This window comes from Citrobacter sp. Res13-Sevr-PEB04-36 (genome assembly GCF_015672735.1).
Lineage (GTDB): Bacteria > Pseudomonadota > Gammaproteobacteria > Enterobacterales > Enterobacteriaceae > Citrobacter.
Genome location: NZ_JADABY010000042.1, coordinates 1 through 56935 on the forward strand (window position 1 = coordinate 1; position 56935 = coordinate 56935).

Below are 56935 nucleotides of genomic sequence, written 5' to 3' on the forward strand. Positions count from 1 at the left end.
CTGAGGACTATGAAGTATCAATTACTGGGAAGGGGAAAGTGCTTGAACTGAGTTTTTGGGGGAATACGAGAAGCAAAAAAGATGCACTGGTTCTTCTTAAGGATATGACTAAGTGGATGGACTCAAAAATAAGAACATAAAGTAATATGACTGAGTGATGACGATCTTTTTTAAATTGTGGATTATTAGGCTGGTAATTGAAGCGCCGAATAGACAGATATTAGAATAAAAGGAGAATATTCAAATGATTTATCAGTGTGATACTTGCAGTAGAACGACTTTTGAGGTTAATTGTCCCTGGTGTAGTGGAGTTTCGCCTGTAAAAACGTCTGCATGGGGTTCAGCATCATCGACCTCACAAGCAATAGATATACAACGTATGACACCATTGAATCCATCGTTTTATCCAGAGTTTCAGTATCGTTCAAAGGGTGTTCTAAAAGATCTATTTGGGAAAAAGAAAGAGCAAACTCAGCTTAATCAATTGCTTGAAAATGTTCTCGAAAAATACTCCAGTTTAAAAGATCCATATTTTACTAACTTCATTTACACTTCCAGATTCTCACATAATAATAAATCGGAAGCAGATTACTCAACAGATAATGGTACATACTCCGAATTACAACTTTTCCGTGAGGTGTTGGTCAGAAAAGGGTTCAATGAGCTTGAAGAGTTACCTGAGCTATTAGATAAATTACTCCTTACCACGTCATTTAACGCTCTTTATTATGGTTTCGCTAAGGAAGTTAAACGGCATATTAAATCTACACTTACTGAATCCTTGAAGTCATGGATTGAGGAAGCGGGTACCACTTTTAGGGCAGATCTTTCATTGTTTCTATTCTATATATGGAGCAATAAAATAGAGTTCTCATCAGTAGAGTTCAATGAAAAAGCGGAGGCTACGCCTGGTGTTCCTTTAGTTTCATTTGATGAAGTTAAAAAATACTTAGCTGTGTGCGAACATATTTATTTTGATATTCTGGTTGATAGATTAGCTACACGGCTCGAACATTTTAACCCTAACAAATTCGTTACCATGTATTTAGTTGATGCAATGGACGGTTTCCAGTTTGAAGATTTCCTTGTGGAAGTATTCCAGACTATGGGCTATGACGTCAAAGAAACCAAGAGAACGCAAGATCAGGGGGCAGATCTCTTCGTCACTCGATTTGGTAAGGATATGGTTATTCAGGCGAAAAATTATTCTGGTTCTGTAGGTAACTCGGCGGTGCAGCAGGTGATCTCTGCTAAAACATTCTATGGTTGTGATGAGGCGATGGTTGTGACTAATTCCTACTTCACTCGCTCTGCGAAAGAGTTAGCTGAATCAGCCTTGGTACGTCTGATCGACAGGGATGAACTGCAAAAGTATCTGGATGATTACAATCAGAAGATAATTGAAGATTTCCAGTCAAACTCGTAACTTTGCAGTCATATAGATATAGCAAAGGACAGGTAGGCCTCCGTGAGAGGGGGACTTACCTGTGCAGATTCTGTGCTCAAAGTTATCCAAGTCTATCTATTTACTGCCAATTACAGTAAAATGAGTAAACAATTACAGCAAAGTTTCGCAATGCACTGCTATGTAACTCATTGATCCTGCGTAGAATTTAAAATCCCTCGGCTGTAAGGCTGTGCGGGTTCAAGTCCCGCTCCGGGTACCATGGGAAAGAGCAGAATAATCAAAGCAATAAGCAGTGTCGTGAAACCACCTCCGGGTGGTTTTTTTGTGCCTGTAATTTGTTAACTCCCATCTGGATTACGTCCATGAGCAGCGTTTTCAATGAGAATCTATCTGCGAATCGGCGCACCAAGCATAAAGCCTCCCCGGGCTGGATTGCTCCTGAATCCGTCGCGAGCGGGGTTGTCGTTGTGGTTCTGAAAACGGTTAAACATAACGGGATCGCCAATGCCATCCTGAATAGCAAATGGTTGATTGATCTTATCGCGGGCTCTGAGCGTGAAACCGAAGTCATCCGTTCCACCAATGATGATGACGCTGTTGCCGGTAGCCAGTGCAGCACTTAATTCACGCTCCCTTGCGGCCTGGTCCTGCAAGGTGTTGGCGTTAGCGCATAATGACATCATCAGCAATGCGGTAAAGATGAAGTATGAACCTACTCGTGGCCGTTTCATGATGAATGCCTGATAAAAAATGTGGCTAGTAAAGTATAGCGTTTGGTGACGCTGATATTCGTCGTAGGCATGATGAATGTTACCGTTTTGCCTGCGCAAATAATGATTATCCTGTAAGTCAGTACCGCCAAATTCCCCCCTATAATGAAAGCAGGTAACAGGTGATGATTCCTGTTTGCAGACTATGTGGATGCGGGAGGCGATCATGAAAGGCATACTCTGTGCGACGGTAATGTCTGCAACGTTTCTCGTTTTTAGCGGGCTAGCGTACCCGGCGGCAGTGCGCATCGCCGTGGCGTCAGCACTGTCGCTGGATCCCATCAGCCTCGCCCAACAACGTTTTGATGAAATGCAATCGTATCAGCTTGTTATGCGTTCCTCGTCGGCTACGCAAGAGAGCAAAATTATCCGCTATAGCTATAAAAAACCCGGCTACGTACGGATGGACTTTACCCAGCCGCACGCTGGTGCGGTGCTGATCTATAATCCCGTAAACACTAAAGTGACGTTGTGGCCATTCGGGCTGGGAACATTGCCAGTTTTGACTCTGTCGCCTACAAATTCATTGATCCAGGATGAGCGCGGTCACCGGGTCGATCGGTCTGACATCGGCGTTTTGTTGGGGAATATTCGCCGTTTGCAGCATGGGGGGACAACCACCACTCTTGGCGTGGAGAATCTTTCCGGGCGTTCGGTAATGCACATCTCGGTGGTAGGGCCGGGGACAATGGCTGTTGAGGGAGTTCATCGCTATGAAGTTTGGTTAGATAACTTTCATAAACTGCCTGTCAAAGTGATGAGCTACACGCCGGAGGGTAAACCGCTGGAAACGGTGCTTATGGATGCCATGATCGTCAACCTCCGTTTTCCCGTCGATTTCTTCACGCCATAAGGGAGCCTGGTCCATGGCCGAATATCAGTTCTTCACCGTCTGGCGGGTCGAGGCACCGCTACAGGAAGTCTGGGACGTGTTCTCTCATCCGGACCAGTGGCCTGAGTGGTGGGTAAGCCTGGAGCGAGTCATCGAGCTCAAAAAAGGCGATGGACAAGGGATCGGCGCGTTACACCGCTATACCTGGAAAGGGGCGCTGCCGTATCGTTTAACCTTTGATATCAGCGTACTGAATATTCTGCCGTGCTCTCTTCTTGAAGGGGAAGCTCGCGGTGAGGTTGAAGGTCGCGGCGTATGGTCTTTTGTGGAACTGGGTAAAGAGACTATCGTCAGGTATGACTGGAATGTTCGCACTACGCTTCGCTGGATGAACTATCTTGCTCCGTTGGCCGCTCCCGTTTTTCGCTGGAATCACGATACGGTCATGCGCGAGGGGGCAAAGGGCTTAGCCCGAAAATTAGGCGCCTCTGTGTACATGTTTTAATTTAAGGGGAGGGGAAAGGTTGGGCATCCCGCGTATTTTATGCATTCTTTGCCTTTTTTCTCGTTGCGCCTGTACTCTTGTGGTTGAAAGTGGCTTAATCGGTTCTCTTTTCATTCACAGTTAACAGGTCTGTTATTGATGAATAATCCCCATCGACTCGCCTTTTTACGCCAACGTCTGTCTGCTGTGATGATCGCCAACGCTCGCCGTGGCTTAACTCTCATAATATGGACAGACAGCAATGCAACGTCGCCAGTTTCTTAAAAATAGCGTACTCCTTTCTGCCGCCGGTTTTGTCGGCCCTTCGATCGTTAGCCAGACGGTACAGGCCGCAGAGCCATTGGCTGCGCCGGTGGCGCGTCGGCGTTTTGTGTTATCACAAACCTATAAGCTGAATCCACCGCAGGGTTCGAGTGGCGTGGTGAAGTTGTGGATCCCGCTGCCAGTAGACACCGTGTTTCAACAGATGACAAACCTTGTTTTTAGCGGCAACTATAAGCAGGCATATGTCACCACCAATAACAGCTACGGTGCCAAAACGTTATTTGTCAGTTGGCCAGATTCACAGGGTGAGTTGCTGATGAAGGTCGATATTGAGATTGAAACGGCCGACTGGGAACCGCTGAAGCATGACGCGCTAAAAACCTGGCAAGTCCCGGAGCAGATTGTTTACCCGCTGGATGTTAAACCGTATCTGTTACCGACAGCGCATACCCCCGTTGATGGGCAGGTCCTGGAGACCGCGCGTAAAATCACCGGTGCTGAGCAGGATCCATTGAAAAAAGCACGCCTGATCTATGAGTGGGTTAGCCGCTATATGGAGCGTGATAATGACGTAATTGGTTGCGGGACGGGTGACGTCGCGGAAATCCTGAAAAGCGGCAAACTCAAAGGGAAATGTACCGACATGAGTTCCGTTTTTGTGGCACTGGCTCGGGCCAGCGGTATTCCGGCGCGTGAACTGTTTGGTATCCGCCTGGGGAAAGCCAATAAGCTGGAACGCTATTCGAAAAGCGCGTTTGGTAAAGCCGACAGCGCAGGGGTTGCTGATGTCAGTGGCGGACAGCACTGTCGCGCTGAGTTCTACCTGGCCGGTTACGGCTGGTTGCCGTGCGACCCAGCAGACGTGACCAAAATGCGTCTGGCAGAGAAAAAAAACCATCAGGATGCCGATGTCCAGGCCGTCAATGCTTACCTGTTTGGCAACTGGGAAATGAACTGGGTGGGCTTTAACTACGGACGCGATTTTGAACTGTATCCGGCAACAGAGCAGGGTGCGATGAACAACTTTGGTTATCCTTATGCTGAAGTGGATGGCGATCCGATCAACTTCTATGACCCCAAAGCGTTCTCTTACAGCTATGTTGCAACAGAACAACGCTAAGGGGGCGGGATTAACCCTGCTGACGGCCGCTGCGGCGGCTGTCACCGCCGGTCTATGCTGCGTCGGGCCACTGTTATATCTGCTGTTTGGTATTTCGGCGGCGGGCTTTGCCGTATTCACTCAGGTTGAATTTTTACGTATTCCCCTGATGGTGCTGACCTTAGGGTTATTACTACGGGTGTTCTGGCGACTCTATTTTTCAAAACGGCTGTGGTGCACCGGGCGGTTAACCCTGACGCAGATGCGTGTTCTGTACTGGTTTGCGGTAATACTAATTTTGCCAGTGTTATTCTACCCCACGCTGGTGGCCTGGTTTTATGAGGTGTTTGAATGAAAAGAGTGACACTGCTCGTGTGTTTATTACTGCCGTTATGGGTACAGGCCGCGAATCAAAAAGTCGTGCTGGATATACAAAATATGACCTGTTCTCTGTGCGTTATTTCGGTTAACCAGGCGCTGCGCGAAACGGACGGCGTGATCAAAGCCAAGTCTTCGCTAAAGACTCGGCAGGCAGAAGCCATCGTTCCGCAAGGTTTCTCTACCGATACGCTACTCAACGCGGTAGCGAAAACCGGATACACGGCCACGCTGAACCGTATTGAGCAACAGTAAGCCACCTGCGGGTGGTTTTATTATGCGTGGCAGATATAATGCCCGCGATTTTGTGATCCCTTTTGTGCGTTGACTACCGGAATTACCCCCGTTTCCTGTTAACCTGAACAAGCGGTCTCTGTAGACCGCTTGTTCCTATTGGTATCCGTTATCCCACACGCCATGTAAGATAATCACAGGCCAGAATTATTGACTAAGGAAAAGCGTTATGAAAACGGGACCATTAAACGAGAGCGAGCTGGAATGGCTGGATGATGTACTGACCAAGTACAATACCGACAAGGCGATTCTGGATGTCTCCGAGCTGGATGGCTTGCTGACGGCGGTGCTCAGTTCACCTTTTGAAATTGAACCAGAGCAGTGGCTGGTTGCGATATGGGGCGGCGCGCAGTATGTCCCGCGCTGGTCATCCGAAAAAGAAATGGCGCGTTTTATGAACCTGGCGTTTCAGCATATGGCTGATACGGCCGATCGTCTGGATGAGTTCCCGGAGCAGTTTGAGCCGTTGTTTGGCCTGCGCGAAATTGAAGGCCATGAGCTGACGATTGTAGAGGAATGGTGCTTTGGCTATATGCGCGGCGTGGCGTTGTCGGATTGGTCCACATTACCGGATTCGTTAAAACCTGCGCTTGAGGCGATTGCTCTGCACGGGACGGAAGATAACTTCGAGGTAGTGGAAAAATTGACCCCGGAAGCGTTTGAAGAGAGCGTTGAGGCTATCCGTCTGGCGGCGCTGGATCTGCACGCGTACTGGATGGCGCACCCGCAGGAAGCCCCGACGAAGGTACCGGTTAAAGTTGATGCTAAAGTAGGGCGTAACGATCCCTGTCCGTGTGGCAGTGGTAAAAAATATAAGCAGTGCTGTCTGCACTAAGAAAAAGGGGGCGCTAAGCCCCCTTTTTCTTTACCCAACTTCTGGCAGCAGCCCTGCCGCAATTGAAAACTGCACCGCTATTACAACAACACCGCAAATAAACACCAGTGCCAGCGCCGGAGCGCCGCCCGCTACGCGATAAGCTGCCTGAGGATTGTGTTTTCTGCTCTGCCAGACCAGCATTGACGGGATCAGCAGTGCCAGCACTGCGAGAGCTACACCTGCGTATCCCAGTGCCATGACAAACCCACGCGGGTAGAAGAGGGCGAAGGCCAACGGTGGCAGGAATGTTACTACGCCAGTCTGCAGTCTTCCGGCTGCGGAATTGCGACGCTGGAAGAGGTCAGCCAGATAATCAAATAAGCCCAGCGCTACGCCGAGGAAAGAGGTCGCCAGGGCAAGGTCGGCAAACAGATGTACCGCCAGCTCAACGTGCGGTGAGGCCACCACTTCACGTAACGCCTGCAATAAACCGTTTAGACCCGCATGGTCTGCTAGCAGTCCCATAAAGGTTGATGAGTTGATACTGCCGAGCGTGGCCAACTGCCAGAAAATATAGGCGACTAGCGGGATGGCACTGCCGGTAATAAACACCCAGCGTAATTTACGGATATTGCCGTTCATATAGCTGACGATGCTGGGGACGCTGCCGTGAAAACCGAATGACGTAAAGATCACCGGAATGGCAGAAAGCGCCAGACCTTGTTGCAGCGGTAACGTGAGGAGATTGACTTTATGAATGTGTGGCATCAACAGCGCCAGCATAACAACCAGAAAGATAATCTTGGCGCTGAACAGCAGGCGGTTGAACAGATCAACCAATGATGTGCCTACACATACCACGCCCCCGGCAACAAAGGTGAACAGTAATACGCCCATTGTTGGGGACATGCTGGTACCGGTCCAGTCACTGATGCTTGAGGCCAACAGTTCACCAGCGCCGCTGATATATGCGGCCGTAAGCGCGTACATCAAAAACATCATGCTAAAGCCGGTAACCCACTGTCCGTAGCGACCAAGATAGCGTTTCGCCAGCGTGCCGAGCCCGGTATCTGCCGGTACATGCTGATACACTTCCAGCAGCAACAGTGCGGTGTAGCACATTAGCGCCCATAGCCCAACCAACAACACCAGCGTCACGCTAAAACCCACACCCGCCGCAGCCAACGGCATCGCCAGCATACCGGCGCCAATCGTGGTTCCCGCCACGATAAAAACACTACCCAGAGTTCTATTCTTCACGCTTTCCTCTGTCCCAGAGATAGTCAATAGTTGTATCTGCGGCGCAGAGTAAGGCATAACGCTATTTTCGTCAAATGACCGTTACAATGCATGTACATTTATATTTACACTTAATTAAATGGTTAAGATGTATTCCAGATGACATTTTTCTGCGTTAGCGCAAAGCAGCATGGAGTCGTTTACATTAGGCTGCGGGCTTTACTGAGGAGGATGTATGGAATCTATTCACGGCCACGAAGTACTCAACATGATGATTGAGTCTGGCGAACAGTATTCAAATGCCAGCCTTGAAGCGGCGATTACGGCACGTTTTGGTGAGCAGGCGCGTTTTCATACCTGTTCTGCTGAAGGCATGACGGCGGCTGAGTTGGTGGCGTTCTTAGCGGCGAAGGGAAAATTTATTGCCAAAGACGACGGCTTCTCTACGCACGAAAGCAAGATCTGCCGTCATTAAGATTTTTGGTTCACGGTGGTGTAGTGTATCGCCACCGTGGACCAACAGAATTAATTCTGTGTATCCAGCGTAGCCAGTTCTTTGTCGATGAAATAAAGACCTTCACCGCTTTTGCCTGCCAGTGTTAATTTATCAATAACCGATTTAAATAATTTCTCTTCTTCATGCTGCTCGGCAACATACCACTGCAGGAAATTAAAGGTTGGATAATCCTGATGGGTCATTGCCGCGTGCGCCAGCTCATTAATTTTCTGCGTGATCAGCTGTTCGTGTTCATAGGTAACGCGGAACAGCTCATCCAGCGACGCATATTCAGCAAACGGCGACGGTATGGTATTAATGCACGGTAGGCTACCGGTGTCGGTCAGGTAGTCAAACAGGCGCTGCATATGCGTCATCTCTTCTTGCGCATGGCGACGCAGGAACGCGGCTGCGCCTTCGAAGCTGTGATAGCTGCACCACGCACTCATCTGTTGGTAGAGCAGAGATGAATATAATTCAAGATTCATTTGCTCATTCAGTTGATCGATCATTTCTGTTTTCAGCATGGTTCTGCTCCACTAGCGTTAATTATATATTGATGTGGCGTCACTATAATTTGTTATTTAATTATTTGCAAAAGGTAAAATAATAAATTTAATTATTAAAAATGCGAATGGGAATAAAACGCATTAACGATATTAAATCGATGATATAAGCCAGGACGACATAAAAGACCAGCAACAATATGCTGGTCGACACATTAATAATTAAACACGGGGGATTGTGCGACAGCCACGCCGTGGCACTGCCAGGCGAGCGTAATGGTCGTATTCATGCACACAGAACCAGCATAAACACTGCAGGTGGCTACGGGCTGACCAAATTCCATTGCGCTGGCGTACCCCATGCGTTGACATTCCTTCGTTGCTGTACCCTGGGCTACATAATTATCAGTGCGTACTGTCTGCAGCATGGCCTGGTTGTAAGTCAGACGCACCACGCCGGTGATAGGGCTGGCTTCGCTAACTTGTGCCTGTTTAGTGATAGTGCATCCCGTCAGCACGAGCGGCAACAGGGTAAGGATAAGAGTCTTCATGATATCGCTCTGAAAGTTCGGTGATACGTTATCCTGGCATATACTGCAGTCAGACAATGGCCTGAATAACTTGACGATCACCTGCGATTAATGACAACGGGGCCTTTACTATGAGGCAAATCTGTAGCTTTGAGGGAAAAATGTGAGCACATTATTACTTTTTAAAACTAAATTTCATTAAATTTGAAAGTGAGTTTGCACAATAGTAATGTGGCTTGAATACTATGACTCATGGCGGAAATCCCGCGACGTATTCAGGAGAAGGTACAATGAAAATTGCATTGATGATGGAAAATAGCCAGGCAAGCAAAAACGCGATCATTTATAACGAGCTTAAGGCCGTTGCGGATGAGAAAGGTTTCCCGGTGTTTAACGTCGGGATGAGCGACGAAAATGACCATCATCTGACCTACATTCATCTCGGCATTATGGCTAGCATCCTGCTCAATTCCAAAGCGGTTGATTTTGTCGTCACCGGCTGCGGTACAGGGCAGGGTGCCATGATGTCGCTGAATATCCATCCGGGCGTGGTGTGCGGTTACTGCCTCGATCCGGCAGATGCGTTCCTGTTTGCACAAATCAACAACGGCAATGCGCTCTCGCTGGCGTTTGCGAAAGGTTTCGGCTGGGGCGCAGAGTTGAACGTCCGCTACATGTTCGAGAAAGCTTTCACGGGTCGTAATGGCGAAGGTTATCCGCCGGAGCGTAAAGAGCCACAGGTGCGTAACGCCGGTATTCTGAATCAGGTTAAAGCCGCTGTTGTGAAAGAAAACTATCTTGATACCCTGCGTGCTATCGATCCTGAACTGGTGAAAACGGCTGTATCCGGCCCGCGTTTCCAGCAGTGCTTCTTTGAAAACTGCCAGGACAAATCCATCGAAGCATTTGTTCGCGAAATCATTGGCTAAGCGTTGTCGCCCGGGTGCACATGCTGCCCGGGCTTATCTGCTTTTGTTTGATACCGCGCCTCCCGCGTCGCGAGTGAGTCGCAACGTATCGACCATACCAATCAGGCAAATAATGGCAATCGCTACAAAGGCCAGACGGAAGCTAATGCCGGGGACATTGCCCAGCGTCAGCCACTCGCTGACCTTATCGCCAATTCTGATGCCGATTGCTGCCAGCGAAATCCCTAACCCTACCGCTAATTGTGTGGCCGTACTGAACAGCGTATTGGCGTAGCTCATCTGTGGCGCGGGGACATCGGCGAAGGCCAGCGTGCTGACACCGGTAAACTGGATCGAGCGGAACACGCCGCCCAGATACAGCACCAGTAAAATCATCCACACCGGCGTCTGCGGGGTAATTAACGCGCACGCCAGCAGTGCCAGCACGTTTAGCGCACCGTTAATCAACAGCAGCTTCTTAAAACCCAGCCAGCGTATCAACGGAGTTGTTGCGGGTTTAATCGTCAGATTACCGACAAACACCGCCAGCACCAGTGAACCGGCATGAAAGGCGTTCATGCCGAAACCGACCTGAAACATTAACGGCAGCAGAAAAGGTACGGCGCTGATAGACGCACGAAATAGCGACCCGCCGTACATCGTGACGCGAAACGTCGGCACCTGCAGGGCATCCAGACGGATCATTGGCCAGGCGGTATGCTGAAAATGGTGCAGGGCAAACAGGAACATGATGACCCCAAGCGTAAGTAGCCCAGCCGTCAGCCAGCCCGGCGGATGTTGCGCACCCAGTAACTCCATGGCATACACCAGGCTCACCATGGCGATCGAAGTGGCTATAAAGCCGGGGATATCGAAGGGGCGGCGTTCGTCGTCATGAATATCGGGGATGACGCGTAACGCCAGGGCGATCGCCAGTAACCCTAACGGGAGGTTAATAAAGAAGATCCAGCGCCAGTTGGCGTAGCTGGTGATAAACCCGCCAAGAGGGGGACCGATGATGGGGGCGACTAATGCCGGCCAGGTCAGGGTGGCAATAGCGGTGATCAGCTGGTGTTTTGGCGTAGTGCGCAGCACCGCGAGGCGACCGACCGGGACCATCAAAGCACCGCCCATCCCCTGCAGAATACGCATTGCCACAAAGCCTTCGAGGCTGGTAGATAACCCGCACAGCACCGAAGCGAGGGTAAAAATGGCCAACGCCAGACTAAACACCTTACGCGCGCCGAAGCGATCGGCAATCCAGCCGCTGGCGGGAATCAAAACCGCCAGGGTGATCAGATAGGCGCTGATGCCAATGTTGAGATCGACCGCTTCGACGCCAAAGCTCTTCGCCATATCGGGCAGAGCGGTTGCGATTACCGTGCCATCAATAAACTCCATAAAAAAAGCCCCGGCAACGAGTAAGGCTGCCGGGGACAGGCCTCGTTTGTTCTCAACCGCTAAATCGTTATTCATGTTGTGCTTGCCATCTCAAATGAAATTCACAGGATCTTTTTTATTTTCAGTGCAGCCGTACAGCCTGCACCGCTATCGTTTCGCGCGCTGAATAGGTACTATGACGACCTTTCTATAAGGAGCTCACTATGTCCCAAACACTAAATGCCGATCAGGAACTGCTCTCGGACGTTGTTGCCTGCCAGCTTGTTATCAAGCAAATTCTGGATGTCATTGATGTTATTGCCCCGGTAGAAGTGCGGGAAAAAATGTCCAGTCAGCTGAAAAGTATTGATTTTTCTAGTCATCCCGCAGGTGGCGATCCGGTTACGATGCGTGCCATTCAAAAAGCCGTTGCGTTGATCGAACTGAAATTTACGCCGCAGAGTGAGTCTCACTAAAATAAACCGTTGTTTCAGGTTTTAGAAAGGTTTTTTTGCGCCTCTCGGAAAGGGAGGCGCAGATGGGGAAATACCGGGTATCAGTGATGTTGGTAGTTAACCACGTTTAGCAGGTGCTTATCTGTTTGCGCCATGCACAGCCCAGCACGTTTGGCGCTACGAACCTCATCAAGAATTGTTTGTAACAGTACGCCATCTTGCTGCTGCTCTTTTTCCAGATCGTGAAGAAAATCAACGGTTGGCGCATCGTTTAATGCTTCCGCTTCGTTCGTTAAGCGTGACAGTGTGTTGGCTCGTTGTTGATATTCATCCAGCGTTTTTTGAAATAACTCTTCAAGGGAAGTCAGCTCATCGCCAGGCACGTCGATGGCTTTGACAATGGGGTTGGCACCCGCGCTTTTCATAAAATTAAACACGCGCATCATTTGCGTGACGTTGCTTTGCGCCTGCGTACGCAGAAACATTGCGGTTCCGGTCAGACTATGCTCGTAGCACCATTCGCTGAGGTGAAGGTAGAGATTTGATGCGTAAAACTCAAGGTTCATTTGAGTGTTGAGTTTGTGAACAATTCCAACTGCGGCCATATCAATATCCTTATTTCCAGAAAGGAAAATGTACGTTACTCACGTCAGTACAACGGGCTGTCATTGCACTTTACATCTACGTACACGTAATACTGTTAGCAGAATAAGTCCGTTCTGCCGGTCCTTTATGTGATCAATGAGGCAATTCTATGCCGATCGCAAATAAGCATAGCGCTACCTTGTTCATAAGAAAATCCTTAAATACGCGTATTTATGTTTTTTTACATATTGTCATAGGTATATTTTCGAAATTAACGTTTTTAGGTATAACGGTAGTGAATGTAACATCATGATTTTGAAAAAGTTAAAGTAAAATAATGATAATGAAATGATGTTTCATATCACAAAATTAAATTTTCCGATAAGGTATCCTCTGTGCAGATCTGTAATATCTGACGCTATTTTTTGCGCCTGATCAATTTTAATGAACTGCATTAACCAAACGACATTAATAATTCGGCATTGATTGTTTGATTTATGTGGATAAATCGAGGAATGAGTTATGAAGAAGGTCGCGGTGCTGCTGGCACCTGGTTTTGAAGAGGCTGAAGCCATTGTCATCATCGATATTCTGCGCCGTCTGCATATTGAGGTTGAGACGCTGGCCTGCGCTGAGTCTCGTGCGGTAGTGAGCTATCATGATATTCCAATGGTGACTGACAGTACCCTGGCAGCCAGCCAGGAGAGGATGTATGACGCCGTCGTGTTGCCAGGCGGGCCGCAGGGCAGCGTGAATCTTGCCGCCAGCGATGCGGTTGTCCAGTTTATTACTCGTCATGATGCCGCCGGAAAACTGATTTGTCCGGTATGCTCGGCGGCCGCGCGGGTACTGGGAGGCAACGGCCTGCTGAAGGGGCGTCGATACGTGTGCTCGGGGGATTTATGGCAAAACGTCACCGGCGGCGAATATATTGATGCACCGGTAGTCGTGGATGGCAATCTGATCAGCGGCAAGGGCTTAGGCCATATTTTTGATTTCGCTTTTACCGTTTCTGCCCATCTGCTGGAAGATGATGCCCCTGTTCGCGATCATGCCGAGCATATTTATTATCCCTGGTAATCATTGCGTTCCCGAATGCTATGCATTCGGGAACAAGGATTCACTGGCTGATGTTATGGATTAATCTGCTACATACCATTTTCTCCATCGAAAAAAACACGTTTTTTTATGTCATTTCCCACTGAATTTATGCACGCAATTACTGTAATTCTGTGGTGTGATGCCGCTCTCTTATGGAGAATCAATTTCCCGCTACAACTACTCTCAGCACTGGCATTGATCTTATCAATAAAAGGTAATGCCTTGTTTTACGTCCGAATTACAAAAAATCGTCTGATTTTACCCTATATAAAAGAACGTTAAAGCTGGAGTTAACCATGCACAAATTCACTAAAGCGCTGGCGGCCATCGGTCTGGCCGCCGTTATGTCACAATCCGCTATCGCTGAATCCATGAAGCTCGGTTTCCTGGTCAAGCAACCGGAAGAGCCCTGGTTCCAGACGGAATGGAAATTTGCTGATAAAGCCGGTAAAGATCTGGGTTTTGAAGTGATTAAAATTGCCGTCCCGGACGGTGAGAAAACCTTGAATGCCATCGATAGCCTGGCGGCAAGTGGGGCAAAAGGGTTTGTTATTTGTACGCCGGATCCCAAACTGGGGCCTGCGATTATGGCGAAGGCGCGTGGCTACGACATGAAAGTGATCGCTGTCGATGACCAGTTTGCCAACGCCAAAGGTAAACCGATGGACACCGTGCCGCTGGTGATGATGGCGGCAACCAAAATTGGTGAGCGCCAGGGCCAGGAATTGTACAAAGAAATGCAAAAACGCGGCTGGGATGTGAAATCCTCCGCTGTGATGGCCATTACCGCGAACGAACTGGATACCGCGCGTCGTCGTACGTCTGGTTCAATGGACGCGCTCAAAGCTGCGGGCTTCCCGGAAAAACAGATCTATCAGGTCCCGACCAAATCTAATGATATCCCCGGCGCATTCGACGCCGCGAACTCCATGCTGGTTCAGCATCCTGAAGTTAAACACTGGCTGATCGTCGGCATGAACGACAACACTGTGCTGGGTGGCGTGCGTGCGACCGAAGGGCAGGGCTTTAAAGCGCCAAACGTGATTGGTATCGGTATTAACGGTGTTGATGCGATTAGCGAACTGTCAAAAGGTGAGGCGACCGGCTTCTACGGCTCACTGCTGCCAAGCCCGGATGTACACGGCTATAAATCCAGTGAAATGCTCTACAACTGGGTGACCAAAGGCGCTGAGCCACCGGCATTTACTGAAGTGACAGACGTGGTGTTGATTACTCGCGACAACTTCAAAGAAGAGCTGGCGAAAAAAGGTTTAGGCGGCAAGTAATGTCAATGCCGGATAAGACTTAAACCTATCTTATCCGGCCAACATATTACGCCCTCAGTAGGCCGGATACGGCAACGCCGCTATCCGGCAACAGATTAGATTCACGGAGACGTTATGCAACAGTCTACCCCGTATCTCTCATTTCGCGGCATTGGCAAAACCTTCCCAGGCGTTAAGGCGCTTACGGATATTAGCTTCGACTGCTATGCCGGTCAGGTGCATGCACTGATGGGTGAAAATGGCGCCGGGAAATCAACATTATTAAAAATTCTCAGCGGTAACTATGCGCCAACGACGGGTTCTTTGGTGATCCGCGGCGAGGAGGTTTCGTTTGCTGATACCACCACTGCGCTGAACGCCGGTGTCGCCATTATTTACCAGGAACTGCATTTGGTGCCGGAAATGACCGTCGCCGAGAATATTTATTTAGGCCAACTTCCCCACAAGGGCGGGATTGTGAACCGCTCACTGTTGAACTACGAAGCTGGTTTGCAGTTAAAACATCTGGGGATGGATATCGATCCAGCCACCCCGTTGAAATATCTCTCCATTGGTCAGTGGCAAATGGTGGAGATTGCCAAAGCGCTGGCGCGTAACGCCAAGATCATCGCGTTTGACGAACCTACCAGCTCACTTTCTGCAAGAGAGATTGACAATCTGTTCCGCGTGATTCGCGAACTGCGCAATGAGGGACGCATCATTCTGTATGTTTCGCACCGTATGGAAGAGATCTTCGCCCTCAGCGATGCCATTACCGTGTTTAAAGATGGGCAGTACGTTAAAACGTTTACGGACATGCAGCAGGTCGATCACGAGGCGCTGGTTCAGGCCATGGTGGGGCGTGACCTTGGCGATATTTACGGCTGGCAATCCAGACCGTATGGTGCAGAACGTCTGCGCTTGCACGAGGTTAAAGCGCCGGGCGTGCGCACGCCAATCAGTTTATCAGTGCGTAGCGGTGAAATCGTGGGGTTGTTTGGTCTGGTTGGAGCTGGTCGTAGTGAACTGATGAAAGGATTATTTGGCGGGACGCGGATCACCGAAGGCCAGGTATTTATTGATGAAAAGCCGATTGATATCCGTAAACCCAGCCACGCGATTGAGGCTGGCATGATGCTGTGCCCGGAAGACCGCAAAGCTGAAGGGATTATTCCGGTCCATTCGGTTCGTAACAACATCAATATTAGTGCCCGGCGTAAACATGTTCTGGGCGGATGCCTGATAAACAACGGCTGGGAAGAGACCAACGCTGACCACCATATCCGCTCCCTTAACATTAAAACGCCGGGAGCTGAGCAACTGATCATGAACCTCTCCGGGGGAAATCAGCAGAAAGCGATTCTTGGCCGCTGGTTATCGGAAGATATGAAAGTGATTTTGCTTGATGAACCGACGCGCGGTATTGATGTGGGCGCGAAGCATGAAATTTATAACGTTATTTATGCCCTGGCGGCGCGCGGTGTTGCCGTGCTGTTTGCCTCCAGTGACCTGCCGGAAGTTCTCGGTGTCGCCGACCGTATTGTGGTGATGAGAGAAGGTGAAATTGCCGGCGTGTTGCTTCACGAACAGGCGGATGAGCGTCAGGCGTTGAGCCTTGCTATGCCTAAAGTCAGCCAGGCTGTAGCCTGAGTAAGGAGAGTATGATGTCTTCCGTTTCTACATCGGGTTCTGGCGCAGCCAAATCAGCGCTAAATCTTGGCAGAATTTGGGATCAGTACGGGATGCTGGTGGTTTTTGCTGTGCTTTTCCTGGTATGTGCCCTCTTTGTACCAAACTTTGCCTCCTTTATTAATATGAAGGGGCTCGGGCTGGCGGTTTCCATGTCGGGTATGGTCGCGTGTGGGATGCTGTTTTGCCTGGCCTCCGGCGATTTTGACCTCTCTGTCGCGTCTGTGATTGCCTGTGCCGGGGTTACCACCGCGGTGGTCATTAATATGACCGAAAGTCTGTGGATCGGCGTAGCTGCCGGGCTGCTGCTGGGCGTGCTTTGCGGTCTGGTGAACGGCTTTGTGATTGCGCGTTTAAAAATAAACGCGCTGATCACCACGCTGGCAACAATGCAGATTGTGCGCGGTCTGGCCTACATTATTTCTGACGGTAAAGCAGTTGGTATCGAAGACGAGCGCTTCTTCGCCCTCGGCTATGCTAACTGGCTGGGGCTACCTGCGCCTATCTGGTTAACCGTTGGTTGCTTCATTATTTTTGGCTTACTGCTGAATAAAACCACCTTTGGGCGTAACACACTGGCCATTGGCGGTAATGAAGAGGCGGCGCGTCTGGCAGGCGTTCCGGTTGTCCGCACCAAAATCATCATCTTTATCCTTTCCGGTCTGGTATCGGCCGTTGCGGGGATTATCCTGGCGTCGCGTATGACCAGTGGTCAGCCAATGACCTCTATCGGTTATGAGCTGATTGTCATTTCAGCGTGCGTGCTGGGGGGCGTTTCGCTGAAAGGTGGCATCGGAAAAATCTCATATGTGGTGGCGGGGGTACTGATCCTTGGGACAGTTGAAAATGCGATGAACTTGCTGAACATTTCTCCGTTCGCCCAGTATGTAGTACGTGGTTTAATCCTGCTGGCGGCGGTGATCTTTGACCGTTACAAGCAAAAAGCGAAGCGTACCGTTTGATGATTTAACGCCCAACTTTTTAGTCTAGCTTCTCCCCATCGCCAGCCGCTATACCGGCTGGCGATTGTTTTTGCAAATGGCGAGCCTCGTCACACTGTCTATACTTATATCCGTCATACCTCAACCAGCATAAAGAAAAGGAGGAGCACCGGGTGACAGCATCGCGAACCGTACCCCCTGAGCTACCCGCAAACTGTGCTTATTTTTTTGATCTCGACGGAACATTGGCTGAGATCAAGCCGCATCCCGATCAGGTCATCGTCCCACAGACGATCCTGCAATTATTACATCGCCTGGCCACGCGTAACGCGGGAGCACTGGCATTGATTTCAGGGCGTTCAATGGCTGAGCTTGATACGCTCACGCACCCATTTCGTTTTCCGCTTGCCGGAGTCCATGGAGCCGAGCGCCGCGACATCAATGGTCACACCCACATTGTGCGTCTTCCCCAGAACGTCGAACGTGACATCAGTGCGTTATTGCATGCCGCGCTGGTGGGTTTACCTGGTACGACACTGGAAACAAAAGGCATGGCGTTTGCCCTGCATTATCGACAGGCTCCGCAGCATGAAGCGGCGCTGCTGGCGCTGGCTGAACGCATCACGCGCAGATGGCCACTGCTCGCCCTGCAGCCCGGGAAATGTGTGGTTGAGATAAAACCAAAGGGTACGAACAAAGGGGAAGCGATTGCTGCATTTATGCAGGAAGCTCCTTTTGCCGGGCGCATCCCCGTTTTTGTTGGTGATGATTTAACGGATGAGTCGGGCTTTGGTGTGATAAACCGTGCCGACGGTGTTTCCGTGAAGGTGGGGAGCGGCGCGACCCAGGCGATGTGGCGTCTGGCTGGCGTAACGGACGTCTGGCGCTGGCTGGAACAGATCAACTGTCCACAGCAAGAACAAAAAGCAACGAATGACAGGAGAGATGACCATGAGTCGTTTAGTCGTAGTCTCTAATCGAATTGCCTCACCCGATGACAAAGGCAGTGCCGGCGGCCTGGCGGTCGGCGTGCTGGGGGCATTGAAAACGGCGGGGGGGCTGTGGTTTGGCTGGAGCGGTGAGACGGGTAATGAAGACAAACCGTTAAAAAAAGTCACCCGCGGCAATATCACCTGGGCATCCTTTAATCTGAGCGAGCAGGATTACGAAGAGTATTACTGCCAGTTTTCGAATGCCGTTTTATGGCCCGCTTTCCACTATCGCCTGGATCTGGTGCAGTTTCAGCGCCCGGCATGGGAAGGCTATCAGCGGGTCAATACGTTATTGGTCGATAAGTTGCTGCCCTTACTTAATGATGACGACATCATCTGGGTTCATGATTACCATTTATTACCGTTTGCCAGCGAACTGCGTAAACGAGGTGTCAATAATCGCATCGGTTTTTTCCTGCATATCCCTTTCCCGACGCCGGAGATATTCAATGCGCTGCCTCCGCATGATGTGCTGCTTGAGCAACTGTGTGATTTTGACTTACTGGGGTTCCAGACTGAAAACGATCGTCAGGCATTTCTCGATGCGCTGAATGTGCAAACGCGGCTTACCACGCGCGGCGACAATCATCACCAGGCCTGGAACAAGGCGTTCCGTACTCAGGTCTATCCTATCGGCATTGCCCCTGATGAAATTGCCCGCCAGGCAGCGGGGCCACTGCCGCCGAAAATGGCGCAGCTCAAGGCCGAGCTAAAAAATGTGAAGAATATATTTTCGGTGGAACGCCTGGATTACTCCAAAGGCTTGCCGGAGCGTTTTCAGGCCTACGAGGCGTTGCTGGAACGTTACCCTCAGCACCACGGTAAAATTCGCTATACCCAAATCGCCCCGACATCGCGCGAAGAGGTGCAGGCCTATCAGGATATTCGCCACCAACTGGAGACAGAGGCAGGGCGCATCAACGGCAAATACGGGCAACTGGGCTGGACGCCGCTCTATTATCTGAATCAGTATTTTGATCGCAAATTGCTGATGAAGATATTCCGCTACTCGGATGTCGGGTTGGTGACGCCATTGCGAGATGGGATGAATCTGGTCGCCAAGGAGTTCGTGGCCGCGCAAGATCCCGCCAATCCGGGCGTGCTGGTATTATCGCAATTTGCCGGGGCCGCGCATGAACTGACCTCTGCGCTGATTGTTAATCCCTATGACCGGGATGATGTCGCGGGCGCATTAAACCGCGCGTTAACCATGCCGCTTGCCGAACGTATAACCCGTCACGCCGAGATGCTGGATATTATCGTTAAAAACGATATCGACAACTGGCAGGCGCGCTTTATTCTCGATTTAAAAAAGGTCACGCCACGTCATGCTGAAAGCCAGCCGCACGACACTGTGGCTGACTTCCCAAAATTGGCCTGACGGTGATCCGGCCATTAATCCCCTGCTAGCGGAACCAATAACACATCGACCTGACTGGCGCTGATCACGCTTTTCGCTGAGCAGGATGCTCGCGAAAAGAAGCTGTGGTTATGGTTGCCATAAATGACGAGATCGATGGCGTGTTTACGACAGATATCCAGAATATGTTCGTTGAGTGCCCCATAGGTAATAAAGGTGTGCTCAATGGGGTACTGCGCCTCATGGGTGAGCTTGTCGATAAAATTCTGCGTCTCTTCTTGCATCACATCACGTAGATCTTCCAGCATGGGAGCCGCGAACTGGTTGTACAGTTCGGGGTCTGAGACCAGGGTTATCAGGCTCACTCGGGCGTTGACAGGACGAGCGATAGAAACGGCTTTTGCTAACAGCTGGTGGCTTTCGGGGGTGGCGGCAACAGCGACAAGAATGTGTGTGTAGCTCATAACTCGCTCCTTAAATACAAGAATTATGAGAGAACTTTTAGCGTTACTCCGTGTTTCTTCATACTGCAACGTTTTGTGCGGCAATTGTGTGAATGTCATCATGATTATTCATTAATTATTCTTATAAATAGAATATTCACATCACATAAGCTGAAAATCTGTTCAGCGTATTTAAGTGAAACTCTCGGCTAATGAAAACAATGTGTTAATAAAAAATAAACAAAAGGCTGGTTTATGTGATCTACATCACATATTCTTTAAATTCGCAGCATGGCTCCGTTGTATGTGTAACTGACGGCGGGTAGAGTTGCGTCGAATTAGGAAAAATCTTAGGCATTTGTAAGAATTGATGTGAGCTTGTAAGGAACGCGGCCTTCTTAAAAAGGGATGTTTACACAACGCGTAAATGCCGTAACGCTGCTATGTATTTGACCTTTTGCTTTTTTTTTACCGGGCCTTCCCGGCGACATCACGGGGTGCGGTTTTACCGCATAAAAATAATGTTGGTTATTATGGATGCAAATAATGCATACATCCGAGTTGCTGAAACACATTTATGACATAAATTTGTCATATTTATTGCTTGCACAACGTCTAATCGTTCAGGACAAGGCTTCCGCGATGTTTCGCCTTGGGATCAGCGAAGAGATGGCGGACACGTTGGGAACATTAACCCTTCCTCAGATGGTCAAACTGGCTGAGACAAACCAACTGGTCTGCCATTTCCGATTTGACGATCATCAAACAGTTACCCGACTCACGCAAGATTCCCGCGTCGACGATCTTCAGCAAATTCATACAGGTATCATGCTTTCAACGCGTCTGTTAAGTGACATCAATGACGCGGCGCGTAAGAAAAGGGCCTGATTATGAGCGAAAAAAGCATCGTTCAGGAAGCGCGTGATATCCAGTTAGCCATGGAATTGATCACACTGGGCGCTCGTTTGCAAATGCTGGAAAGCGAAACGCAATTAAGTCGTGGCCGTCTTATTAAGCTGTATAAAGAATTACGCGGTAGCCCTCCGCCGAAAGGTATGCTTCCTTTTTCAACCGATTGGTTTATGACATGGGAGCAAAACATCCATGCTTCTATGTTCTGCAATGCATGGCAATTTCTTCTCAAAACGGGCCTGTGCAGCGGCGTAGATGCCGTCATTAAAGCGTATCGTTTGTATCTTGAACAATGCCCGCAACCGGCTGAAGGGCCGCTGCTGGCGTTAACCCGCGCGTGGACGCTTGTCCGTTTTGTCGATAGTGGGTTGTTAGAACTTTCTACCTGTAACTGCTGTGGCGGTAATTTTATTACTCACGCGCACCAACCCGTGGGCAGCTTTGCCTGCAGTTTGTGCCAGCCGCCATCGCGCGCCGTAAAAAGACGTAAACTTTCCCAGAATGCTGCCGATATTATTCCACAACTGCTGGATGAACAGATCGAACAGGCTGTTTAACTGATACGGTGTGGATAGACACTCCAGCAGCGGTAAGTCATTACCGCTGCTTTTTTTTGTCCTGACCATTGAGTTAACTACCCGACTGCGCATCCTGTCATAGTCAATTGCGAAAGGATGATATCGTGCTGATCTTAATAGGTTACCTGGTTGTTATTGGTACAGTTTTCGGCGGCTACATGATGACCGGCGGACACCTTGGGGCACTCTATCAACCGGCTGAGCTGGTGATCATCGGTGGCGCAGGTATCGGGGCATTCATAGTCGGTAATAACGGTAAAGCCATTAAAGGGACGATGAAAGCGATCCCGCTACTTTTTCGTCGCTCGAAATACACCAAAGCCATGTATATGGATCTGCTGGCGTTGTTGTATCGCCTGATGGCCAAGTCACGCCAGCAGGGTATGTTCTCGCTCGAACGTGATATCGAAAACCCTAAAGAAAGTGAAATCTTTGCCAGCTATCCGCGCATTATCGCGGATGCCGTGATGCTTGATTTTATCGTCGACTATCTGCGTCTGATTATCAGCGGCAATATGAATACGTTTGAAATTGAAGCGTTGATGGACGAAGAAATTGAAACGCATGAAAGTGAGTCGGAAGTCCCGGCCAACAGTCTGGCGATGGTGGGAGATTCATTACCGGCTTTCGGTATCGTAGCGGCGGTGATGGGCGTGGTACACGCGCTGGCCTCGGCCGATCGTCCAGCGGCTGAACTGGGGGCTCTTATTGCACATGCAATGGTGGGGACGTTCCTCGGGATTTTACTGGCCTACGGTTTTATTTCTCCGCTCGCCAGCGTGTTACGTCAGAAAAGTGCCGAAACCACCAAAATGATGCAATGCGTGAAGATCACTCTGCTTTCCAACCTGAACGGCTACGCTCCGCCGATTGCCGTCGAATTTGGTCGTAAGACGCTGTATTCCAGCGAACGTCCGTCGTTTATCGAACTGGAAGAACATGTTCGTGCGGTGAGAAACCCAACTGCGCAGCAAACGACCGAGGAAGTATGAAAAATCAGGCCCATCCCATTATCGTCGTAAAGCGACGAAAACATAAAGGTCACGGTGGTGGGGCGCATGGTTCATGGAAAATTGCCTACGCCGATTTTATGACCGCGATGATGGCTTTCTTTCTGGTGATGTGGCTCATTTCCATTTCCAGCCCGAAAGAACTGATTCAAATTGCTGAATATTTCCGTACGCCTCTGGCCACCGCGGTAACCGGTGGAAATCGTATTTCAAACAGCCAAAGCCCGATCCCAGGTGGGGGGGATGACTACACCCAGCAGCAGGGAGAAGTTAACCGACAGCCGAATATTGAAGAGCTGAGAAAACGCATGGAACAAAGCCGCCTGAGCAAATTACGCGGCGACCTGGATCAGCTTATTGAGTCCGATCCTAAGCTGCGCGCACTGCGTCCGCATTTGAAAATCGATTTGGTGCAGGAAGGGCTGCGTATTCAGATTATTGACAGTCAGAACCGCCCAATGTTTAAGACCGGCAGCGCCGAGGTTGAACCTTACATGCGCGATATCCTGCGGGCGATTGCGCCGGTTTTAAACGGCATCCCTAACCGCGTTAGCTTGTCCGGTCATACGGATGATTATCCTTACGCCAACGGTGAGAAAGGCTACAGCAACTGGGAACTGTCAGCCGATCGCGCCAATGCCTCGCGCCGCGAACTGGTCAGCGGCGGTCTGGATACGGGAAAAATATTACGAGTGGTAGGCATGGCCGCCACGATGCGTCTGAGCGATCGCGGTCCTGAGGACGCCATCAACCGCCGTATAAGTCTGCTGGTGCTGAATAAGCAGGCGGAAGAGGCCATTTTGCATGAAAACGCTGAAAGCCAGAATGAGCCGGTAAGTGTCTTACAACCGCCTGCGGTCGTTCCGCCGGTAAGCGTTCCCACATCGCCACCAGCCAATCCGAGGTGATAGCGTGAGCATGGATATTAGCGATTTTTATCAGACCTTTTTTGATGAAGCTGACGAACTGTTGGCTGACATGGAGCAGCACCTGCTTGATTTGGTTCCTGAATCTCCGGATTCCGAACAACTGAATGCCATTTTTCGTGCGGCGCACTCGATTAAAGGCGGGGCGGGCACCTTCGGCTTTACTATTTTGCAGGAAACGACCCATTTAATGGAGAACCTGCTGGATGAAGCGCGGCGTGGTGAGATGCAGCTCAATGCCGACATTATCAACCTGTTTTTGGAAACAAAAGATATTATGCAAGAACAGCTCGACGCCTATAAAAGCTCAGAAGAGCCGGATGCCGCCAGCTTTGAGTACATTTGTCATGCGCTACGTCAGTTAGCGCTCGAAGCAAAAGGCGAAACTTCACCCGCCGTCGTCAACACCGCAAAATTGAGTGTTGTCGACGGTTCAGCGATGCAGGAAGAGACGATTGAGCATGAAACTGCCGCCGTTGAAGAGGTTAAAAAGCGGATTGTCCTCTCGCGTCTGAAAGCCGGAGAAGTGGATTTACTGGAAGAAGAGCTGGGAAATCTGGCGACCCTATCGGATGTGGTCAAAAGCAGCGACACGCTGTCGGCAACGATTGATGGTGACCTCGCGGAAGATGACATCATCGCGGTACTTTGCTTTGTCATCGAAGCCGACCAGATTGAGTTTACTTCCATCGTGGCTGCCCCCGTTGAGGCGGTGACCGTGATAGATGAACCACAGCCGGTTGCTGTTGTCCCGGAGGTTAAAACCGCCGCCAGCGAGCCGCCACACGGTCGCGTCGAACGAGAAAAACCCGCGCGCGCCAGCGAATCTACCAGCATCCGCGTGGCAGTTGAAAAGGTCGATCAGTTGATTAACCTGGTCGGCGAACTGGTGATCACGCAGTCGATGCTGGCCCAGCGTTCGAACGAATTGGATCCGGTAAACCATGGCGATCTCATCACCAGCATGGGTCAGTTACAACGTAACGCCCGTGACTTGCAAGAATCTGTGATGTCGATTCGTATGATGCCAATGGAGTATGTCTTCAGCCGTTTCCCTCGATTGGTGCGCGACCTGGCGGGCAAGTTGGGGAAACAGGTTGAGCTGACGCAAATTGGTAGCTCCACCGAACTCGATAAGAGTTTGATTGAACGTATTATCGATCCGCTGACCCACCTGGTGCGTAACAGCCTCGACCACGGTATCGAATTGCCGGAAAAACGCCTTGAATCCGGGAAAAATCCGGTCGGTAACCTGACGCTTTCTGCTGAACACCAGGGCGGGAACATCTGTATCGAAGTCACCGATGACGGTGCGGGCCTCAACCGTGAGCGCATCCTGGCCAAAGCCATCTCGCAGGGCATGCCGATCCACGACAACATGAGCGATGACGAAGTCGGCATGCTGATTTTCGCGCCGGGATTCTCGACCGCTGAGCAGGTGACGGATGTCTCTGGTCGCGGTGTTGGGATGGACGTGGTGAAGCGAAACATCCAGGAAATGGGTGGGCATGTTGAGATCCAATCGAAGCAGGGACAGGGCACAACTATCCGGATTTTGCTGCCGCTGACGTTGGCGATTCTGGACGGCATGTCTGTTCGTGTGGCGGATGAGGTCTTCATTTTACCGCTAAACGCGGTGATGGAGTCGCTGCAACCCCGCGAAGAAGATCTGCACCCTCTGGCTGGGGGAGAACGTGTGCTTGAAGTGCGTGGTGAATATTTACCACTGGTTGAGTTGTGGAAAGTCTTTGAGGTTGAAGGCGCGAAGACTGAAGCGACTCAGGGCATCGTGGTTATTTTACAAAGTGCGGGACGCCGCTATGCGCTGCTGGTTGATCAACTTATTGGTCAACACCAGGTGGTGGTAAAAAATCTGGAAAGCAATTACCGCAAAGTACCCGGCATTTCTGCCGCAACGATCCTTGGCGACGGTAGCGTCGCGCTGATTGTCGATGTCTCTGCATTGCAGGGGTTAAACCGCGAACAACGTGTGGCGATCACCGCCGACTGATTGAGTGAGAAAGGGAATAATATGACCGGTATGAGTAATGTAACTAAACTGGCCGGCGAACCGTCAGGTCAGGAATTCCTCGTGTTTACGCTGGGGGATGAAGAGTACGGTATCGATATTCTGAAAGTGCAGGAAATCCGTGGCTACGATCAGGTCACGCGTATCGCCAATACGCCGTCTTTTATTAAAGGGGTGACCAACCTGCGCGGGGTGATTGTGCCCATTGTTGACCTGCGTGTGAAGTTTAGCCAGAGTGACGTTGATTACAACGAGAACACCGTGGTGATTGTGCTAAATCTGGGGCAACGCGTGGTGGGTATCGTGGTGGATGGCGTGTCGGATGTGCTGTCGTTGACGACCGATCAGATCCGCCCGGCGCCGGAATTCGCGGTCACGTTGTCAACGGAATACCTGACCGGTTTGGGCGCGCTGGGCGATCGGATGCTGATTTTGGTCAACATCGAGAAGTTGCTGAACAGCGAAGAGATGGCATTGCTGGATATTGCAGCAAGTCACGTAGCCTGACCGTCATATCGGATGACGCTGAAAGCGCCTTATCTGGTCTGCAAGATTGCTCATTGTAGGCCGGATAAGCGTAGCGCCATCCGGCATATTCTCATTTCAGGCTTCCTGCTCCACCAGTTCAGGTTCTTCTTCCAGTAACCCTTCATTCTGCGCCAACATTGCGGTGGCGATCCCGTTGCCTAACACGTTAATCGCCGAACGTCCCATATCAAGGAAGTGGTCGATACCCATCAACAACAGAATACCGGCAACCGGGATATTAAAGCTGGGAATCGTTGCCGCCAGAACTACCAGTGCCGAACGCGGCACGCCGGCAATCCCTTTTGAAGCCAACATCAACGTCAGCATTAGCACAGTGATTTCGGCGAAAGAAAGGTGAATGTTATAGGCCTGCGCAATAAACATTGATGCAAAAGAGCAGTACACCATTGAGCCGACCAGGTTAAATGAGTAGCCGATGGGCAGCACAAACGACACGATGTTGCGCGAGCAGCCAAATTTTGTCAGTTGCTCAAGCGTTTTTGGATACGCGGCTTCAGAGCTGCTGGTGGTGAAGGCTACCAGCACCGGATCTTTCAGCATGCTGACCAGGCGGAAGACCTCTTTTTTCAGCATCACGTAGCCGACCGCTAACAGCACCAGGCAGGTCAACACGATAGCAAGGTAATAGCCGCCGATGAACGAGGCATAGTTGAGCAGGATCCCCAGCCCCTGGGTGGCGATGACGGAGGAGATGGCGGCAAAAATAGCCAGCGGAGCCACGTACATCACATACCCGGTCACCTTCAACATAATGTGGGAGACCACATCCAGTGCGGCGACCAGCGGCGCGTTAAATTTCTCACCGAGTGAGGCCCCACCAATACCGAAAAACATTGAGAACACCACGATCTGCAGGATCTCATTATTGGCCATGGCTTCGGCGATACTGGTCGGAATAGTGTGAGTGAGAAAACCTTTCAGACTCATGCCGCTGACGGCGAGGCCTGTATCGGTGGCTTCCAGTGGAATGGCCAGGTTCAGCCCGCTTCCGGGTTGTTCAAGGGAGACCACTAAAAGACCGACCAGAATAGACAGCACGGAGGAACTGATAAACCAAATCATGGCTTTACCCCCGACGCGACCGATGGTAGATGTTTCTCCCAGCCGCATAATGCCAACGGTCAGCGTACTGAAGACTAACGGCGCAATGACCATTTTAATCAGCCGCAAGAAAATGTCGGTGAGTAGCGTGATATTACCAGCCCAGGCGGTTACTACGTCCGGAGAGGCCCAGGAGTGGATCACTGCGCCTGACAAGATCCCTGCCAGCATAAAGACCACGATGAACAACGTGAGTTTGTTTGCGTTTGCCACTAAAAATCCCTCAGTAATGATTTAACATTCATTTCCCAGCTACTCATTTTTTATACTTATTAAGTGGTAGCGAAACATTCATCATATAAATTGAATTAAAGCGGGGAGGGATACAACTTTTTTTAATTTTTTATCCATTTTGTTGTGGCGCCAGCGTGTCCGCGTTGTCACACCTCTCTTTCCTGCAGGATTTCCTTTTCGCAAACGTAAAGTTATTTGGGCGGGTGCCGATAACGTTGATAACTCGTTTTCAGGAAGGTGCCTTATGTTTAACCGTATCCGCGTTGTCACAATGCTGATGATGGTGCTGGGGGTTTTCGCACTGCTACAGCTTGTTTCCGGTGGTCTGTTGTTTTCCTCATTGCAACAGAATCAGCAAAGTTTTGTTATTTCGAACGATTTACGTCAGCAGCAAAGTGAACTCACCTCAACATGGGACTTAATGCTGCAAACGCGCATTAACCTGAGCCGCTCTTCTGCGCGCATGATGATGGATACATCTAATCAGCAGAGCAGCGCGAAGAACGATCTGTTGAAGAATGCGAAAGGAACGCTGGCGCAGGCTCAAACGCATTATGAAAAATTCAAAAACTTCACGCCGTTGCCTGAAATGGCAGAAGCCAGCGGCACCGTGGATGAGAAATATCAGCAGTATCATGCGGCATTAGCGGAACTGGTGCAGTTTCTGGAAAACGGCAACATGGATGCGTACTTCGCGCAGCCGACCCAGGGAATGCAAAACGCATTGGGTGAGGCGCTTGGGAAATACGCCAGCGTCAGTGAAAAACTCTACCTTCAGGCATTTGATGAAAGCGCGCGGGATTACCATTTTGCCCAATGGCAGCTCGGCGTTCTGGCCGTGGTGCTGGTGCTGATCCTGATGGTGGTGTGGTACGGCATCCGTCATGCCTTGCTTAACCCTCTCGCCCGCGTTATTGCCCATATCCGTGAAATTGCCAGCGGTAACTTAACCACGTCATTAACCGTCAGCGGTCGCAATGAAATCGGCGAACTGGCCAGTACGGTTGATCATATGCAGCGGTCGCTGGTTGAAACGGTCACTCTGGTGCGCGAAGGTTCCGATGCGATTTATTCCGGTACCAGCGAAATTGCCAGCGGCAACACTGACTTGTCATCGCGTACTGAGCAGCAGGCGTCTGCGCTGGAAGAAACCGCTGCCAGCATGGAACAGCTAACGGCGACGGTGAAGCAAAACGCGGACAACGCGCGGCAGGCTTCGCAACTGGCGAAAAGCGCTTCCGATACCGCACAGCATGGCGGCAAGGTAGTTGATGGCGTGGTGAATACCATGCACGAAATCGCCGATAGCTCGAAGAAAATTGCTGACATCATCAGCGTGATCGACGGGATTGCCTTCCAGACCAATATTCTTGCGCTGAACGCGGCAGTTGAAGCCGCACGCGCCGGTGAACAGGGCCGTGGTTTCGCTGTGGTGGCAGGAGAAGTTCGTAACCTGGCAAGCCGCAGTGCGCAGGCGGCAAAAGAGATCAAAGCATTAATTGAAGACTCCGTTTCACGGGTCGATACCGGCTCGGTACTGGTAGAGAGCGCCGGGGAAACAATGAATGACATCGTCAATGCGGTGACCCGTGTCACCGATATCATGGGCGAAATCGCCTCCGCGTCTGATGAACAAAGCCGTGGTATCGACCAGGTCGCGCTTGCTGTGTCCGAGATGGACCGCGTGACGCAGCAGAACGCCTCGTTAGTGCAGGAGTCCGCTGCTGCCGCTGCCGCGCTCGAAGAACAGGCCAGTCGTCTGACCCAGTCGGTATCGGCTTTCCGCCTGGCGTCACGTACATCGTCGGCTAAATCACGCGATGCACGGCCATCTGCAACGTCGGTTCCCGTTTCACCCTCGCGCCAACTAAGCACTGAACCCGATAGCAATTGGGAAACATTTTAACCGGGAGCTAACACCGGATAGTAAATCGAACAGGCAGAGCATCTTTCTGCCTGCATCGTGTTTTTAAGCATGAAGAGCAAACCGTAACACAACACGCATTGGTGCAGCTGCTGGCTGTGCCCGTTGTATCCTGAATGTGATTGAGAAGGCGCTATGACATCATCTCTGCCCTCCGGGCAAACGTCATTATTGTTACAGATGACACAGCGCCTCGCGCTGTCTGACGCGCATTTTCGTCGGATATGTCAATTAATCTACCAGCGTGCGGGTATCGTGCTGGCCGACCACAAGCGGGACATGGTGTATAACCGCCTGGTGCGTCGCTTACGTACCCTGGAGTTGGATGACTTTGGTCGCTATCTCAGCATGCTGGAAGCCAACCAGAACAGCGCTGAGTGGCAGGCGTTTATTAACTCCCTGACCACCAACCTGACCGCTTTTTTCCGCGAAGGACATCATTTTCCGGTGCTGACCGATCACGCGCGTCGACGCAGCGGCGAATACCGTGTCTGGAGCGCGGCGGCTTCTACGGGTGAAGAACCCTACAGTATCGCGATCACGCTGGCCGATACGTTAGGTATGGCACCTGGGCGCTGGCGTGTATTTGCCAGCGATATTGATACCGAAGTGCTGGAAAAAGCCAGAAACGGCATTTACCGCCTCGATGAACTGAAAACACTGTCGCCACAGCAGTTACAGCGTTATTTCATGCGCGGTACCGGGCCGCATGAAGGGCTGGTGCGCGTGCGTCAGGAACTGGCGAGCCATGTTGAATTTTCCAGCGTGAATTTACTGGATAAAAAATACAACGTACCTGGCCCGTTCGACGCCATATTTTGTCGTAACGTCATGATCTATTTTGATAAAACGACACAGCAGGACATTTTGCACCGTTTTGTTCCACTCCTGAAGCCTGATGGACTGTTATTTGCCGGCCACTCAGAAAACTTTAGCAACCTCGTGCGCGAGTTTAGCCTGCGCGGACAAACGGTGTATGCGCATGCGCCGGGTAAGGATAAATCATGAGTAAAATCAGGGTTTTGTCGGTCGATGATTCCGCATTAATGCGTCAAATCATGACTGAAATTATTAACAGCCACAGCGATATGGAGATGGTTGCAACGGCACCCGATCCGCTGGTTGCGCGGGATTTAATCAAAAAATTCAATCCTGATGTCCTGACGCTGGATGTGGAAATGCCGCGTATGGATGGCCTCGACTTTCTTGAGAAGCTGATGCGTTTACGTCCGATGCCGGTGGTGATGGTCTCTTCTCTGACCGGAAAAGGCTCGGAAGTCACGTTGCGGGCGCTGGAGTTGGGGGCGATTGACTTCGTCACCAAACCGCAACTGGGGATCCGCGAAGGGATGTTGGCCTACAGCGAGATGATTGCCGAGAAAGTGCGTACGGCATCCCGTGCGCGTCTGACGGCACATAAACCGGTTGCCGCGCCGAAAACGCTGAAAGCGGTGCCGTTGCTCAGTTCTGAAAAACTGATCGCCATTGGCGCGTCGACCGGAGGAACGGAGGCAATACGTCATGTGCTGCAACCACTGCCGCTTTCCAGTCCGGCGGTCATTATCACCCAGCATATGCCGCCAGGGTTTACCCGCTCATTTGCCGAGCGTCTGAACAAACTGTGTCAGATCAGCGTGAAAGAGGCGGAAGACGGCGAACGTGTATTACCGGGACATGCGTATATCGCCCCTGGTGACAAACATATGGAGTTGGCCCGCAGCGGGGCGAACTATGTGATCAAGATTCATGATGGTCCGCCGGTCAACCGGCATCGGCCTTCTGTAGATGTGCTGTTTCATTCGGTGGCGAAACAGGCGGGGCGCAACGCCGTGGGCGTGATACTCACGGGGATGGGCAACGATGGCGCTGCCGGAATGTTAGCAATGCACCAGGCAGGCGCCTGGACCATTGCGCAAAACGAAGCAAGTTGTGTGGTGTTCGGCATGCCGCGCGAGGCCATCAATATGGGTGGCGTGAGCGAAGTGGTCGATCTTAGCCAGGTAAGCCAGCAGATGCTGGCGAAAATCAGTGCCGGACAGGCAATACGTATTTAATGAGGAGCAGTATTTTATGGCGGATAAAGAGCTGAGATTTCTGGTTGTGGATGACTTTTCCACCATGCGTCGCATCGTGCGCAACCTGTTAAAGGAACTGGGATTCAATAACGTTGAAGAAGCCGAAGACGGTGTGGATGCCCTGAATAAGCTGCAGGCAGGGGGATTTGGCTTTGTCATTTCTGACTGGAACATGCCAAACATGGACGGACTGGAATTGCTGAAAACCATTCGTGCCGACGGAGGTATGTCCTCTTTGCCGGTGCTGATGGTGACCGCGGAGGCGAAGAAAGAGAACATTATCGCCGCCGCGCAAGCAGGTGCCAGTGGTTATGTGGTGAAGCCTTTCACGGCGGCGACGCTGGAAGAGAAACTCAATAAAATCTTTGAGAAACTGGGCATGTGAGGGTGTGATGATGATGATGCAACCACAAATTAAACCTGTTGATGAACATTCAGCAGGGGATATCATCGCGCGCATCGGTAGTCTGACCCGAATGCTGCGCGACAGCCTGCGTGAACTGGGGCTGGATCAGGCTATTGCTGAAGCAGCGGAAGCGATACCGGATGCGCGCGATCGTCTGGATTACGTTGTGCAGATGACCGCGCAGGCGGCAGAGCGTGCACTGAACAGCGTAGAAGCCTCGCAGCCGCACCAGGACGCGATGGAGAAAGGGGCCAAAGATCTGACCAAACGCTGGGATGAATGGTTCGAAAATCCGATTGAGCTGTCCGATGCCCGAGAACTGGTGACCGACACTCGTCAGTTCCTTGGCGATGTCCCGGGACACACCAGCTTTACCAATGCCCAGTTGCTGGACATCATGATGGCGCAAGATTTCCAGGATCTTACTGGTCAGGTTATCAAGCGTATGATGGACGTTATTCAGGAGATTGAGCGTCAGCTGTTAATGGTACTACTGGAGAATATCCCGGAGCAGGGCGCCCGTCCAAAACGCGAAAATGAAAGTTTGCTGAACGGCCCGCAGGTTGATACCTCAAAAGCCGGCGTCGTGGCAAGTCAGGATCAGGTTGACGACCTGCTGGATAGCCTCGGGTTCTGATGAGTATTTGCCGGATGTGGGGTGTTGACCTCTCATCCGGCTTACGCGCAATTCTGCTTAAAGCCATAAATCCCGTCTTTTTTACCGCTTACTCTCCCCATTGCTGTGTCGCTGTTCTGGCATCATTCTCGCCTGTGTTTCTATCCTGGGTCTGATGCGTGGCAGAAGAAAGCGACGACGACAAAACAGAAGCCCCCACACCCCACCGACTTGAAAAGGCGCGGGAAGATGGGCAGATCCCCCGTTCCAAAGAGCTGACCTCACTGCTTATTTTGCTGGTGGGTGTGTGCATTATCTGGATCGGAGGGGAGTCGCTTGCCCGCAGACTGGCGGGCATGCTGTCGGCTGGGCTGCGTTTTGACCATAGCATGGTCAATGACCCTAATCTGATCCTCAGCCAGATCATTCTGCTTATTAAAGACGCGATGATTGCGCTGTTACCGCTGATAACTGGCGTCATGCTGGTGGCGTTGATCTCCCCGGTGATGCTGGGCGGTTTGATCTTTAGTGGTAAATCGCTGCAGCCCAAATTCTCTAAGTTGAATCCGCTGCCGGGCATTAAGCGCATGTTTTCTGCGCAAACCGGCGCCGAGCTGCTGAAAGCTATTCTGAAGTCTACGCTGGTCGGCAGCGTGGCCGGATTCTACCTCTGGCACAAGTGGCCGGAGATGATGCGTCTGATGGCTGAATCACCGATTACGGCAATGGGCAATGCCCTTGATTTAGTCGGTTTGTGTGCGCTGTTGGTGGTGCTCGGGGTGATCCCGATGGTGGGGTTTGACGTTTTTTTCCAGATTTATAGCCATGTGAAAAAACTGCGTATGTCGCGCCAGGATATTCGCGATGAATTTAAACAAAGCGAAGGTGATCCGCACGTTAAGGGCAAAATTCGCCAGATGCAGCGTGCGGCAGCGCAGCGACGCATGATGGCGGATGTGCCGAAAGCGGACGTCATTGTGACCAACCCCACGCACTATTCTGTCGCCTTGCAATATGACGAAAACAAAATGAGTGCGCCACGCGTTGTCGCCAAAGGAGCGGGGCTGGTTGCGTTGCGTATTCGCGAAATTGGCGCGGAGCATCGAGTCCCAACCTTAGAAGCACCGCCGCTGGCGCGTGCGTTATATCGCCATGCTGAGATTGGTCAGCAAATACCCGGCCAGCTGTATGCTGCTGTCGCAGAAGTGCTGGCATGGGTATGGCAATTAAAACGCTGGCGTCTGGCTGGCGGCAAGCCGCCACCACAACCTGCAAACCTTCCGGTGCCTGAAGCGCTGGATTTTATGAACGAGAAGAATACTGATGGCTAATCTGGTCGCGATGCTGCGCCTGCCCAGCAACCTGAAATCCACGCAATGGCAAATTCTTGCCGGGCCGATCCTCATTCTGCTGATCTTGTCGATGATGGTGCTGCCGCTGCCCGCTTTCATCCTTGATTTGCTGTTTACCTTTAACATTGCACTGTCGATCATGGTGCTGTTGGTGGCGATGTTCACCCAGCGTACGCTGGAGTTCGCCGCCTTCCCGACCATTTTGCTGTTCACCACCTTATTACGCCTGGCGCTGAACGTTGCCTCTACACGTATTATTTTGATGGAAGGACACACCGGTTCGGCGGCCGCAGGGAAGGTGGTTGAAGCGTTTGGTCACTTCCTGGTGGGCGGTAACTTTGCCATCGGTATCGTGGTCTTCGTTATTCTCGTCATCATCAACTTTATGGTTATCACCAAAGGTGCCGGTCGTATTGCCGAAGTCGGTGCGCGCTTTGTGCTGGACGGCATGCCCGGTAAACAGATGGCGATTGACGCCGATCTTAACGCCGGATTGATTGGCGAGGATGAAGCCAAAAAACGCCGTTCTGAAGTAACTCAGGAAGCTGATTTTTACGGTTCAATGGACGGGGCGAGTAAATTCGTCCGTGGGGATGCCATCGCCGGTATTCTGATCATGGTGATTAACGTGGTCGGTGGTCTGCTGGTGGGGGTATTACAACACGGCATGAGTATGGGCAGTGCGGCTGAAAGCTACACCTTGCTAACCATCGGTGACGGGCTGGTCGCGCAAATCCCGGCGCTGGTTATCTCTACGGCGGCGGGCGTTATCGTGACCCGCGTCAGTACCGATCAGGATGTCGGTGAGCAGATGGTCACCCAGCTGTTCAGTAACCCCAGCGTGATGGTGCTCAGTGCGGCGGTACTCGGCTTGCTGGGGCTGGTGCCGGGTATGCCTAACCTGGTGTTCCTGATGTTTACTGCGGCGTTGTTGGGTCTGGCCTGGTGGTTGCGCGGTCGTGAGACCAAAGCCCCTGCGGAGCCTCAGTCGATCAAAATGCCGGAAAATAATGCGGTGGTGGAAGCAACCTGGAACGATGTCCAGCTGGAGGATTCGCTGGGTATGGAGGTGGGGTATCGCCTGATCCCGATGGTGGATTTTCAGCAGGATGGTGAATTGCTGGGGCGGATTCGCAGTATTCGTAAGAAATTTGCCCAGGATATGGGCTTCCTGCCGCCGGTGGTGCACATCCGCGACAATATGGATCTGCAACCTGCGCGCTATCGCATCCTGATGAAAGGGGTGGAAATTGGCAGTGGGGATGCGTATCCGGGACGGTGGCTGGCCATCAACCCTGGCACGGCTGCAGGATCGCTACCGGGTGAAAAAACGGTCGATCCGGCCTTTGGTCTGGACGCTATCTGGATTGAAAGCGCGCTGAAAGAACAGGCGCAAATTCAGGGCTTCACGGTGGTGGAGGCCAGTACTGTTGTAGCGACGCATTTGAATCACCTGATTGGCCAGTTTGCCGCAGAACTGTTTGGACGTCAGGAAGCGCAACAACTGCTGGACCGCGTGTCGCAGGAAATGCCGAAACTGACCGAGGATCTGGTGCCGGGCGTGGTGACGCTAACCACGCTGCATAAAGTGCTGCAGAATTTGTTGGATGAAAAAGTGCCGATTCGCGATATGCGTACCATCCTAGAAACACTGGCCGAACATGCGCCGTTGCAAAACGATCCGCATGAACTCACCGCCGTGGTGCGCGTGGCGTTGGGAAGGGCGATCACCCAGCAATGGTTCCCGGGGAATGATGAAGTTCAGGTTATTGGTCTGGATACGCCGCTTGAGCGTTTGCTGTTGCAAGCCCTGCAAGGGGGGGGGGGGCTGGAGCCGGGGCTGGCAGACAGACTGTTGGCGCAGACCCAGGAGGCATTATCGCGTCAGGAAATGCTGGGCGCGCCGCCGGTGTTGTTAGTTAACCATGCGCTGCGCCCCCTACTGGCGCGCTTTTTACGCCGCAGCATCCCGCAGCTGGTGGTGTTGTCGAACATGGAGCTTTCAGATAACCGCCATATCCGCATGACCGCGACTATTGGAGGTAAATAATGCGTAAGTTTCTGTGGTTGTTTTTTTTCCCTCTGGCGGTGCAGGCCGCTGGAGAAGGGGCCTGGCAGGCCAGCGGTATGGGTATTACCTTAAATCATCGCGGGCAGTCCGCCTCGTCTTCCCCTCTGGTTCCCGATCCGTCAGTTTCGGGGTTGATGACGCTGGTGGCCTGGCGTTATGAGCTGAATGGGCCCACGCCCGTAGGGTTGCGGGTGCGTTTATGTTCGCAGTCGCGCTGTGTTGAGCTGGATGGGCAAAGTGGCACCACACACGGATTTAATAATGTTCCTGCCGTTGAGCCGATGCATTTTGTCTGGGAAGTGCCCGGCGGCGGTCGCCTGATCCCTGCCTTACAGGTGCAAAGCAACCAGGTGATTGTGAACTACCGCTAATCTCTTCTTCCTGTCAGCCAGCAGATGAAACTGCTGGCTCTTCGCATTTTTGACCCGTACATTCGATTAAAAAGAAACGCCGTTTTATAAAATTGGTGACATATGTTGCCGGACTCTTTGTGCTGTTGCCATCTCGCGATTATCTCTGGCAGAAATAAAAAGGTTTCCCGTGCTGTTAGCTTTTACTGTGGCCGTGTAAGGACGTCCTGTGTCAACGCGAGGATGGTGGGGGTTTCCCAATAATGTTGTGCAGACGTAGACGACGTGATTGCCGCTCATCGTCAGGAAGAGATCTTCCCGGACATTATGGTCTTACCGCAAAAATATACCTGCTGCGCCGAAACTGGAACAGGTCGCAGTATTGAATTCGACATAGCATGGAGGTTAAGTAGATGATGGTTTATCCGGTTAAACACAGTCCGTTGTTACGTCAGCCAGAACATTTTATTGCCAGAGATGCGTTAAAAACGCTTATCAAAAAGGTGACACATAACCTGGTCAATATCTGCGATGAGAGCGGTGAGTTCTTGCTGCGACTGGACGACGGACGCGTTATCGATACCAAAGGTTGGGCCGGATGGGAGTGGACGCATGGCGTCGGCCTGTACGGGATGTACCAGTATTATCAGCAAACTGGCGACGAAACGATGCGCGATATCATCGATGGCTGGTTTGCCGATCGCTTTGCTGAAGGCGCGACGACCAAAAACGTTAATACTATGGCACCGTTTTTGACGCTGGCGTATCGCTATGAAGAAACGAGTAATCCGGTGTATTTGCCGTGGCTTGACACCTGGGCCGAGTGGGCGATGCATGAAATGCCACGTACTGATTTTGGTGGTATGCAGCACATCACGTTGGCAGAAGAGAATCATCAGCAGATGTGGGACGACACGCTAATGATGACGGTTTTACCGCTGGCGAAGATTGGCAAACTGCTTAACCGTCCCGAGTACGTTGAAGAGGCGACGTATCAGTTCCTGTTACATGTGCAAAACCTGATGGATAAAGAAACAGGTCTGTGGTTCCACGGCTGGAGCTATGAGGGACATCATAACTTTGCCAACGCCCGCTGGGCGCGCGGCAACAGCTGGTTAACCATTGTTATTCCGGAGTTCCTCGAACTGGTCGATTTACCGGAAAATAATGCCGTTCGTCGCTATCTGGTGCAGGTGCTGCATGCACAAATTGCAGCCCTGGCGACGTGTCAGGATCAAAGTGGTCTGTGGCATACGTTACTGGACGATCCGCACTCTTACCTTGAAGCGTCGGCCACCGCCGGATTTGCGTATGGGATTTTGAAAGCGGTGCGTAAACGCTACGTCGGACAGGAATACGCGACGGTAGCAGAACTCGCCATCAAAGGCATTGTGCAGCATATCTCGCCGGAAGGTGAGCTGCTGCAAACCTCATTTGGTACTGGGATGGGGCACAATCTCGATTTTTATCGCAATATTCCGCTCACGTCTATGCCTTACGGCCAGGCGATGGCGATGCTGTGTCTCACTGAGTACTTGCGTAAGTATTTTTGATGGCGGTGCCCGATGACGTTGCGATCGTCGGGTTTGATTGTGTTGCGCTATCGGGTTGTATGCTGCTTTCCTGCGGCACAAACAAATGATCCATAATCTGTCGCATAACCGGCGCGGCGGTAACGCCGTCGCTGCCACCGTTTTCCAGAATCAGCGCCACGGCGACTTTCGGGTTTTTGTACGGTGCAAATGCGGTGTAGAACACGTGGTCGCGCAGGCGGATGGGGATCATCTTCGCATTGTAAGTCTGGTTTTCTTTCAGGCTGAAGACCTGCGAGGTTCCACTTTTTGCGGCAATTCCGTAAGGTGCAGTATGGAAGAATTTATAACCAGTCCCGTTCGGCGCATTGGCCATGCCAAACATCGCCTCGCGTACCAGCCCCCAATAGGGTGATGAGGCAGAGGCAATTTGTGACGGTACCGTGGCAGCATGGTAAGGCGTAACGGTTTTCCCACTCTCTTCATCCTGCAGCAGGTGAGGGGCAATCACTTTCCCGTTGTTAATCAGCGCCACCATTGCTTTTACCATCTGGATTGGCGTGGCAATCCAGTATCCCTGACCGATACCAACCGAAATGGTGTCTCCCTGATACCAGGCTTTTTTATGCACCCGTTGTTTCCAGTCGCGGCTCGGTAACAGCCCATTGTACTCTTCATCAAGATCGATACCGGTGGGTTTACCGTAACCAAACTGGCTGAGCATGCTGTTGATTCGGTCAATGCCCATCATATACGCCACCTGATAGAAGAACGTGTCCGCGGACTCTTCAATTGCTTTGGTCACGTTCAGCATGCCATGACCGGTTTTTTTCCAGTCACGATAATGTCGCTCAGTGCCGGGTAATGTCCATGTTGGCGCGCCAAAGAAGCTGGTCTGCGGGGTGATAACGTCATTGAGTAACGCTGACATCGCCATGTACGGCTTGACCGTGGAGGCGGGAGGGTACAAACCTTGCGTGACGCGGTTAATCAACGGCAGGTCTTTATCCTGCAACAGCGTGTTGTACTCCTGGTAGCTGATACCTTTGACGAACGGATTCGGGTCATAGCTGGGGTTAGAAACCATCGCCAGCACCGAGCCATCGTGCGGATCTTCAACCAGCACGGCGGCGCGTTGCCCTGCCAGCAGGCTCTCAATATATTCCTGTAAGTGCAAATCCAGCGTCAGGTGGATGTCCTTTCCGGCAACCGGCGGTACATCTTTTATCAGGCGCACGATGCGTCCGTGGTTATCGACCTCGACTTCCTGGTAGCCCGTTTTACCGTGTAGATCGTTTTCGTAATAGTGCTCGATTCCCTGTTTGCCAATGTTGTGATCGGCTGCGTAGTTCTCCGCCATCCCTTTTTTATCCAACGCCTTCAGGTCGCTGTCGTTGATTTTTGATACATAGCCGAGCACATGCGCCAACTCTGCGCCATAAGGGTACTGGCGATCTTCATAGCTGTTAACAGTGACACCGCTGAAATGAAACTGGTTAACCGAGAAACGGGCGATTTCTACATCGGTCAGCGCATTTTTGAGCACTACAGGGCGATAGCGGCTGCTGGATTTGAGTTCATGGCGAAACTGATCGATATCATCAGGCGTCAGATCAACGATTGGCGTTAGCTGCTTCAGCAAGGCATCCATATCGTTGATTTTATAGGGGGTGACGGAAATATCGTACCAGGTGACGTTGCGTACCAGCGGGATACCGTTGCGATCGTAAATAATGCCTCGCGTTGGGGCGACGGGCAGCATTTTTATATCGTTGGCATCCGAACGGGTGGTGTAATACTGGTGCTGGCGAATTTGCAAATTGTAGAGATTGTAAATCAGGATGCCAAAACAGATGACTACCAGGCCAAAGGCCACCATTACCCGCCGTTGAAAGAGTTTCTCTTCCGCCTCAAAATCTCTGAATGTCATTGGCCCGTACCTGATTAATTTGCCGCCTAATGATACGGAGGCGTAAACGGGATAACAGGTAAAAGATGTTCCATCCCTCTACGGAAATGTGTCATTCCTTGTGAATTGTTACAGATAGCCCTTTACGGAAATAAAAAAAGGCCTGAGTCCGTCACCCGGGCTCAGGCCTGCTGTTATCAGCGAACTTACATGCGTTCTACGGTTTCGATACCCAGTGTATCCAGACCCAGCTTCAGCGTTTTCGCCGTCAACTGTGCCAGCTTCAGGCGGCTGTTACGAATCTCTTCACTCTCCGCGCTGAGGATCGGGCAATGTTCATAGAAGCCAGAGAACAGACCAGCAAGATCGTAAAGATAGGCGCACATTACGTGCGGCGTACCTTCCCGTGCAACGACGGTCAGCGTCTCTTCAAACTGCAGCAGACGCGCCGCCAGCTGGGCTTCACGATCTTCGTTGATGAAGACCTGGGCGTTAGCCAACGCGCTTTCGTCGATATCCGCTTTGCGGAACACGGACAGTACGCGGGTGTAAGCATACTGCATGTACGGTGCGGTATTGCCTTCGAAGGCCAGCATGTTGTCCCAGTCGAAGATGTAATCAGTGGTACGGTTTTTCGACAGATCCGCATACTTCACGGCGCCGATACCGACCGCATTCGCCAGTTTTTCCAGCTCGTCGGCAGGCATATCTGGGTTCTTCTCTGCCACCAGACGACGTGCACGCTCCAGCGCTTCATCCAGCAGATCGGCCAGTTTGACCGTGCCACCTGCGCGGGTTTTGAACGGTTTACCGTCTTTGCCGAGCATCATGCCGAACATATGGTGTTCCAGCGGTACGGAGTCTGGTACGTAACCGGCTTTACGTACGATGGTCCATGCCTGCATTAAATGCTGATGCTGACGGGAGTCGATATAATACAGCACGCGATCGGCATGCAGCGTTTCGTAACGATACTTGGCGCAGGCGATGTCGGTGGTGGTGTACAGATAGCCGCCATCTTTCTTCTGAATGATAACGCCCATCGGTTCGCCTTCCTTGTTTTTATACTCATCAAGGAATACGACGGTCGCGCCTTCGCTTTCAACAGCCAGACCTTTGGCTTTTAGATCTGCAACAATGCCAGGCAGCATCGGGTTGTACAGGCTTTCGCCCATCACGTCGTCGCGGGTCAGCGTTACGTTCAGACGATCGTAGGTTAACTGGTTTTGCGACATGGTAATGTCGACCAGTTTGCGCCACATCTCGCGGAAGTAAGCGTCACCGCCCTGCAACTTCACCACGTAACTGCGGGCGCGTTCGGCGAATTCCTCATCTTCATCGTAATGTTTTTTCGCGTCACGGTAGAAACCTTCAAGGTCGGCCAGCGCCATTTCACCCGCGTTTTCCTGCTGCTGCTTTTCCAGCCAGGCGATGAGCATACCGAACTGGGTACCCCAGTCACCAACGTGGTTTGCGCGGATGACGTTATGGCCGAGAAATTCCAGCGTACGGACAGCCGCGTCACCGATGATGGTGGAGCGAAGGTGGCCTACGTGCATCTCTTTCGCCACGTTCGGCGCAGAGTAGTCAACGACGACGGTCTGCTTCTCTGGCTGCGCAACGCCCAGACGATCGGAGGCCAATGCCTGCTGCACGTGCTGCGCCAGAAATACTGGGTCGAGGAAAATATTGATAAAGCCTGGACCAGCGATTTCAACCTTGTTGGCAATCCCGTTGAGATCCAGATGAGTCAGCACCTGCTCTGCCAGTTGTCGCGGCGCCATACCCAGTTTTTTAGCAACTGCCATCATGCCGTTGGCCTGATAGTCGCCGAACTGTACTTTTGCTGACTGACGAACCTGCGGTTCGCAATCTGCAGGCGCACCTGCAGCAATCATGGCCTGACGGACTTTTTCTGAGAGAAGAGCCTGAATATTCACCGGAATACCTTACATTTATGAAGCGCTTTACTATACACCGCGCCAGTTTAAGAATTTAGGGCGGGAGTATACTGCAAATGCCCGTTGCCGTCAGCATTGCGCATGCCGCACGCGGTCTAAAATAGACGCAGTGTAATTACGCATAACCATTCATTTTATCCGTGAAAAAATCAGCGGTTGGATGGTGCTGCGCAACAGAGTAAATTAGCGGCTTTGAACATGGATATGAGCTTTCAATATGGCGAACTGGCAAACCGTTGCAGAACTGCATGATATTTCCGCAAATTTAGGGCATTTCACTCAGGCGTTAAGAGAACTTTCCACCCGTCTGGGTCTGGATGTTGCACCACTTGAAGCCGATCACATCTCTCTGCGCTGTCATCAGAATACGACAGCAGAGCGGTGGCGTCGCGGGTTTGAACAGTGCGGTGAGCTGCTGTCGGAAAATATCATCAACGGCAGACCGATTTGTCTGTTCAAACTGGATGAACCTGTTTGCGTGGCACACTGGCGGTTTTCTATTGTGGAGCTGCCGTGGCCGGGTGAAAAACGCTACCCACATGAAGGTTGGGAGCATATTGAAATTGTTCTGCCGGGCGAGCCGGAAACGCTCAATGAACGGGCGCTGGCGTTGCTTTCCGATGATGGGTTGAGCCAGCCTGGGATCTTCGTCAAAACCAGTTCACCGAAAGGCGAGCGTGAGCGCTTACCAAACCCGACGCTGGCGGTTAGCGATGGTAACGTGACCATCAAGTTTCATCCGTGGTCAATTGAAAAAATTGTGGCAAGCGAACAACAGGAGTAAACATGGCACTGCTGGAAATCTGCTGTTACAGCATGGAGTGTGCTCTGACGGCGCAACAAAATGGCGCGGATCGTATTGAACTGTGTTCGGCGCCCAAAGAAGGGGGCTTAACCCCGTCGCTGGGTGTATTACGTAAGGTACGTCAGCATATCGATATTCCCGTCAATCCGATTATTCGCCCGCGCGGCGGGGATTTTTGCTATACCGAAGGTGAGTTCGCTGTCATGCTGGATGATATTGCCATGGTCAGAGAACTTGGGTTCTCAGGGCTGGTGACTGGGCTGTTAGATGTTGATGGCAACGTCGATATGTCGCGTATGGAACAAATTATGGCAGCTGCAGGGCCGCTAAATGTCACGTTTCATCGAGCCTTCGATATGTGCGTCAACCCCTTAAATGCGCTAAAAAACTTATCTGATTTGGGTGTCGCCAGAGTGCTGACTTCCGGGCAAAAATCAGATGCTGCGCAAGGTTTAACAAAAATAATGGAACTTATTGCACAGCCCGATGCTCCAATCATTATGGCCGGAGCGGGGGTTCGCGCCGCGAATTTGTCGCAATTCCTCGACGCCGGTGTGCAGGAAGTCCACAGTTCTGCCGGAGTCTGGTTGGCTTCTCCCATGCGTTATCGCAATGCGGGGTTGTCGATGTCTTCGGATGCGCAAGCGGATGAATATTCCCGCTATGCGGTAGACGGGGCGGCGGTTGCTGAAATGAAAGCGATTATTGCGCACCATCAGGCCAGCTGATTTTTACCGTTGCATCATGTCGCCCAATATGATGCTTGCTCGTACCAGGCCCCTGCAATTTCAACAGGGGCCTTTTTTTCTCCTTCATATTTCAAGCCGCAGCCGCGTTGGCCGCCTTGCTCACCCCGGTCACGTAGTTATCTACGCTCCCAGGGATTTGCTGCGTTGCCGCCTTGCTGCAACTTGAACTATTTTGGATAAACGGTGCTATACGTAACGGTCATCCGGCAATCCATCACGGCTTACGGGCAATCAGCACCGCGCGCAGCGGGGCAGGGTAGCCTTCTACCGTTTTACTGCTGTCGTTCGGGTCGAGGAAATCAGCCAGCGATTCGGTAATCATCCACTCGGTGCGGCGCTGCTCTTCGGTGGTGGTCACACACACGTCGGCAATGCGGACATCGACAAAACCGCACTTCTCCAGCCAGTTTTTCAACGCCAGTGCAGACGGAATAAAGTAGACGTTGCGCATTTGTGCGTAGCGGTCACCTGGCACCAGCACGGTATTCTCGTCTCCTTCAACTACCAGCGTTTCCAGTACCAGTTCACCGTCTTGTACCAGTTGATCTTTCAACTGCCAGAGATGTTCCAGCGGAGAACGACGGTGATAGAGCACGCCCATTGAGAAAACGGTATCAAACGCGTTCAATGCCGGAAGCTGTTCAATCCCCAGCGGCAGCAGATGCGCACGCTGGTCGTTGCCCAGCAGTTTACGCACCGCTTCGAACTGACACAGGAACAGCTGGGTCGGATCAATTCCAACTGCCAGGTGCGCGCCCGCGCCAATCATGCGCCACATGTGATACCCGCTGCCACAGCCGACATCCAGGATAGTCCGTCCGGTCAGGTCGGATAAATGCGGCAGTACGCGATCCCATTTCCAGTCAGAACGCCATTCGGTATCGATATTGACGCCATACAGTGAGTACGGCCCTTTACGCCACGGCATCAGATTGCGCATTAACGTATCGATGCGTTTAAGCTGCCCTTCGCTGAGCGGCTCCTTGCTTTCAGCGGTCACGCTGTGCAACAAGTCCAGACGGTGCGGCGTCAGTTCGGGCAGAAACTCTACCGCGTTCGACCACTGCTTAAACAGGCCGTGCTGATCGCGCTGCCAGCTCGCAATTTGCGCGGGAAGCGTTTCCAGCCAATGAGAAAGGTGATTTTTGGCAATCAGCTGATAAAAGTTACCAAAGTCGATCATGCCGCAACCTCAGCTTTCAGCGCCACCAGGGAACCAAAGTTGAAGCACTGGAACCACAGTTCGCTGTGCTCAAAACCTGCCTGATGCAGGCGCGCTTTGTGAGTTTCGACCGAGTCGGTCAGCATCACGTTTTCCAGCATGCTGCGCTTCTGGCTGATCTCCAGTTCGCTGTAGCCATTTGCCCGCTTGAAATCGTGGTGCATGTTGAATAGCAGCTCGCCAACTTTTTCATCTTCGAAACTGAATTTCTCCGACAGTACCAGCGCGCCGCCAGGATTCAGCCCTTGATAAATCTTATCCAACAATGCCTGGCGCTCCACTGGCTCAAGGAATTGCAGGGTAAAATTCAGCACCACCATTGAGGCGTTTTCAATAGTAATGTTGCGAATATCCCCTTCGACCACCTCGACCGGAATAGGGGCTTTATAGGCGTCAATATGACGGCGGCAGCGTTCAACCATGGCCGGGGAGTTGTCGACGGCAATAATTTTACAATTGTCATGCTGAATACTGCGACGCACCGAGAGCGTCGCGGCGCCCAATGAGCAGCCCAGATCGTAGACCTGCGTGTTGGGTTGCACGAAACGTTCGGCCAACATACCAATCATCGAAATGATGTTGGAGTAGCCGGGAACGGAACGCTGGATCATATCCGGGAAGACTTCAGCTACCCGTTCATCAAAGGTCCAGTCACCCAGACTGGCGATAGGCGCAGAAAAAAGCGTGTCGCGGTGAGACATAACGTAAAAATCCGGGAAAAATAAAGTGGCGTATTGTGCGCTAATGCAGGGAGAAAACCAACTCCCAGGGCATATACCAAAGATTCGCCAGCACCATTAGCACCAGCGAGCACCAGGTGGCGCTCATGCCGGAACGACGCCAGCGGAACAGACGGTGGTAGAATCCGTAATAATGCATCAGCCGACCGGCAATTAACATCAGCCCGCAAATATGCACCATCCACGTTTCTGCACCGTTCATTTCCATAAATAACAGCAACACCAATGCGACGGGAATATATTCCACCGCATTACCGTGAATGCGAATCGCACTTTGTAGTTCGCTAAAACCGCCGTCGCCATAGGCTACGCGATACTGCATACGCAGACGGACAACGTCAAAGGAGAACTTAATCAACAATAACGCACCCAGTACGGCATATAGCGCGCTTACCATACAAACTCCCTTTCCTCGTCATACTTCAAGTTGCATGCGCGGTGGCTGTAGATACTCGACCCATCCCTGGGTCTCGCCCCATTCAGGGCCGCTGCAGGCCGCGTTCAAATCTGCCCCCGGCAGATTTGTCGCTCCCCCCAGTCACTTACTGATGTAAACTCCTGGGGATTCTCTCCCTTGCCATCTTCCTGTAACTCGAATTATTTAGAGTGCGGTTGGGTTGATGGCATTGACTATGATAGGTGGCATTTTCAGAAAAGAGAAGATTGCTGTGGAATAGACGGCGCTGATCCGATCTCTGGCAGAGCGGCACGCAGGTCGCCCCATAAGGCCTCGACCAACTGCGGCGCCTGCGCGATGTCTGGCGTATGTAAAAAAAGATACGGTGTTGTGGTCTGCTTCCAGAGAGACAGTTTGGTCAGCCATACGTTAAATAACGTCCGGTTTTGTTCCATATTATCGCTGCCGATAAAGCGCACCATTGGGTTGTTCGCGGTAACCACCGCATGGACCGGAACTTTTGGTTTTTTGCGTTGGGCATCTCGTATGGCTTCAGTGTGAGGAACCGCAGCGTGTACCGGCCGGCTATCTAAAATTACTCGATTGACCCTACGCTCATGTAAACCGCGATTGAACCGTTTCTCGGCATCACCTTTGGCAAAAAATTCCGGATGGCGAACTTCAACCCCATAGGTGAACGATGTGGGCAGCGCATCAAGAAACGTCCACAGGGCAGGGAGGTCGTGGGGAGAAAAGGTCGCGGGTAGCTGCAACCAATATTGCCCGATTCGCGCTTCCAGAGGTGACAAGCGAGTGAAAAATTCCTGCACCAAATCATCACGGTTACGCAGCGCGGCCTGATGTGAAACGGTGGCCGGAAACTTAAAGCAGAAGCGAAAGTCGTCGCTAGTCTGCGCCTGCCAGCGCGTAACAATCTCGGCTTTTGGCAGCGCGTAGAGTGTGGTATTGCCCTCCACACAGTTAAAGTGGTGGGCATACTCTTCAAGGCTGGTGATCCCCAGGCGCACCCACTTCGGGTGCGACCACTGCGGCAGGCCAATATAGATCATAGCGCCTGCAGGATCTCGTCCACGCTGCGCACGCGCGCAATGCGCGGGAAGATATGTGTCATGCTGCCCTGATGCTGATCGGCACTCGCCGCGCTACAGGCATCTTCGGCAATCACCAGGTTAAAACCCAGTTCCCAGGCGTTACGCGCCGTTGACTCCACGCCGATGTTGGTGGAAATCCCACACAACACGATTGTGTCAACGCCCCGGCGACGCAGCTGTAGCTCCAGGTCGGTGCCGTAAAAGGCTCCCCATTGACGTTTGGTGACTTCGAGGTCGCTGGCGTTTTTGCCCAGTGCGGTTGGATAGTCCCACCAGTTTGCAGGGAGTGCTTTAGCCGGTGTCTGGGCGTCAACTGGCTGTTTCAGCGCTTCGGCGTAATCGTCAGACCAGCCGACGCGAACCATCACCACCGGTGAACCGTGAGCACGGAATTGTGCCGCCAGACGTGCGGCGCGGGTCACGACGTCGCTTGCCGAATGGGGGCCGCCGGCGAAAGGCAAGATCCCTTCCTGTAGGTCGATAACGACAAGGGCGGTGGTTTTAGTGTTCAGTTCCAGCATGGTGACTCCAGTCAAAATTGAATTCCGTTACACCTTAATCGCGATTGTGTGTGAAAGGGGCGACAATTTTTGTTATTTTTTGTGAGATTACGCAATACCCGCGTAGGAAACACGCGTACAGTCAGTACCGGACTGAGAGTCTACCCCAGTAGCCTCTTATCGTGCGGCAGAATTTCCAGTATAATAGCCGCCTTTTTTCATTCAGTTGTGACATTCAGCTAAAGCTGCGACTTCGTCATCTGCAAGGCAGGTGACAATCCGCCTGCGGCAAAGTTAAGGGATATCTCATGCGTACAGAATATTGCGGACAGCTACGTCTGTCCCACGAGGGGCAGCAGGTGACTCTGTGTGGTTGGGTCAACCGTCGTCGTGATCTTGGTAGCCTGATCTTCATCGACATGCGCGACCGCGAAGGTATCGTGCAGGTATTTTTCGATCCGGACCGTGCGGACGCGTTAAAGCTGGCCTCCGAACTGCGTAATGAGTTCTGCATCCAGGTTACGGGCACCGTGCGTGCGCGTGATGCGAAAAACGTCAACGCCGACATGGCGACCGGCGAAATTGAAGTACTGGCGTCCGATCTGACCATCATCAACCGTTCAGACTCGCTGCCGCTGGACTCTAACCACGTTAACACCGAAGAAGCGCGTCTGAAGTATCGCTATCTGGATCTGCGTCGTCCGGAAATGGCGCAGCGTCTGAAAACACGTGCCAAAATCACCAGCCTGGTGCGTCGTTTTATGGACGACCACGGCTTCCTCGACATCGAAACGCCGATGCTGACCAAAGCGACCCCGGAAGGCGCACGTGACTATCTGGTGCCTTCCCGCGTCCATAAAGGCAAATTCTACGCCCTGCCGCAGTCCCCACAGCTGTTCAAGCAGCTGCTGATGATGTCTGGCTTTGACCGTTACTATCAGATAGTAAAGTGCTTCCGTGACGAAGACTTACGTGCTGACCGTCAACCTGAATTTACCCAGATCGATGTTGAGACTTCCTTCATGACTGCACCGCAGGTGCGTGAAGTGATGGAAGCGTTAGTGCGTAATCTGTGGCTGGAAGTAAAAGGTGTGGATTTGGGAGATTTCCCGATCATGACCTTTGCGGAAGCTGAACGTCGCTACGGCTCCGATAAACCGGATCTGCGTAACCCGATGGAGTTGGTTGACGTTGCTGATCTGCTGAAGTCCGTTGATTTCGCCGTCTTCTCCGGCCCGGCTAATGATGCCAAAGGCCGCGTGGCTGCACTGCGTGTGCCGGGTGGGGCCAGCTTAAGCCGTAAACAGATCGACGATTACGGTAACTTCATCAAGATCTACGGCGCGAAGGGTCTGGCTTACATTAAAGTCACCGAACGTGCGAAAGGTCTGGAAGGGATTACCAGCCCAGTTGCTAAGTTCCTGAATGCCGATATCGTTGACGCGATTCTTGAACGCACCGGCGCACAAGATGGCGACATGATTTTCTTCGGCGCAGACAACAAGAAAGTGGTTGCTGACTCGATGGGCGCACTGCGTCTGAAACTGGGTAAAGATCTGAGCCTGACCGACGAAACCAAATGGGCGCCGCTGTGGGTTATCGACTTCCCGATGTTTGAAGACGACGGTGAAGGTGGCCTGACCGCGATGCACCATCCGTTTACCGCGCCGAAAGACATGACGGCCGCTGAGCTGAAAGCCGCGCCGGAAGAGGCGGTTGCCAATGCTTACGATATGGTCATCAATGGTTACGAAGTGGGCGGCGGTTCTGTGCGTATTCACAACGGCGACATGCAGCAAACCGTGTTTGGTATTCTGGGCATTAACGAGCAAGAACAGCGTGAGAAGTTCGGCTTCCTGCTGGACGCGCTGAAATACGGTACTCCGCCGCACGCGGGCCTGGCGTTTGGTCTGGATCGTCTGACCATGCTGCTGACCGGTACCGATAACATTCGTGACGTTATTGCTTTCCCGAAAACCACGGCTGCCGCGTGTCTGATGACCGAAGCGCCAAGCTTTGCCAACGACGCTGCGCTGGCGGAACTGAGCATTCAGGTTGTGAAGAAGGCCGAGAATAACTGATATGACATACAAACAGCCTGTCTCGGTGTTAGTCGTGATTTATGCAAAGGACACCGGGAGAGTGCTGATGTTACAGCGACGCGACGATCCTGATTTCTGGCAGTCGGTCACCGGCAGCCTCGAAGAGGGTGAAACCGCGTCGCAAGCCGCTATGCGTGAAGTAAAGGAAGAGGTCACCATTGATGTTGCCCGCGAGCAACTGACCTTAATTGACTGTCAGCGCACGGTGGAGTTTGAGATTTTTAGCCATTTACGTCATCGCTATGCACCAGGAATCGAACGGAATACGGAATCCTGGTTTTGCCTGGCGCTCCCCTCGGAACGAGAGATCGTGTTCACTGAACATCTGACCTATCGTTGGGTTGATGCGGCGGAAGCTGCGCAATTAACCAAGTCGTGGAGTAACCGGCAGGCGATTGAAGAATTTGTAATTAACGTCGCCTGAGAAGGCGCGCTTTTTGGAGATATTATTTATGGCAGGTCATAGTAAATGGGCCAACACCAGACACCGTAAAGCAGCGCAGGATTCCAAGCGCGGCAAGATCTTCACCAAAATCATTCGCGAGCTGGTCACGGCCGCTAAACTTGGTGGTGGCGATCCGGACGCTAACCCGCGTCTGCGTGCGGCTGTCGATAAAGCGTTGTCTAACAATATGACGCGTGACACCCTGAACCGTGCTATCGCACGCGGCGTGGGCGGTGACGAAGACGCAAACATGGAAACCATCATTTATGAAGGTTACGGTCCTGGTGGGACTGCGGTCATGATTGAATGCCTGTCTGACAACCGTAACCGTACCGTTGCGGAAGTGCGTCATGCGTTCACTAAAACCGGTGGTAACCTGGGCACTGACGGTTCTGTTGCGTACCTGTTTAGCAAAAAAGGCGTTATCTCCTTTGAGCAAGGCGACGAAGACACCATCATGGAAGCCGCGCTGGAAGCCGGTGCTGAAGACGTTGTGACCTATGATGACGGAGCGATTGACGTCTACACCGCATGGGAAGAGATGGGCAAAGTGCGTGATGCACTGGAAGCCGCTGGTCTGAAAGCGGACAGCGCTGAAGTTACGATGATCCCGTCCACCAAAGCGGACATGGATGCAGAAACGGCACCGAAGCTGTTGCGTCTGATCGATATGCTGGAAGACTGCGATGACGTGCAGGAAGTTTACCACAACGGTGAAATCTCCGACGAGGTTGCTGCTACGTTAGAATGACGTGGTTGAGCGGTAAAATAACAGGAGATGCGTGATGTCCATTATTCTCGGCATTGACCCGGGCTCGCGCATCACCGGCTATGGCGTGATCCGCCAGGTCGGTCGACAACTGACCTATCTGGGCAGTGGATGCATTCGTACCAAAGTGGATGATTTACCGTCGCGCCTGAAGCTGATTTATGCAGGTGTGTCGGAAATCATTACCCAGTTTCAGCCAGACTACTTTGCCATTGAGCAAGTATTTATGGCGAAAAACGCCGATTCGGCGCTTAAACTGGGGCAGGCGCGCGGCGTGGCGATTGTTGCTGCTGTCAACCAGGACCTTCCGGTGTTTGAATATGCGGCACGTCAGGTGAAGCAAACCGTCGTCGGGATAGGCAGTGCGGAGAAAAGTCAGGTGCAGCACATGGTGCGCACGTTGCTAAAACTCCCCGCAAATCCCCAGGCCGATGCCGCGGATGCGCTGGCCATCGCCATTACCCACTGTCACGTCAGCCAGAATGCCATGCAAATGAGCGACACTCGGCTGAATTTAGCGCGTGGTCGACTACGTTAATGACAAATGAGGCTGGATATCTATCCAGCCTTTTTTTATGATAGCGCATTACCTTTTTTAGCCCGTAACGCAGGAGCGTCATGTGATAGGCAGACTCAGAGGCATCATTCTCGAAAAACAACCCCCGCTGGTTCTTCTGGAAACGGGCGGCGTAGGCTATGAAGTGCATATGCCGATGACCTGTTTTTACGAGCTGCCAGAAGCCGGGCAGGAAGCGATAATCTTCACTCACTTCGTCGTGCGGGAAGATGCGCAACTGCTGTATGGCTTTAATAACAAGCAGGAACGCACGCTGTTTAAAGAGCTGATTAAAACCAACGGCGTCGGGCCGAAGCTGGCGCTGGCGATCCTCTCCGGTATGTCGGCGCAGCAGTTTGTTAACGCGGTTGAACGCGAAGAGCTCGGTGCGCTGGTGAAACTGCCGGGTATTGGTAAGAAAACCGCTGAGCGCCTGATTGTTGAAATGAAAGACCGCTTTAAAGGCTTGCATGGCGATCTGTTCACACCGGCGGCCGATCTGGTGCTGACGTCACCTGCGGGTCCGGTGACGGATGACGCCGAACAGGAAGCCGTTGCTGCGCTGGTGGCTCTGGGCTATAAACCACAGGAAGCCAGCCGCATGGTGAGTAAAATTGCCCGCCCTGATGCCAGCAGTGAAACCCTGATTCGTGAAGCGCTCCGCGCTGCATTGTGAGGTAAAGGATGATTGAAGCAGACCGTCTGATTTCAGCTGCCAGCACGATACCTGAAGACATCGTGGATCGTGCGATCCGCCCCAAGTTGCTCGATGAGTATATCGGTCAGCCTCAGGTTCGTTCGCAAATGGAGATTTTTATCCAGGCGGCGAAGTTGCGCGGTGATGCCCTCGACCACCTGCTGATCTTTGGTCCTCCGGGTCTCGGAAAAACCACGCTTGCCAATATTGTCGCCAATGAAATGGGCGTAAACCTGCGTACCACCTCCGGCCCGGTGCTGGAAAAAGCGGGCGATTTGGCGGCAATGCTGACGAACCTCGAGCCGCACGACGTGCTGTTTATCGATGAGATCCATCGCTTATCGCCGGTCGTGGAAGAGGTATTATATCCGGCGATGGAAGACTATCAGCTGGATATCATGATCGGCGAAGGGCCTGCTGCACGCTCGATCAAGATTGACCTGCCGCCGTTTACGCTGATTGGCGCGACAACCCGTGCCGGGTCGTTAACCTCTCCACTGCGTGACCGTTTTGGTATCGTGCAACGACTGGAGTTTTATCAGGTTGCCGATCTTCAGCACATTGTAGGGCGCAGTGCGCGCTATATGGGGTTGGAGATGAGCGAGGAGGGTGCGCTGGAAGTCGCTCGTCGTGCGCGCGGAACGCCGCGTATTGCCAACCGTCTGCTGCGTCGCGTGCGTGACTTCGCCGAGGTGAAGCATGACGGCACCATCTCGGCAGACATTGCCGCCCAGGCGCTGGATATGCTCAATGTGGACGCTGAAGGGTTCGATTACATGGACCGTAAGCTACTACTGGCAGTGATCGATAAATTCTTCGGTGGGCCGGTAGGGCTGGATAACCTCGCCGCCGCGATTGGCGAAGAGCGCGAAACGATTGAGGACGTGCTGGAGCCATATTTGATTCAGCAGGGCTTCTTGCAGCGTACACCGCGCGGACGTATGGCGACGGTGCGCGCCTGGAACCATTTCGGTATTACGCCGCCGCAAATGCCTTAAGTTTTTTATGCCGGATGGCGGCTTCGCTTATCCGGCAACACACTCTTAGCTGGCCTGCTTCTTCATCATACTGAAGATAAACAGCATTGCTGCACACAGCACCACGGAGGGGCCCGCTGGCGTATCATAAAACGCTGAGAACGTCAGGCCGCCCGTCACCGCTATCATCCCCACGCCCACGGCCACACCGGCCATTTGCTCAGGCGTACGCGCAAAACGGCGTGCGGTGGCAGCAGGAATAATCAGCAGCGACGTAATAATCAGCGCCCCGACAAATTTCATCGCCACACCAATCGTTAACGCAGTGACCAACATCAGCAGCAGCTTCACGCGTTGCAGCTTCACACCATCGACAAAGGCCAGATCCGGGCTGATGGTCATTGACAGCAGGTTGCGCCATTGCCAGAAGAGAATGGCCAGCACAATGACGACGCCAATGGCGATGGAGATAAGATCTTCCGGCGTCACGGCGAGCAGATCACCAAACAGGTAGGCCATCAGGTCCACACGGATATTCGACATCAGGCTGACGACCACCAGGCCCAGTGACAGGGCGCTGTGCGCCATAATGCCAAGCAAGGTGTCTATGGCGAGGTGAGGGCGTTTCTCCAGCCACACCAGACCGGCTGCCAGCATCAGAGTGACTGCGATAACCGCATAGAACGGGTTTACATCTAACAGCAGACCAAAGGCCACGCCCAGCAGTGATGCATGTGCCAGCGTGTCGCCAAAATAAGACATTCTACGCCAGACCACAAACGACCCCAGTGGGCCAGCGGCGCAGGCCAGCATGATCCCGGCTAGCCAACCGGGTAATAACAATTCAATCATGAGTGACCATTTCCCCGGCGTAAGACGATGCGACCCTGTAAATCGTGGCGATGATTATGATTGTGGCGGTATATTCCGAGTTGCTCGGCACCACGTTGCCCGAACATAGAGATGAATTCCGGGTGCATAGAAACCACTTCTGGCGTGCCGGAGCAGCAAATATGGTGGTTGAGGCACAATACTTCATCGGTCTTCGCCATTACCAGATGCAGATCATGCGAGACCATCAGTACGGCGCAATCGAGCTCACGGCGAAGTTGGTCAATAAGGTCATACAGAGCGACCTGACCATTGACATCCACACCCTGAGTGGGTTCATCCAACACCAGTAGCTGCGGCCTATTCAGCAATGCGCGGGCCAGCAGGACGCGCTGCGTTTCCCCACCAGACAGTTTTTGCATCGGCGCATCCATCAGATGTCCGGCCTGAACGCGCTTGAGCGCCGGAAGAATATCGTCTTTCTTTGTGCCAGGACGTAAGCGTAAAAAACGGCTAACCGTCAGGGGAAGCGTGGTATCGAGATACAGTTTTTGTGGGACATAGCCTATGCGTAGATGTCCATTACGCTTGATAACGCCTTCATCTGCTGCTACCAGCCCGAGGACAACACGCACCAGCGTCGACTTCCCGGCACCGTTCGGGCCAAGAAGCGTTAAAATTTTGCCGGGTCGTAGTTCAAGCGAAACGTCAGAAAGGACGCGGCGTTGACCATAAGAGACCGAGACATTTTCCAGTGAAACCAAAGTCGTCATATCAATTTTAGTCTTGCAGAAGTTATAGAATGTTATAATATCACATCTCTTACATTCATTACGATGATTGGTCGCATTATGTTACATAAAAATACGCTTCTTTTCGCAGCATTATCCGCTGCTCTTTGGGGGAGTGCAACACAGGCTGCTAATGCCGCCGTGGTTGCATCGCTTAAGCCGTTAGGGTTTATCGCTTCGGCGATTGCTGATGGGGTTACGGATACCGAGGTTCTCCTGCCTGATGGAGCCTCTGAACATGATTACTCATTGCGTCCGTCTGACGTAAAACGCTTACAGGGCGCGGACTTAGTCGTTTGGATCGGTCCTGAGATGGAAGCGTTTATGGAAAAATCTGTCAAGAATATTCCTAATGCGAAACAGGTAACGATTGCGCAACTCAGTGACGTGAAACCGTTGCTTATGAAAGGGGCTGACGATGATGATGATGATCATGGACATAATGATGCCCAGAGTGAAAAAAGTGACGAGCATCACCATCATGGCGACTACAACATGCATCTTTGGCTCTCCCCAGAGATAGCGCGGGCCTCAGCGGTTGCAATCCATGAAAAATTAGTGGAACTTATGCCGCAAAGTCGAGCCAAACTTGACGCCAACCTGAAGGATTTTGAGGCACAATTAGCCGCAGCCGATAAGCAGGTAGGTAACGAGCTCGCACCGCTCAAGGGGAAAGGTTATTTCGTTTTTCATGACGCCTACGGCTACTACGAAAAACATTACGGACTAACACCGCTTGGTCACTTTACAGTGAACCCTGAGATTCAACCTGGTGCGCAGCGTTTACATGAAATAAGAACACAGTTGGTTGAGCAAAAAGCAACCTGCGTTTTTGCTGAGCCACAGTTCAGGCCAGCGGTCGTTGAAGCCGTTGCGAGAGGGACATCCGTTCGAATGGGAACGTTGGATCCCCTCGGCACAAACATCAAACTGGGTAAAACAAGCTATTCAGCGTTTCTGAACCAATTAGCCAACCAGTATGCGAGCTGCCTGAAAGGAGATTAATGAGGAAGTGAATACGTGCAACAGATAGCCCGCTCTGTCGCTCTGGCATTTAATAATCTGCCACGACCCCATCGCGTTATGCTGGGGTCGCTTACCGTTCTTACACTGGCCGTCGCTGTCTGGCGGCCTTACGTCTACCATCCCGATGCTGCACCGATTGTCAAAACGATCGAACTCGAAAAAAGCGAGATTCGTTCGCTGTTGCCTGAGGCCAGTGAACCTATCGATCAGGCCGCTCAGGAAGATGAGGCCATCCCTCAGGACGAACTGGATGACAAAACCTCAGGTGAGGTGGGCGTTCACGAATATGTTGTCTCTACCGGTGATACACTGAGCAGCATTTTGAATCAGTATGGTATCGACATGGGCGATATCAGCCAGCTTGCCGCTTCGGACAAAGAGTTGCGTAATCTGAAAATTGGCCAGCAACTTTCCTGGACGCTGACCTCGGAAGGTGATTTGCAGCGCCTTACCTGGGAAGTTTCTCGCCGTGAAACCCGCACTTACGATCGCACGGCGACGGGTTTCAAAATGAGCAGCGAAATGCAGCAAGGCGACTGGGTTAACAGCCGTATCAAAGGCACCGTAGGCGGTAGTTTCGTCGCCAGTGCCAAAGAGGCCGGGCTGACCAGCGCCGAAATCAGTGCGGTGATTAAGGCTATGCAGTGGCAGATGGACTTCCGCAAACTGAAAAAAGGCGATGAGTTCTCGGTGCTGATGTCTCGCGAGATGTTGGACGGCAAGCGTGAACAAAGCCAGCTACTGGGCGTTCGTCTGCGTTCTGAAGGTAAAGACTATTACGCGATACGTGCCGAAGACGGTAAGTTCTATGACCGTAATGGTACCGGCCTGGCGAAAGGGTTTATGCGTTTCCCGACCGCGAAACAGTTCCGTATTTCGTCTAATTTTAACCCCCGTCGCCTGAATCCGGTCACCGGACGCGTGGCGCCACACAAAGGTGTCGACTTTGCGATGCCGCAGGGGACCCCGGTACTGTCGGTGGGTGATGGCGAAGTGGTCGTTGCGAAGCGCAGCGGCGCAGCAGGCTACTATGTCGCGGTGCGTCATGGTCGTACTTACACTACGCGTTATATGCACCTGCGTAAGCTGTTGGTCAAACCAGGGCAAAAAGTGAAACGTGGCGATCGTATCGCGCTGTCAGGCAACACCGGGCGTTCAACCGGTCCACATCTGCACTACGAAGTATGGATTAACCAGCAAGCGGTGAACCCGTTAACGGCTAAGCTGCCGCGTACGGAAGGACTGACTGGCTCGGATCGTACCGATTACCTGGCGCAGGTGAAAGAGGTTCTGCCTCAGTTGCGCTTCGATTAATCAACATACTGACAGAGCCGGTGCGCGATGCGTGCCGGCTTTTTTATTTTGTACGGGGCACGACGCGCCGCTACACTATCAGCAGATTTATTTTTCGCGGCACCAGACAC

At 52.0% G+C, this 56935-nt stretch carries 58 protein-coding genes; 41 read left to right on the top strand and 17 right to left on the bottom strand.

Annotation, left to right across the window (positions count from 1 at the left end):
* Positions 1-244 precede the first annotated feature (244 nt).
* Positions 245-1426, top strand: a complete 1182-nt coding sequence (locus tag IMQ48_RS11995; protein ID WP_042202023.1) for a restriction endonuclease — start codon at positions 245-247, stop codon at positions 1424-1426.
* Between the two features lie 368 nt (positions 1427-1794).
* Here IMQ48_RS11995 and IMQ48_RS12000 read toward each other — a convergent pair whose 3' ends face one another.
* Positions 1795-2139 (bottom strand): hypothetical protein, encoded by a 345-nt coding sequence (locus IMQ48_RS12000; protein ID WP_196209221.1) that lies wholly within the window; start codon positions 2137-2139, stop codon positions 1795-1797.
* A 205-nt stretch (positions 2140-2344) separates the two neighbouring features.
* On the opposite strand from IMQ48_RS12000, the gene IMQ48_RS12005 reads away from it, so the two are divergent.
* From IMQ48_RS12005 to IMQ48_RS12030, 6 genes are all read left to right on the top strand, one after another.
* The gene (locus IMQ48_RS12005) at positions 2345-3031 is read left to right on the top strand and encodes a DUF1571 domain-containing protein (protein ID WP_230326388.1); all 687 of its coding nucleotides are present in this window, start codon (positions 2345-2347) and stop codon (positions 3029-3031) included.
* A 13-nt stretch (positions 3032-3044) separates the two neighbouring features.
* Complete coding sequence (locus tag IMQ48_RS12010; protein ID WP_196209222.1) at positions 3045-3515, top strand: SRPBCC family protein; 471 nt, start codon at positions 3045-3047, stop codon at positions 3513-3515.
* Positions 3516-3756: 241 nt separating this feature from the next.
* Positions 3757-4899, top strand: a complete 1143-nt coding sequence (locus IMQ48_RS12015) for a transglutaminase-like domain-containing protein (protein ID WP_196209223.1) — start codon at positions 3757-3759, stop codon at positions 4897-4899.
* A complete protein-coding gene (locus IMQ48_RS12020) occupies positions 4877-5233 on the top strand; it encodes a mercuric transporter MerT family protein (RefSeq protein WP_196209224.1) in 357 nt (118 codons plus the stop codon). Before IMQ48_RS12015 ends, IMQ48_RS12020 begins: the two co-directional genes overlap by 23 nt.
* A complete protein-coding gene (locus IMQ48_RS12025; RefSeq protein ID WP_196209225.1) occupies positions 5230-5511 on the top strand; it encodes a heavy-metal-associated domain-containing protein in 282 nt (93 codons plus the stop codon). The genes IMQ48_RS12020 and IMQ48_RS12025 overlap by 4 nt, the downstream gene beginning before the upstream one ends.
* 208 nt (positions 5512-5719) lie before the next feature.
* Entirely contained in the window at positions 5720-6385 is a 666-nt protein-coding gene (locus IMQ48_RS12030; protein WP_196209226.1) for a YecA family protein, read from the top strand.
* 30 nt (positions 6386-6415) lie between these two features.
* Here IMQ48_RS12030 and tyrP read toward each other — a convergent pair whose 3' ends face one another.
* On the bottom strand, positions 6416-7627 hold the full coding sequence (tyrP, locus tag IMQ48_RS12035; protein ID WP_196209227.1) for a tyrosine transporter TyrP: 1212 nt from the start codon (positions 7625-7627) through the stop codon (positions 6416-6418).
* A 214-nt stretch (positions 7628-7841) separates the two neighbouring features.
* Between tyrP and IMQ48_RS12040 the strand changes: the two genes are divergently transcribed.
* Complete coding sequence (locus IMQ48_RS12040; RefSeq protein ID WP_135322291.1) at positions 7842-8081, top strand: YecH family metal-binding protein; 240 nt, start codon at positions 7842-7844, stop codon at positions 8079-8081.
* A 50-nt stretch (positions 8082-8131) separates the two neighbouring features.
* Here IMQ48_RS12040 and ftnA read toward each other — a convergent pair whose 3' ends face one another.
* Both ftnA and yecR read right to left on the bottom strand, forming a co-directional pair.
* Complete coding sequence (gene ftnA, locus IMQ48_RS12045; RefSeq protein WP_196209228.1) at positions 8132-8629, bottom strand: non-heme ferritin; 498 nt, start codon at positions 8627-8629, stop codon at positions 8132-8134.
* Positions 8630-8823: 194 nt separating this feature from the next.
* The gene (yecR, locus tag IMQ48_RS12050) at positions 8824-9159 is read right to left on the bottom strand and encodes a YecR family lipoprotein (RefSeq protein ID WP_196209229.1); all 336 of its coding nucleotides are present in this window, start codon (positions 9157-9159) and stop codon (positions 8824-8826) included.
* A 269-nt stretch (positions 9160-9428) separates the two neighbouring features.
* On the opposite strand from yecR, the gene IMQ48_RS12055 reads away from it, so the two are divergent.
* Positions 9429-10067: an RpiB/LacA/LacB family sugar-phosphate isomerase gene (locus IMQ48_RS12055; protein ID WP_196209230.1), complete on the top strand. Its 639-nt coding sequence runs from the start codon at positions 9429-9431 to the stop codon at positions 10065-10067.
* Between the two features lie 33 nt (positions 10068-10100).
* Here IMQ48_RS12055 and IMQ48_RS12060 read toward each other — a convergent pair whose 3' ends face one another.
* Positions 10101-11522: an MFS transporter gene (locus IMQ48_RS12060; protein ID WP_196209231.1), complete on the bottom strand. Its 1422-nt coding sequence runs from the start codon at positions 11520-11522 to the stop codon at positions 10101-10103.
* Positions 11523-11650: 128 nt separating this feature from the next.
* Between IMQ48_RS12060 and IMQ48_RS12065 the strand changes: the two genes are divergently transcribed.
* On the top strand, positions 11651-11902 hold the full coding sequence (locus tag IMQ48_RS12065) for a DUF2766 family protein (protein WP_096757473.1): 252 nt from the start codon (positions 11651-11653) through the stop codon (positions 11900-11902).
* Positions 11903-11982: 80 nt separating this feature from the next.
* On the opposite strand, the gene IMQ48_RS12070 is transcribed toward IMQ48_RS12065, so the two are convergent.
* Entirely contained in the window at positions 11983-12486 is a 504-nt protein-coding gene (locus IMQ48_RS12070) for a non-heme ferritin-like protein (protein WP_196209232.1), read from the bottom strand.
* A 502-nt stretch (positions 12487-12988) separates the two neighbouring features.
* Between IMQ48_RS12070 and IMQ48_RS12075 the strand changes: the two genes are divergently transcribed.
* The 6 genes from IMQ48_RS12075 (at position 12989) to otsA (ending at position 19835) form a co-directional block, all read left to right on the top strand.
* Positions 12989-13546, top strand: coding sequence for a DJ-1/PfpI family protein (locus IMQ48_RS12075; protein WP_196209233.1), 558 nt, complete (start codon positions 12989-12991; stop codon positions 13544-13546).
* Positions 13547-13863: 317 nt separating this feature from the next.
* On the top strand, positions 13864-14853 hold the full coding sequence (locus IMQ48_RS12080) for an arabinose ABC transporter substrate-binding protein (protein WP_096757470.1): 990 nt from the start codon (positions 13864-13866) through the stop codon (positions 14851-14853).
* 114 nt (positions 14854-14967) lie between these two features.
* Positions 14968-16482, top strand: a complete 1515-nt coding sequence (gene araG, locus IMQ48_RS12085) for an L-arabinose ABC transporter ATP-binding protein AraG (protein ID WP_196209234.1) — start codon at positions 14968-14970, stop codon at positions 16480-16482.
* Positions 16483-16496: 14 nt separating this feature from the next.
* Entirely contained in the window at positions 16497-17483 is a 987-nt protein-coding gene (gene araH / locus IMQ48_RS12090) for an arabinose ABC transporter permease AraH (protein ID WP_196209326.1), read from the top strand.
* A gap of 152 nt (positions 17484-17635) precedes the next feature.
* Positions 17636-18439 carry a trehalose-phosphatase gene (otsB, locus tag IMQ48_RS12095; protein ID WP_196209235.1) on the top strand — a complete coding sequence of 268 codons (804 nt, stop codon included), beginning with the start codon at positions 17636-17638 and terminating at the stop codon, positions 18437-18439.
* Positions 18414-19835, top strand: a complete 1422-nt coding sequence (otsA, locus tag IMQ48_RS12100; protein WP_196209236.1) for an alpha,alpha-trehalose-phosphate synthase — start codon at positions 18414-18416, stop codon at positions 19833-19835. The genes otsB and otsA overlap by 26 nt, the downstream gene beginning before the upstream one ends.
* Positions 19836-19849: 14 nt before the next feature.
* On the opposite strand, the gene uspC is transcribed toward otsA, so the two are convergent.
* Entirely contained in the window at positions 19850-20278 is a 429-nt protein-coding gene (gene uspC, locus IMQ48_RS12105) for a universal stress protein UspC (protein ID WP_196209237.1), read from the bottom strand.
* Positions 20279-20803: 525 nt separating this feature from the next.
* Between uspC and flhD the strand changes: the two genes are divergently transcribed.
* The 6 genes from flhD to cheW all read left to right on the top strand — a co-directional run bounded on the left by flhD (position 20804) and on the right by cheW (position 26219).
* Positions 20804-21145, top strand: coding sequence for a flagellar transcriptional regulator FlhD (gene flhD, locus IMQ48_RS12110; RefSeq protein ID WP_137399382.1), 342 nt, complete (start codon positions 20804-20806; stop codon positions 21143-21145).
* Positions 21146-21147: 2 nt separating this feature from the next.
* Positions 21148-21726 carry a flagellar transcriptional regulator FlhC gene (flhC, locus tag IMQ48_RS12115; RefSeq protein ID WP_161959006.1) on the top strand — a complete coding sequence of 193 codons (579 nt, stop codon included), beginning with the start codon at positions 21148-21150 and terminating at the stop codon, positions 21724-21726.
* Between the two features lie 125 nt (positions 21727-21851).
* Positions 21852-22739 (top strand): flagellar motor stator protein MotA, encoded by an 888-nt coding sequence (gene motA / locus IMQ48_RS12120; protein WP_196209238.1) that lies wholly within the window; start codon positions 21852-21854, stop codon positions 22737-22739.
* Positions 22736-23665 carry a flagellar motor protein MotB gene (gene motB / locus IMQ48_RS12125; RefSeq protein WP_196209239.1) on the top strand — a complete coding sequence of 310 codons (930 nt, stop codon included), beginning with the start codon at positions 22736-22738 and terminating at the stop codon, positions 23663-23665. Before motA ends, motB begins: the two co-directional genes overlap by 4 nt.
* Before the next feature lie 4 nt (positions 23666-23669).
* Positions 23670-25694, top strand: a complete 2025-nt coding sequence (cheA, locus tag IMQ48_RS12130; RefSeq protein WP_196209240.1) for a chemotaxis protein CheA — start codon at positions 23670-23672, stop codon at positions 25692-25694.
* Positions 25695-25715: 21 nt separating this feature from the next.
* The gene (gene cheW / locus IMQ48_RS12135) at positions 25716-26219 is read left to right on the top strand and encodes a chemotaxis protein CheW (RefSeq protein WP_079939871.1); all 504 of its coding nucleotides are present in this window, start codon (positions 25716-25718) and stop codon (positions 26217-26219) included.
* Positions 26220-26315: 96 nt separating this feature from the next.
* Here the strand turns inward: cheW and IMQ48_RS12140 are convergent, their stop codons facing one another.
* On the bottom strand, positions 26316-27575 hold the full coding sequence (locus IMQ48_RS12140; protein WP_196209241.1) for a dicarboxylate/amino acid:cation symporter: 1260 nt from the start codon (positions 27573-27575) through the stop codon (positions 26316-26318).
* A gap of 265 nt (positions 27576-27840) precedes the next feature.
* Here IMQ48_RS12140 and tar point away from each other — a divergent pair, with 265 nt between their 5' ends.
* The 9 genes from tar (at position 27841) to IMQ48_RS12185 (ending at position 37943) form a co-directional block, all read left to right on the top strand.
* On the top strand, positions 27841-29502 hold the full coding sequence (gene tar / locus IMQ48_RS12145) for a methyl-accepting chemotaxis protein II (protein WP_196209242.1): 1662 nt from the start codon (positions 27841-27843) through the stop codon (positions 29500-29502).
* Positions 29503-29655: 153 nt separating this feature from the next.
* Positions 29656-30528 carry a protein-glutamate O-methyltransferase CheR gene (cheR, locus tag IMQ48_RS12150; RefSeq protein ID WP_181595546.1) on the top strand — a complete coding sequence of 291 codons (873 nt, stop codon included), beginning with the start codon at positions 29656-29658 and terminating at the stop codon, positions 30526-30528.
* Positions 30525-31574 (top strand): protein-glutamate methylesterase/protein glutamine deamidase, encoded by a 1050-nt coding sequence (cheB, locus tag IMQ48_RS12155; protein ID WP_196209243.1) that lies wholly within the window; start codon positions 30525-30527, stop codon positions 31572-31574. Before cheR ends, cheB begins: the two co-directional genes overlap by 4 nt.
* Positions 31575-31590: 16 nt before the next feature.
* Positions 31591-31980: a chemotaxis response regulator CheY gene (gene cheY, locus IMQ48_RS12160; protein WP_045444172.1), complete on the top strand. Its 390-nt coding sequence runs from the start codon at positions 31591-31593 to the stop codon at positions 31978-31980.
* A 13-nt stretch (positions 31981-31993) separates the two neighbouring features.
* On the top strand, positions 31994-32638 hold the full coding sequence (gene cheZ / locus IMQ48_RS12165; RefSeq protein ID WP_040232409.1) for a protein phosphatase CheZ: 645 nt from the start codon (positions 31994-31996) through the stop codon (positions 32636-32638).
* Between the two features lie 158 nt (positions 32639-32796).
* The gene (flhB, locus tag IMQ48_RS12170) at positions 32797-33948 is read left to right on the top strand and encodes a flagellar biosynthesis protein FlhB (protein WP_196209244.1); all 1152 of its coding nucleotides are present in this window, start codon (positions 32797-32799) and stop codon (positions 33946-33948) included.
* Entirely contained in the window at positions 33941-36019 is a 2079-nt protein-coding gene (gene flhA / locus IMQ48_RS12175) for a flagellar biosynthesis protein FlhA (protein WP_196209245.1), read from the top strand. Before flhB ends, flhA begins: the two co-directional genes overlap by 8 nt.
* Positions 36019-36411 carry a flagellar protein FlhE gene (gene flhe / locus IMQ48_RS12180; RefSeq protein WP_196209246.1) on the top strand — a complete coding sequence of 131 codons (393 nt, stop codon included), beginning with the start codon at positions 36019-36021 and terminating at the stop codon, positions 36409-36411. The genes flhA and flhe overlap by 1 nt, the downstream gene beginning before the upstream one ends.
* Positions 36412-36803: 392 nt before the next feature.
* Positions 36804-37943, top strand: a complete 1140-nt coding sequence (locus IMQ48_RS12185; protein ID WP_196209247.1) for a glycoside hydrolase family 105 protein — start codon at positions 36804-36806, stop codon at positions 37941-37943.
* On the opposite strand, the gene mrdA is transcribed toward IMQ48_RS12185, so the two are convergent.
* Together mrdA and argS are read right to left on the bottom strand one after the other, a co-directional pair.
* Positions 37915-39852 (bottom strand): penicillin-binding protein 2, encoded by a 1938-nt coding sequence (mrdA, locus tag IMQ48_RS12190; RefSeq protein WP_196209248.1) that lies wholly within the window; start codon positions 39850-39852, stop codon positions 37915-37917. The genes IMQ48_RS12185 and mrdA overlap by 29 nt on opposite strands.
* A 185-nt stretch (positions 39853-40037) precedes the next feature.
* Positions 40038-41771, bottom strand: a complete 1734-nt coding sequence (gene argS, locus IMQ48_RS12195) for an arginine--tRNA ligase (protein ID WP_196209249.1) — start codon at positions 41769-41771, stop codon at positions 40038-40040.
* Positions 41772-42009: 238 nt separating this feature from the next.
* Here argS and IMQ48_RS12200 point away from each other — a divergent pair, with 238 nt between their 5' ends.
* Positions 42010-42576, top strand: a complete 567-nt coding sequence (locus tag IMQ48_RS12200; RefSeq protein ID WP_196209250.1) for a VOC family protein — start codon at positions 42010-42012, stop codon at positions 42574-42576.
* Positions 42577-42578: 2 nt separating this feature from the next.
* A complete protein-coding gene (gene cutC / locus IMQ48_RS12205; protein WP_196209251.1) occupies positions 42579-43325 on the top strand; it encodes a copper homeostasis protein CutC in 747 nt (248 codons plus the stop codon).
* A 235-nt stretch (positions 43326-43560) separates the two neighbouring features.
* Here the strand turns inward: cutC and cmoB are convergent, their stop codons facing one another.
* From cmoB to IMQ48_RS12230, 5 genes are all read right to left on the bottom strand, one after another.
* Positions 43561-44529 carry a tRNA 5-methoxyuridine(34)/uridine 5-oxyacetic acid(34) synthase CmoB gene (cmoB, locus tag IMQ48_RS12210; RefSeq protein WP_196209252.1) on the bottom strand — a complete coding sequence of 323 codons (969 nt, stop codon included), beginning with the start codon at positions 44527-44529 and terminating at the stop codon, positions 43561-43563.
* Positions 44526-45269: a carboxy-S-adenosyl-L-methionine synthase CmoA gene (gene cmoA, locus IMQ48_RS12215; RefSeq protein ID WP_196209253.1), complete on the bottom strand. Its 744-nt coding sequence runs from the start codon at positions 45267-45269 to the stop codon at positions 44526-44528. The genes cmoB and cmoA overlap by 4 nt, the downstream gene beginning before the upstream one ends.
* Before the next feature lie 40 nt (positions 45270-45309).
* Positions 45310-45705, bottom strand: a complete 396-nt coding sequence (locus tag IMQ48_RS12220) for an MAPEG family protein (RefSeq protein ID WP_196209254.1) — start codon at positions 45703-45705, stop codon at positions 45310-45312.
* A 251-nt stretch (positions 45706-45956) separates the two neighbouring features.
* Positions 45957-46775, bottom strand: coding sequence for a DUF72 domain-containing protein (locus tag IMQ48_RS12225; protein WP_196209255.1), 819 nt, complete (start codon positions 46773-46775; stop codon positions 45957-45959).
* Positions 46772-47338 (bottom strand): hydrolase, encoded by a 567-nt coding sequence (locus tag IMQ48_RS12230; RefSeq protein WP_196209256.1) that lies wholly within the window; start codon positions 47336-47338, stop codon positions 46772-46774. The genes IMQ48_RS12225 and IMQ48_RS12230 overlap by 4 nt, the downstream gene beginning before the upstream one ends.
* Positions 47339-47625: 287 nt before the next feature.
* On the opposite strand from IMQ48_RS12230, the gene aspS reads away from it, so the two are divergent.
* The 6 genes from aspS to ruvB all read left to right on the top strand — a co-directional run bounded on the left by aspS (position 47626) and on the right by ruvB (position 52884).
* Complete coding sequence (gene aspS, locus IMQ48_RS12235) at positions 47626-49398, top strand: aspartate--tRNA ligase (RefSeq protein ID WP_196209257.1); 1773 nt, start codon at positions 47626-47628, stop codon at positions 49396-49398.
* Position 49399: 1 nt separating this feature from the next.
* Positions 49400-49843: a dihydroneopterin triphosphate diphosphatase gene (gene nudB, locus IMQ48_RS12240; RefSeq protein WP_096757436.1), complete on the top strand. Its 444-nt coding sequence runs from the start codon at positions 49400-49402 to the stop codon at positions 49841-49843.
* Positions 49844-49871: 28 nt separating this feature from the next.
* Positions 49872-50615: a YebC/PmpR family DNA-binding transcriptional regulator gene (locus IMQ48_RS12245; protein WP_196209258.1), complete on the top strand. Its 744-nt coding sequence runs from the start codon at positions 49872-49874 to the stop codon at positions 50613-50615.
* Between the two features lie 34 nt (positions 50616-50649).
* Positions 50650-51171, top strand: coding sequence for a crossover junction endodeoxyribonuclease RuvC (gene ruvC, locus IMQ48_RS12250; RefSeq protein WP_045444124.1), 522 nt, complete (start codon positions 50650-50652; stop codon positions 51169-51171).
* A gap of 82 nt (positions 51172-51253) precedes the next feature.
* Positions 51254-51865 carry a Holliday junction branch migration protein RuvA gene (gene ruvA / locus IMQ48_RS12255; protein WP_196209259.1) on the top strand — a complete coding sequence of 204 codons (612 nt, stop codon included), beginning with the start codon at positions 51254-51256 and terminating at the stop codon, positions 51863-51865.
* 8 nt (positions 51866-51873) lie between these two features.
* Positions 51874-52884 carry a Holliday junction branch migration DNA helicase RuvB gene (gene ruvB / locus IMQ48_RS12260; protein ID WP_115258769.1) on the top strand — a complete coding sequence of 337 codons (1011 nt, stop codon included), beginning with the start codon at positions 51874-51876 and terminating at the stop codon, positions 52882-52884.
* A gap of 45 nt (positions 52885-52929) precedes the next feature.
* Here ruvB and znuB read toward each other — a convergent pair whose 3' ends face one another.
* Both znuB and znuC read right to left on the bottom strand, forming a co-directional pair.
* Positions 52930-53715, bottom strand: a complete 786-nt coding sequence (gene znuB / locus IMQ48_RS12265) for a zinc ABC transporter permease subunit ZnuB (RefSeq protein ID WP_196209260.1) — start codon at positions 53713-53715, stop codon at positions 52930-52932.
* The gene (gene znuC / locus IMQ48_RS12270) at positions 53712-54467 is read right to left on the bottom strand and encodes a zinc ABC transporter ATP-binding protein ZnuC (RefSeq protein WP_196209261.1); all 756 of its coding nucleotides are present in this window, start codon (positions 54465-54467) and stop codon (positions 53712-53714) included. Before znuC ends, znuB begins: the two co-directional genes overlap by 4 nt.
* A gap of 78 nt (positions 54468-54545) precedes the next feature.
* On the opposite strand from znuC, the gene znuA reads away from it, so the two are divergent.
* Both znuA and mepM read left to right on the top strand, forming a co-directional pair.
* On the top strand, positions 54546-55490 hold the full coding sequence (znuA, locus tag IMQ48_RS12275) for a zinc ABC transporter substrate-binding protein ZnuA (protein ID WP_196209262.1): 945 nt from the start codon (positions 54546-54548) through the stop codon (positions 55488-55490).
* 15 nt (positions 55491-55505) lie between these two features.
* Positions 55506-56825: a murein DD-endopeptidase MepM gene (gene mepM, locus IMQ48_RS12280; protein WP_196209263.1), complete on the top strand. Its 1320-nt coding sequence runs from the start codon at positions 55506-55508 to the stop codon at positions 56823-56825.
* Positions 56826-56935: the final 110 nt, after the last annotated feature.

Excerpts from the sequence above, each read along its gene's own strand:
- IMQ48_RS12245 (WP_196209258.1), top strand. The coding sequence starts at position 49,872 with ATGGCAGGTCATAGTAAATGGGCCAACACCAGACACCGTAAAGCAGCG.
- flhC (WP_161959006.1), top strand. The coding sequence starts at position 21,148 with ATGAGCGAAAAAAGCATCGTTCAGGAAGCGCGTGATATCCAGTTAGCC.
- nudB (WP_096757436.1), top strand. The coding sequence starts at position 49,400 with ATGACATACAAACAGCCTGTCTCGGTGTTAGTCGTGATTTATGCAAAG.
- cmoA (WP_196209253.1), bottom strand. The coding sequence starts at position 45,269 with ATGTCTCACCGCGACACGCTTTTTTCTGCGCCTATCGCCAGTCTGGGT.
- flhe (WP_196209246.1), top strand. The coding sequence starts at position 36,019 with ATGCGTAAGTTTCTGTGGTTGTTTTTTTTCCCTCTGGCGGTGCAGGCC.
- ruvB (WP_115258769.1), top strand. The coding sequence starts at position 51,874 with ATGATTGAAGCAGACCGTCTGATTTCAGCTGCCAGCACGATACCTGAA.
- IMQ48_RS12200 (WP_196209250.1), top strand. The coding sequence starts at position 42,010 with ATGGCGAACTGGCAAACCGTTGCAGAACTGCATGATATTTCCGCAAAT.
- IMQ48_RS12025 (WP_196209225.1), top strand. The coding sequence starts at position 5,230 with ATGAAAAGAGTGACACTGCTCGTGTGTTTATTACTGCCGTTATGGGTA.
- flhD (WP_137399382.1), top strand. The coding sequence starts at position 20,804 with ATGCATACATCCGAGTTGCTGAAACACATTTATGACATAAATTTGTCA.
- IMQ48_RS12040 (WP_135322291.1), top strand. The coding sequence starts at position 7,842 with ATGGAATCTATTCACGGCCACGAAGTACTCAACATGATGATTGAGTCT.
- uspC (WP_196209237.1), bottom strand. The coding sequence starts at position 20,278 with ATGAGCTACACACACATTCTTGTCGCTGTTGCCGCCACCCCCGAAAGC.
- araH (WP_196209326.1), top strand. The coding sequence starts at position 16,497 with ATGTCTTCCGTTTCTACATCGGGTTCTGGCGCAGCCAAATCAGCGCTA.
- IMQ48_RS12220 (WP_196209254.1), bottom strand. The coding sequence starts at position 45,705 with ATGGTAAGCGCGCTATATGCCGTACTGGGTGCGTTATTGTTGATTAAG.
- cutC (WP_196209251.1), top strand. The coding sequence starts at position 42,579 with ATGGCACTGCTGGAAATCTGCTGTTACAGCATGGAGTGTGCTCTGACG.
- znuB (WP_196209260.1), bottom strand. The coding sequence starts at position 53,715 with ATGATTGAATTGTTATTACCCGGTTGGCTAGCCGGGATCATGCTGGCC.
- IMQ48_RS12070 (WP_196209232.1), bottom strand. The coding sequence starts at position 12,486 with ATGGCCGCAGTTGGAATTGTTCACAAACTCAACACTCAAATGAACCTT.
- znuC (WP_196209261.1), bottom strand. The coding sequence starts at position 54,467 with ATGACGACTTTGGTTTCACTGGAAAATGTCTCGGTCTCTTATGGTCAA.
- tar (WP_196209242.1), top strand. The coding sequence starts at position 27,841 with ATGTTTAACCGTATCCGCGTTGTCACAATGCTGATGATGGTGCTGGGG.
- araG (WP_196209234.1), top strand. The coding sequence starts at position 14,968 with ATGCAACAGTCTACCCCGTATCTCTCATTTCGCGGCATTGGCAAAACC.
- IMQ48_RS12055 (WP_196209230.1), top strand. The coding sequence starts at position 9,429 with ATGAAAATTGCATTGATGATGGAAAATAGCCAGGCAAGCAAAAACGCG.
- cheB (WP_196209243.1), top strand. The coding sequence starts at position 30,525 with ATGAGTAAAATCAGGGTTTTGTCGGTCGATGATTCCGCATTAATGCGT.
- cheW (WP_079939871.1), top strand. The coding sequence starts at position 25,716 with ATGACCGGTATGAGTAATGTAACTAAACTGGCCGGCGAACCGTCAGGT.
- IMQ48_RS12075 (WP_196209233.1), top strand. The coding sequence starts at position 12,989 with ATGAAGAAGGTCGCGGTGCTGCTGGCACCTGGTTTTGAAGAGGCTGAA.
- IMQ48_RS11995 (WP_042202023.1), top strand. The coding sequence starts at position 245 with ATGATTTATCAGTGTGATACTTGCAGTAGAACGACTTTTGAGGTTAAT.
- cheZ (WP_040232409.1), top strand. The coding sequence starts at position 31,994 with ATGATGCAACCACAAATTAAACCTGTTGATGAACATTCAGCAGGGGAT.
- cheR (WP_181595546.1), top strand. The coding sequence starts at position 29,656 with ATGACATCATCTCTGCCCTCCGGGCAAACGTCATTATTGTTACAGATG.
- aspS (WP_196209257.1), top strand. The coding sequence starts at position 47,626 with ATGCGTACAGAATATTGCGGACAGCTACGTCTGTCCCACGAGGGGCAG.
- flhA (WP_196209245.1), top strand. The coding sequence starts at position 33,941 with ATGGCTAATCTGGTCGCGATGCTGCGCCTGCCCAGCAACCTGAAATCC.
- IMQ48_RS12065 (WP_096757473.1), top strand. The coding sequence starts at position 11,651 with ATGTCCCAAACACTAAATGCCGATCAGGAACTGCTCTCGGACGTTGTT.
- cmoB (WP_196209252.1), bottom strand. The coding sequence starts at position 44,529 with ATGATCGACTTTGGTAACTTTTATCAGCTGATTGCCAAAAATCACCTT.
- IMQ48_RS12230 (WP_196209256.1), bottom strand. The coding sequence starts at position 47,338 with ATGCTGGAACTGAACACTAAAACCACCGCCCTTGTCGTTATCGACCTA.
- yecR (WP_196209229.1), bottom strand. The coding sequence starts at position 9,159 with ATGAAGACTCTTATCCTTACCCTGTTGCCGCTCGTGCTGACGGGATGC.
- IMQ48_RS12030 (WP_196209226.1), top strand. The coding sequence starts at position 5,720 with ATGAAAACGGGACCATTAAACGAGAGCGAGCTGGAATGGCTGGATGAT.
- IMQ48_RS12080 (WP_096757470.1), top strand. The coding sequence starts at position 13,864 with ATGCACAAATTCACTAAAGCGCTGGCGGCCATCGGTCTGGCCGCCGTT.
- IMQ48_RS12060 (WP_196209231.1), bottom strand. The coding sequence starts at position 11,522 with ATGAATAACGATTTAGCGGTTGAGAACAAACGAGGCCTGTCCCCGGCA.
- ruvC (WP_045444124.1), top strand. The coding sequence starts at position 50,650 with ATGTCCATTATTCTCGGCATTGACCCGGGCTCGCGCATCACCGGCTAT.
- IMQ48_RS12020 (WP_196209224.1), top strand. The coding sequence starts at position 4,877 with ATGTTGCAACAGAACAACGCTAAGGGGGCGGGATTAACCCTGCTGACG.
- IMQ48_RS12225 (WP_196209255.1), bottom strand. The coding sequence starts at position 46,775 with ATGATCTATATTGGCCTGCCGCAGTGGTCGCACCCGAAGTGGGTGCGC.
- IMQ48_RS12005 (WP_230326388.1), top strand. The coding sequence starts at position 2,345 with ATGAAAGGCATACTCTGTGCGACGGTAATGTCTGCAACGTTTCTCGTT.
- IMQ48_RS12000 (WP_196209221.1), bottom strand. The coding sequence starts at position 2,139 with ATGAAACGGCCACGAGTAGGTTCATACTTCATCTTTACCGCATTGCTG.
- IMQ48_RS12185 (WP_196209247.1), top strand. The coding sequence starts at position 36,804 with ATGATGGTTTATCCGGTTAAACACAGTCCGTTGTTACGTCAGCCAGAA.
- otsA (WP_196209236.1), top strand. The coding sequence starts at position 18,414 with ATGAGTCGTTTAGTCGTAGTCTCTAATCGAATTGCCTCACCCGATGAC.
- cheY (WP_045444172.1), top strand. The coding sequence starts at position 31,591 with ATGGCGGATAAAGAGCTGAGATTTCTGGTTGTGGATGACTTTTCCACC.
- mrdA (WP_196209248.1), bottom strand. The coding sequence starts at position 39,852 with ATGACATTCAGAGATTTTGAGGCGGAAGAGAAACTCTTTCAACGGCGG.
- znuA (WP_196209262.1), top strand. The coding sequence starts at position 54,546 with ATGTTACATAAAAATACGCTTCTTTTCGCAGCATTATCCGCTGCTCTT.
- IMQ48_RS12010 (WP_196209222.1), top strand. The coding sequence starts at position 3,045 with ATGGCCGAATATCAGTTCTTCACCGTCTGGCGGGTCGAGGCACCGCTA.
- ftnA (WP_196209228.1), bottom strand. The coding sequence starts at position 8,629 with ATGCTGAAAACAGAAATGATCGATCAACTGAATGAGCAAATGAATCTT.
- IMQ48_RS12015 (WP_196209223.1), top strand. The coding sequence starts at position 3,757 with ATGCAACGTCGCCAGTTTCTTAAAAATAGCGTACTCCTTTCTGCCGCC.
- motB (WP_196209239.1), top strand. The coding sequence starts at position 22,736 with ATGAAAAATCAGGCCCATCCCATTATCGTCGTAAAGCGACGAAAACAT.